General features: G+C 63.0%; 53 protein-coding genes, 1 tRNA gene and 1 riboswitch (2 of these 55 running past the window's edge). Of the genes, 28 read left to right on the top strand and 26 right to left on the bottom strand.

Annotated elements, in window-relative coordinates:
* Together V6M50_RS10450 and hisI are read right to left on the bottom strand one after the other, a co-directional pair.
* A protein-coding gene (locus V6M50_RS10450) for a hypothetical protein (RefSeq protein WP_332818499.1) crosses the window boundary here: on the bottom strand, window positions 1-75 show its beginning. Its footprint begins 468 nt before the window's first position; only the first 75 of its 543 coding nucleotides appear in the window; it begins with the start codon at window positions 73-75; its stop codon lies off the left edge, out of view.
* A complete protein-coding gene (gene hisI, locus V6M50_RS10445) occupies window positions 59-439 on the bottom strand; it encodes a phosphoribosyl-AMP cyclohydrolase (protein WP_332818498.1) in 381 nt (126 codons plus the stop codon). The genes V6M50_RS10450 and hisI overlap by 17 nt, the downstream gene beginning before the upstream one ends.
* Window positions 440-583: 144 nt before the next feature.
* Between hisI and purF the strand changes: the two genes are divergently transcribed.
* The 3 genes from purF to V6M50_RS10430 are packed head-to-tail and all read left to right on the top strand — an operon-like array spanning window position 584 to window position 3,227.
* Window positions 584-2,041 (top strand): amidophosphoribosyltransferase, encoded by a 1,458-nt coding sequence (gene purF / locus V6M50_RS10440; protein ID WP_332818497.1) that lies wholly within the window; start codon window positions 584-586, stop codon window positions 2,039-2,041.
* 4 nt (window positions 2,042-2,045) lie between these two features.
* Complete coding sequence (locus V6M50_RS10435) at window positions 2,046-2,780, top strand: SDR family NAD(P)-dependent oxidoreductase (protein WP_332818496.1); 735 nt, start codon at window positions 2,046-2,048, stop codon at window positions 2,778-2,780.
* A 60-nt stretch (window positions 2,781-2,840) separates the two neighbouring features.
* Window positions 2,841-3,227, top strand: a complete 387-nt coding sequence (locus V6M50_RS10430) for a hypothetical protein (protein WP_332818495.1) — start codon at window positions 2,841-2,843, stop codon at window positions 3,225-3,227.
* 90 nt (window positions 3,228-3,317) lie between these two features.
* Here V6M50_RS10430 and V6M50_RS10425 read toward each other — a convergent pair whose 3' ends face one another.
* From V6M50_RS10425 to V6M50_RS10400, 6 genes are all read right to left on the bottom strand, one after another.
* Complete coding sequence (locus tag V6M50_RS10425; RefSeq protein ID WP_332818494.1) at window positions 3,318-4,493, bottom strand: serine hydrolase domain-containing protein; 1,176 nt, start codon at window positions 4,491-4,493, stop codon at window positions 3,318-3,320.
* A 20-nt stretch (window positions 4,494-4,513) separates the two neighbouring features.
* Window positions 4,514-5,794, bottom strand: coding sequence for a cyclopropane-fatty-acyl-phospholipid synthase family protein (locus tag V6M50_RS10420; RefSeq protein ID WP_332818493.1), 1,281 nt, complete (start codon window positions 5,792-5,794; stop codon window positions 4,514-4,516).
* Between the two features lie 86 nt (window positions 5,795-5,880).
* Window positions 5,881-6,834 carry a metal-dependent hydrolase gene (locus tag V6M50_RS10415; RefSeq protein WP_332818492.1) on the bottom strand — a complete coding sequence of 318 codons (954 nt, stop codon included), beginning with the start codon at window positions 6,832-6,834 and terminating at the stop codon, window positions 5,881-5,883.
* A gap of 37 nt (window positions 6,835-6,871) precedes the next feature.
* Window positions 6,872-7,273, bottom strand: coding sequence for a GxxExxY protein (locus V6M50_RS10410; protein WP_332818491.1), 402 nt, complete (start codon window positions 7,271-7,273; stop codon window positions 6,872-6,874).
* A 41-nt stretch (window positions 7,274-7,314) separates the two neighbouring features.
* Complete coding sequence (locus tag V6M50_RS10405; RefSeq protein WP_332818490.1) at window positions 7,315-8,352, bottom strand: 2-oxoacid:ferredoxin oxidoreductase subunit beta; 1,038 nt, start codon at window positions 8,350-8,352, stop codon at window positions 7,315-7,317.
* A complete protein-coding gene (locus tag V6M50_RS10400; RefSeq protein ID WP_332818489.1) occupies window positions 8,349-10,211 on the bottom strand; it encodes a 2-oxoacid:acceptor oxidoreductase subunit alpha in 1,863 nt (620 codons plus the stop codon). The genes V6M50_RS10405 and V6M50_RS10400 overlap by 4 nt, the downstream gene beginning before the upstream one ends.
* 185 nt (window positions 10,212-10,396) lie before the next feature.
* Here V6M50_RS10400 and V6M50_RS10395 point away from each other — a divergent pair, with 185 nt between their 5' ends.
* Window positions 10,397-11,338 carry an alpha/beta hydrolase gene (locus V6M50_RS10395; protein WP_332818488.1) on the top strand — a complete coding sequence of 314 codons (942 nt, stop codon included), beginning with the start codon at window positions 10,397-10,399 and terminating at the stop codon, window positions 11,336-11,338.
* On the top strand, window positions 11,335-11,811 hold the full coding sequence (locus V6M50_RS10390) for an RNA pyrophosphohydrolase (RefSeq protein ID WP_332818487.1): 477 nt from the start codon (window positions 11,335-11,337) through the stop codon (window positions 11,809-11,811). The genes V6M50_RS10395 and V6M50_RS10390 overlap by 4 nt, the downstream gene beginning before the upstream one ends.
* On the opposite strand, the gene V6M50_RS10385 is transcribed toward V6M50_RS10390, so the two are convergent.
* Window positions 11,772-12,461, bottom strand: coding sequence for a uracil-DNA glycosylase (locus V6M50_RS10385; protein ID WP_332818486.1), 690 nt, complete (start codon window positions 12,459-12,461; stop codon window positions 11,772-11,774). The genes V6M50_RS10390 and V6M50_RS10385 overlap by 40 nt on opposite strands.
* A 23-nt stretch (window positions 12,462-12,484) precedes the next feature.
* Here V6M50_RS10385 and folK point away from each other — a divergent pair, with 23 nt between their 5' ends.
* From folK to galE, 3 genes are all read left to right on the top strand, one after another.
* A complete protein-coding gene (gene folK, locus V6M50_RS10380; protein WP_332818485.1) occupies window positions 12,485-13,006 on the top strand; it encodes a 2-amino-4-hydroxy-6-hydroxymethyldihydropteridine diphosphokinase in 522 nt (173 codons plus the stop codon).
* Between the two features lie 45 nt (window positions 13,007-13,051).
* Window positions 13,052-13,127: transfer RNA gene (locus tag V6M50_RS10375), tRNA-Lys, on the top strand.
* Window positions 13,128-13,274: 147 nt separating this feature from the next.
* The gene (gene galE, locus V6M50_RS10370; RefSeq protein ID WP_332818484.1) at window positions 13,275-14,291 is read left to right on the top strand and encodes a UDP-glucose 4-epimerase GalE; all 1,017 of its coding nucleotides are present in this window, start codon (window positions 13,275-13,277) and stop codon (window positions 14,289-14,291) included.
* On the opposite strand, the gene V6M50_RS10365 is transcribed toward galE, so the two are convergent.
* From V6M50_RS10365 to V6M50_RS10340, 6 genes are all read right to left on the bottom strand, one after another.
* The gene (locus V6M50_RS10365) at window positions 14,288-14,860 is read right to left on the bottom strand and encodes a TMEM165/GDT1 family protein (protein ID WP_332818483.1); all 573 of its coding nucleotides are present in this window, start codon (window positions 14,858-14,860) and stop codon (window positions 14,288-14,290) included. The genes galE and V6M50_RS10365 overlap by 4 nt on opposite strands.
* 16 nt (window positions 14,861-14,876) lie before the next feature.
* A riboswitch (yybP-ykoY riboswitch) is annotated at window positions 14,877-15,064 on the bottom strand.
* Entirely contained in the window at window positions 15,035-15,307 is a 273-nt protein-coding gene (locus V6M50_RS10360; RefSeq protein WP_332818482.1) for a hypothetical protein, read from the bottom strand. It overlaps the preceding riboswitch by 30 nt.
* Complete coding sequence (locus tag V6M50_RS10355; protein WP_332818481.1) at window positions 15,307-19,536, bottom strand: translocation/assembly module TamB domain-containing protein; 4,230 nt, start codon at window positions 19,534-19,536, stop codon at window positions 15,307-15,309. Before V6M50_RS10355 ends, V6M50_RS10360 begins: the two co-directional genes overlap by 1 nt.
* Window positions 19,536-21,806, bottom strand: coding sequence for an autotransporter assembly complex protein TamA (locus V6M50_RS10350; RefSeq protein WP_332818480.1), 2,271 nt, complete (start codon window positions 21,804-21,806; stop codon window positions 19,536-19,538). The genes V6M50_RS10355 and V6M50_RS10350 overlap by 1 nt, the downstream gene beginning before the upstream one ends.
* Before the next feature lie 183 nt (window positions 21,807-21,989).
* Window positions 21,990-23,195, bottom strand: coding sequence for a nucleotide sugar dehydrogenase (locus V6M50_RS10345; RefSeq protein WP_332818479.1), 1,206 nt, complete (start codon window positions 23,193-23,195; stop codon window positions 21,990-21,992).
* Between the two features lie 82 nt (window positions 23,196-23,277).
* Window positions 23,278-24,741: a protein adenylyltransferase SelO gene (locus V6M50_RS10340; protein WP_332818478.1), complete on the bottom strand. Its 1,464-nt coding sequence runs from the start codon at window positions 24,739-24,741 to the stop codon at window positions 23,278-23,280.
* 217 nt (window positions 24,742-24,958) lie between these two features.
* On the opposite strand from V6M50_RS10340, the gene V6M50_RS10335 reads away from it, so the two are divergent.
* The 13 genes from V6M50_RS10335 to V6M50_RS10275 all read left to right on the top strand — a co-directional run bounded on the left by V6M50_RS10335 (window position 24,959) and on the right by V6M50_RS10275 (window position 37,785).
* Window positions 24,959-25,525, top strand: a complete 567-nt coding sequence (locus tag V6M50_RS10335) for a sugar transferase (protein WP_332818477.1) — start codon at window positions 24,959-24,961, stop codon at window positions 25,523-25,525.
* The gene (locus tag V6M50_RS10330) at window positions 25,465-26,412 is read left to right on the top strand and encodes an NAD-dependent epimerase/dehydratase family protein (RefSeq protein ID WP_332818476.1); all 948 of its coding nucleotides are present in this window, start codon (window positions 25,465-25,467) and stop codon (window positions 26,410-26,412) included. Before V6M50_RS10335 ends, V6M50_RS10330 begins: the two co-directional genes overlap by 61 nt.
* Before the next feature lie 97 nt (window positions 26,413-26,509).
* Window positions 26,510-27,523 (top strand): UDP-N-acetylglucosamine 4,6-dehydratase (inverting), encoded by a 1,014-nt coding sequence (pseB, locus tag V6M50_RS10325; RefSeq protein ID WP_332818475.1) that lies wholly within the window; start codon window positions 26,510-26,512, stop codon window positions 27,521-27,523.
* Window positions 27,524-27,530: 7 nt separating this feature from the next.
* On the top strand, window positions 27,531-28,691 hold the full coding sequence (gene pseC / locus V6M50_RS10320) for a UDP-4-amino-4,6-dideoxy-N-acetyl-beta-L-altrosamine transaminase (protein ID WP_332818474.1): 1,161 nt from the start codon (window positions 27,531-27,533) through the stop codon (window positions 28,689-28,691).
* An 18-nt stretch (window positions 28,692-28,709) separates the two neighbouring features.
* Window positions 28,710-29,864, top strand: a complete 1,155-nt coding sequence (locus V6M50_RS10315; RefSeq protein ID WP_332818473.1) for an N-acetyl sugar amidotransferase — start codon at window positions 28,710-28,712, stop codon at window positions 29,862-29,864.
* A 12-nt stretch (window positions 29,865-29,876) separates the two neighbouring features.
* The gene (gene hisH / locus V6M50_RS10310) at window positions 29,877-30,488 is read left to right on the top strand and encodes an imidazole glycerol phosphate synthase subunit HisH (RefSeq protein WP_332818472.1); all 612 of its coding nucleotides are present in this window, start codon (window positions 29,877-29,879) and stop codon (window positions 30,486-30,488) included.
* A gap of 9 nt (window positions 30,489-30,497) precedes the next feature.
* On the top strand, window positions 30,498-31,265 hold the full coding sequence (hisF, locus tag V6M50_RS10305; RefSeq protein ID WP_332818471.1) for an imidazole glycerol phosphate synthase subunit HisF: 768 nt from the start codon (window positions 30,498-30,500) through the stop codon (window positions 31,263-31,265).
* Between the two features lie 3 nt (window positions 31,266-31,268).
* On the top strand, window positions 31,269-31,991 hold the full coding sequence (locus V6M50_RS10300) for a glycosyltransferase family protein (protein WP_332818470.1): 723 nt from the start codon (window positions 31,269-31,271) through the stop codon (window positions 31,989-31,991).
* Between the two features lie 11 nt (window positions 31,992-32,002).
* Window positions 32,003-32,623, top strand: a complete 621-nt coding sequence (locus V6M50_RS10295; RefSeq protein ID WP_332818469.1) for a pseudaminic acid biosynthesis-associated methylase — start codon at window positions 32,003-32,005, stop codon at window positions 32,621-32,623.
* Window positions 32,623-34,113 (top strand): UDP-2,4-diacetamido-2,4,6-trideoxy-beta-L-altropyranose hydrolase, encoded by a 1,491-nt coding sequence (gene pseG, locus V6M50_RS10290; RefSeq protein WP_332818468.1) that lies wholly within the window; start codon window positions 32,623-32,625, stop codon window positions 34,111-34,113. The genes V6M50_RS10295 and pseG overlap by 1 nt, the downstream gene beginning before the upstream one ends.
* Complete coding sequence (gene pseI, locus V6M50_RS10285; protein WP_332818467.1) at window positions 34,106-35,167, top strand: pseudaminic acid synthase; 1,062 nt, start codon at window positions 34,106-34,108, stop codon at window positions 35,165-35,167. The genes pseG and pseI overlap by 8 nt, the downstream gene beginning before the upstream one ends.
* A 143-nt stretch (window positions 35,168-35,310) precedes the next feature.
* The gene (locus V6M50_RS10280; RefSeq protein ID WP_332818466.1) at window positions 35,311-36,552 is read left to right on the top strand and encodes a hypothetical protein; all 1,242 of its coding nucleotides are present in this window, start codon (window positions 35,311-35,313) and stop codon (window positions 36,550-36,552) included.
* A 6-nt stretch (window positions 36,553-36,558) separates the two neighbouring features.
* Window positions 36,559-37,785, top strand: coding sequence for a hypothetical protein (locus tag V6M50_RS10275; RefSeq protein ID WP_332818465.1), 1,227 nt, complete (start codon window positions 36,559-36,561; stop codon window positions 37,783-37,785).
* Here V6M50_RS10275 and V6M50_RS10270 read toward each other — a convergent pair.
* Window positions 37,741-38,277: an acyltransferase gene (locus tag V6M50_RS10270; RefSeq protein ID WP_332818464.1), complete on the bottom strand. Its 537-nt coding sequence runs from the start codon at window positions 38,275-38,277 to the stop codon at window positions 37,741-37,743. The two genes, V6M50_RS10275 and V6M50_RS10270, sit on opposite strands and share 45 nt — an antisense overlap.
* Window positions 38,278-38,536: 259 nt before the next feature.
* Between V6M50_RS10270 and V6M50_RS10265 the strand changes: the two genes are divergently transcribed.
* From V6M50_RS10265 to V6M50_RS10250, 4 genes are all read left to right on the top strand, one after another.
* Window positions 38,537-39,439 carry a phytanoyl-CoA dioxygenase family protein gene (locus V6M50_RS10265; RefSeq protein WP_332818463.1) on the top strand — a complete coding sequence of 301 codons (903 nt, stop codon included), beginning with the start codon at window positions 38,537-38,539 and terminating at the stop codon, window positions 39,437-39,439.
* A complete protein-coding gene (locus tag V6M50_RS10260) occupies window positions 39,436-40,767 on the top strand; it encodes an O-antigen polymerase (RefSeq protein WP_332818462.1) in 1,332 nt (443 codons plus the stop codon). The genes V6M50_RS10265 and V6M50_RS10260 overlap by 4 nt, the downstream gene beginning before the upstream one ends.
* Window positions 40,768-40,776: 9 nt before the next feature.
* The gene (locus V6M50_RS10255) at window positions 40,777-41,370 is read left to right on the top strand and encodes a serine O-acetyltransferase (protein WP_332818653.1); all 594 of its coding nucleotides are present in this window, start codon (window positions 40,777-40,779) and stop codon (window positions 41,368-41,370) included.
* An 85-nt stretch (window positions 41,371-41,455) separates the two neighbouring features.
* A complete protein-coding gene (locus tag V6M50_RS10250; RefSeq protein ID WP_332818461.1) occupies window positions 41,456-42,361 on the top strand; it encodes an FkbM family methyltransferase in 906 nt (301 codons plus the stop codon).
* 58 nt (window positions 42,362-42,419) lie between these two features.
* On the opposite strand, the gene V6M50_RS10245 is transcribed toward V6M50_RS10250, so the two are convergent.
* The 9 genes from V6M50_RS10245 to V6M50_RS10205 all read right to left on the bottom strand — a co-directional run bounded on the left by V6M50_RS10245 (window position 42,420) and on the right by V6M50_RS10205 (window position 53,959).
* Complete coding sequence (locus tag V6M50_RS10245) at window positions 42,420-43,376, bottom strand: UDP-glucuronic acid decarboxylase family protein (RefSeq protein WP_332818460.1); 957 nt, start codon at window positions 43,374-43,376, stop codon at window positions 42,420-42,422.
* A 33-nt stretch (window positions 43,377-43,409) separates the two neighbouring features.
* A complete protein-coding gene (locus V6M50_RS10240) occupies window positions 43,410-44,216 on the bottom strand; it encodes a glycosyltransferase family 2 protein (protein ID WP_332818459.1) in 807 nt (268 codons plus the stop codon).
* Window positions 44,217-44,220: 4 nt separating this feature from the next.
* Window positions 44,221-45,435 (bottom strand): hypothetical protein, encoded by a 1,215-nt coding sequence (locus tag V6M50_RS10235; RefSeq protein WP_332818458.1) that lies wholly within the window; start codon window positions 45,433-45,435, stop codon window positions 44,221-44,223.
* Window positions 45,417-46,136 (bottom strand): hypothetical protein, encoded by a 720-nt coding sequence (locus V6M50_RS10230; RefSeq protein WP_332818457.1) that lies wholly within the window; start codon window positions 46,134-46,136, stop codon window positions 45,417-45,419. The genes V6M50_RS10235 and V6M50_RS10230 overlap by 19 nt, the downstream gene beginning before the upstream one ends.
* A 9-nt stretch (window positions 46,137-46,145) precedes the next feature.
* A complete protein-coding gene (locus V6M50_RS10225) occupies window positions 46,146-47,387 on the bottom strand; it encodes a hypothetical protein (RefSeq protein ID WP_332818456.1) in 1,242 nt (413 codons plus the stop codon).
* A 2-nt stretch (window positions 47,388-47,389) separates the two neighbouring features.
* On the bottom strand, window positions 47,390-49,609 hold the full coding sequence (locus tag V6M50_RS10220) for a GumC family protein (RefSeq protein WP_332818455.1): 2,220 nt from the start codon (window positions 49,607-49,609) through the stop codon (window positions 47,390-47,392).
* A 53-nt stretch (window positions 49,610-49,662) separates the two neighbouring features.
* Window positions 49,663-50,385 (bottom strand): polysaccharide biosynthesis/export family protein, encoded by a 723-nt coding sequence (locus V6M50_RS10215; protein ID WP_332818652.1) that lies wholly within the window; start codon window positions 50,383-50,385, stop codon window positions 49,663-49,665.
* Between the two features lie 40 nt (window positions 50,386-50,425).
* A complete protein-coding gene (locus V6M50_RS10210; RefSeq protein ID WP_332818454.1) occupies window positions 50,426-51,859 on the bottom strand; it encodes an O-antigen ligase family protein in 1,434 nt (477 codons plus the stop codon).
* 132 nt (window positions 51,860-51,991) lie between these two features.
* On the bottom strand, window positions 51,992-53,959 hold the full coding sequence (locus V6M50_RS10205) for a polysaccharide biosynthesis protein (protein ID WP_332818453.1): 1,968 nt from the start codon (window positions 53,957-53,959) through the stop codon (window positions 51,992-51,994).
* A 270-nt stretch (window positions 53,960-54,229) separates the two neighbouring features.
* Here V6M50_RS10205 and V6M50_RS10200 point away from each other — a divergent pair, with 270 nt between their 5' ends.
* On the top strand, window positions 54,230-55,249 hold the full coding sequence (locus tag V6M50_RS10200) for a GDP-mannose 4,6-dehydratase (RefSeq protein ID WP_332818452.1): 1,020 nt from the start codon (window positions 54,230-54,232) through the stop codon (window positions 55,247-55,249).
* Between the two features lie 11 nt (window positions 55,250-55,260).
* Here the strand turns inward: V6M50_RS10200 and V6M50_RS10195 are convergent, their stop codons facing one another.
* The gene (locus V6M50_RS10195; RefSeq protein ID WP_332818451.1) at window positions 55,261-56,025 is read right to left on the bottom strand and encodes a metallophosphoesterase family protein; all 765 of its coding nucleotides are present in this window, start codon (window positions 56,023-56,025) and stop codon (window positions 55,261-55,263) included.
* A 263-nt stretch (window positions 56,026-56,288) separates the two neighbouring features.
* Here V6M50_RS10195 and wecB point away from each other — a divergent pair, with 263 nt between their 5' ends.
* A complete protein-coding gene (wecB, locus tag V6M50_RS10190) occupies window positions 56,289-57,404 on the top strand; it encodes a non-hydrolyzing UDP-N-acetylglucosamine 2-epimerase (protein WP_332818450.1) in 1,116 nt (371 codons plus the stop codon).
* A protein-coding gene (gene wecC, locus V6M50_RS10185; RefSeq protein ID WP_332818449.1) for a UDP-N-acetyl-D-mannosamine dehydrogenase crosses the window boundary here: on the top strand, window positions 57,394-57,671 show its beginning. The gene runs 1,018 nt beyond the window's last position; the window shows 278 of its 1,296 coding nt (coding positions 1-278); it begins with the start codon at window positions 57,394-57,396; its stop codon lies off the right edge, out of view. Before wecB ends, wecC begins: the two co-directional genes overlap by 11 nt.

Below are 57,671 nucleotides of genomic sequence, written 5' to 3'. Positions count from 1 at the left end.
ATCGGGAGCGGGCCGCCCGCACCCCGCCAGCAGCAGCGCCGCTAGAAGCGGTGCGAAGCTAGCCCTGCGCATCATCGGTCAGGAAAGTCAGGCTGCCGTCGCCCTCGACGCGGCGATAGAAACACGATCGGCGACCGGTGTGGCAAGCAGGACCCGCCGGCCTCACGCGCAGAAGGAGCGCGTCCTGATCGCAATCGACCCGCATCTCCACCAGCGTCAGGCCGTTGCCCGACGTCTCGCCCTTGCGCCACAGCGCGGAGCGCGAGCGCGACCAGAAATGCGCCTGCCCGGTCTCGCGGGTCCGGTCGATCGCTTCGGCGTTCATATGCGCGACCATCAGCAGGGCATGGCTATCCGCATCGACGACGATCGCGGTCACCAGCCCGGCGGCGTCGAAACGCGGGAGAAATCGGTCGGTCGTGTCGCGTTGATCATCCATAAACCGCGCTTTAGAGCAGGATTGGAGCCGCTGTCACGCGGTGCTTCGCACGCTTCATGACAATATCGTGATTAAGGGGGGCGACATTTGCGATTGCCGTCCCTATATGCGCCCCAGTCACTGCCCCCCTGCCCCTGGAATGACATGCTGACGACCCACCCTTTCGACGACGACAAACTCCGCGAGGAGTGCGGCGTCTTTGGTATTCATGGCGCCGATAGCGCCGCCGCAGTTGTCGCATTGGGCCTCCATGCCCTGCAGCACCGCGGACAGGAAGCCGCGGGCATCACGGCCTTCGACGGCAAGGAATTCCATACCCACCGCGCGATGGGCCATGTCGCGGGCAATTTCGACCGCGACGACATCATGCGCCAGCTGCAGGGCGGGTCGTCGGTCGGCCATGTCCGCTACTCGACGACGGGCGAGACCGCACTGCGCAACGTCCAGCCGCTGTTCGCCGACCTGTCGACCGGCGGTTTCGCTGTGGCGCACAACGGCAATATCTCGAACGCCACGGCGCTCAAGAAGGTCCTCGTCCGCCGCGGTTCGATCTTTCAGTCGACGAGCGATACCGAGGTGATCATCCACCTCGTCGCGACGTCGAGCTACCGTTCGCTGATCGACCGGTTCATCGACGCGCTGAAGCAGGTCGAGGGCGCCTATTCGCTGATCTGCCTGACCGCCGAAGGGATGATCGGTTGCCGCGATCCGCTCGGCATCCGCCCGCTCGTGATCGGCAAGCTCGGCGATGCGCATATCCTAGCGTCCGAAACCGTCGCGCTCGATGTCGTCGGCGCCGAATTCGTGCGCTCGGTCGAGCCGGGCGAGCTCGTCATCATCCGCGAAGGCCAGCTGACCTCGCACCGACCCTTCGCTGACCAGTCGGCGCGCCCGTGCATCTTCGAATATGTCTATTTCTCGCGCCCCGATTCGATCGTCGATGGGACCAGCGTCTATTCGGTCCGCAAGGCGATCGGCGCCGAACTCGCGCGCGAAAACCCGGTCGATGCAGACCTCGTCATCCCGGTCCCCGATTCGGGCACGCCTGCGGCGATCGGCTATGCGCAGGAATCGGGCATTCCGTTCGAGCTTGGCATCATCCGCTCGCACTATGTCGGGCGTACCTTTATCCAGCCGGGCGACAAGGTTCGCCATCTTGGCGTCAAGCTGAAACACAATGCCAATCGCGCGCTGATCGCGGGCAAGCGCATCGTGCTGATCGACGATTCGATCGTGCGCGGCACGACCAGCCTCAAGATCGTGCAGATGATGCGCGATGCCGGCGCGACCGAAGTGCATATGCGCATCGCGAGCCCACCGACCCAGCACAGCTGCTTCTATGGCGTCGACACCCCCGAACGCGCCAAGCTGCTCGCGGCGCAGATGACGGTCGGCCAGATGGCGAACTTCATCAACGCCGACAGCCTGTCCTTCGTCTCGATCGACGGCCTTTATCGCGCGCTCGGTGAAGCCAAGCGCAGCGACGACGCCCCGCAATATTGCGACGCCTGCTTTACCGGCGACTATCCGACCACGCTGACCGATTTCGACGAGCATGGACTGGAAGACCAATTTTCGCTGCTTGCCGAACGAGTTGTCTAACACAATGACTACGAAGACTGAGGAACTGGCGGGGCAAGTCGCCCTTGTCACCGGGGCAAGCCGCGGCATCGGCGAAGCCATCGCCGAGGCGCTCGCCGCACGCGGCGCGCATGTGGTGATCACCGCGCGCACTGCGGGCGGGCTCGAGGAACTCGAGGACCGCATCCACGAAGCCGGCGGCGCCGCGACGATCGCCCCGCTCGACCTCACCGACGGTGACAGCATCGCCCGGCTGGCGAGCGCGATGGCCGAACGCTGGCAGCAGCTCGACATGCTCGTGCTCAACGCCGCGATGCTCGGTACGCTGACCCCGGTAGCCGCGATCGACGGCAAGGAGTTCAACAAGCTGCTGACGCTCAATCTGATCGCGCAGCAGGCGTTGATCGCCAATTTCGATCCGCTGCTCCGCCGCGCCGCGAACGGCCGCCTGCTCGCACTATCGAGCGGCGTCGCGCGCGAGCCGCGTGCCTATTGGGGCGCCTATGCCGCATCGAAAGCGGCATTCGAAACCCTCGTCACCAGCTATGGCGCCGAAATGCGCAATATTTCGACCGTGCGCACCGCGATCCTCGACCCCGGCGGCACACGAACGCAGATGCGCGCGCGCGCCTATCCCGGCGAGGATCCGCAGAGCATCAAGGACCCCGTCGCGGTCGGCGAATTTGTCGCCAATCTGATGGTGCAAGGCTTCGACAGCACCGCCTTCCATGCACTGCCGAAGGTCATGGAAAAAGCTTAACGCCATCTTTGGTTTCCTGCGCTAAGAGACCCGCATAAGAGGGTTTGCGAGGGCGCGGGAATGACCAAGGATATTTTGCGAACGGCGATTGCCGCGGTGATCGGCATCGTCGTCGCTTTCGGGCTGATCTGGCTGGCGCAATATGCCGGCAGCGAATTTTCTCCCGACGTCTATGACCCGAACAACGGTGAAGTCCTGATCCCGATCGGGTCGACGATCGCGCTGATCTTCGGCTGGTTCATCGGCACCTTTGCCGGCGCCTGGTTCGCGATGCGCGTTTCGGCCGGTACGGGCGCGGGCTGGATCGTCGCCGGCGCGGTGATCGGCGCGGCGCTATATCGCGCCGTCACGCTCGCCGACAGCTGGTGGATCATGGTGCTGGGCGCCGTCATCCCACTCGCCGCGGTGTGGCTGGCCCAGCGCGCGACGGCCATCGCGCTCGATTAACCCAATTTTGTCATTCCGGCGTAGGCCGGGATCTCGACGGTGAGGCCCCGGCCTACGCCGGGGTGACGAGGGTTGGTGAGGTGGCGAACCTTAGTTGGCCGCTTCCTTATCCACCGCCGCCTGCACCCCCTTGTAGAACGCTTCGCGCGCCGCGCCGACACCTTCTGGATCGGTCGCGGTCGGCCAGTTGCCGTTCGACGCGATCACCAGCTTGCGTTTGGGATCGATGAAGATGCCCTGACCGAAAATACCCTGCGCGGCGAAGCTACCGTCGTCGTTGGTCCACCATTGATAACCGTAACCGCGGCCCGGCAGGTCGATCCCCGCCTGCTTCGTGGTTGCAGAGGGCAGCCAGTCGTCGGGCAGCACCTTCTTGCCGTCCGCCACACCGCCATTCAGGATGAACTGACCGAAGCGTGCATAATCCTTGAGGCTCGCCGACATGCAGCAGCCACTGATCTCGTGCCCCGTCGCGCCGAGCATCCACACCGCATCCTGCTCCATCCCGAAGGGCTTCCAGACCTTTTCGGACAGATAGGTCGACAGCGTCTTGCCCGTCGCGCTCGACACGAGCACGCCGATCAAATTGGTCTCGCCGGTCTTGTACACCCACTTCGACCCCGCGGGTGCTTCGCGCGGCAAGGTCTTCATATAGCTGACGGTTATGTCTTCGCCCGCGACGGGTTTTTGCAGGCCGAACTGCGCGACGTCGGACTTGGGATCGGTATAATCCTCGTTCCATTTGACCCCCGACGTCATCGTCAGCAGCTGGCGGACACTGACGTCGTCATAGGCCGAGCCCTTGAGACCCGGAATATAGACGGTGATCTTGTCGTCGAGGCTCTTGATATAGCCATCCTTGACCGCCGCGCCGACAAGGGTCGAGGTGAAGCTCTTCGCAACCGAAAAGCTCGTCCAGCGCCCCGCAGCGCCATAGCCAAGCGCATATTTTTCCAGGCGGATCTTGCCGTCCTGAACAATGACCAGCCCGGCGTTGCGCTGTTTCGCCATATAGGCGTCGATGTCCGAGCCGAGATCGAGCGGCTGGCCCTGCGGCAGCGGATAGACGACGTCGCCCGCCTCGACCGTGTTCACCACCACCTTGGGGACGGTTTCCATCGTGCGGAAGGCGGCGTCGCGTTGATCCTGGGTCCAGAACAGCACATTCAGATCCTTTGGCAGTTTGTCGGTCGTCTGGGTCGATGCGGGCGCGTTGCACCCCGCCGCCGCGGTGCACAGCAGCACCGTCGCCAAAAATCGTCGCATATGCTTCCTTTCCCCTGTTTTCAGGCTGTCTTTTCGAGCGTGACTTGCGCGACGTCGATGCCGCCGCCGCGAAAGCCTCCTTCGCAATATTGCAGATAATAGCGCCAGAGCCTGACGAAGCGGTCGTCGAAACCTGACGGCAGCTCGTTCGCCGAAACCACCGCGTCGAAACGCTCGCGCCACTGGCGCAGTGTTTCGGCATAGTCGCCGCCGAACCGGTGGACGTCGCGCCATGCGAGGCCGCGCTCTTCCGCCAGCGCGCGGAACCGGCTTTCCGAAACCAGGCAGCCGCCCGGGAAGACATAGGCCTGGATAAAGTCGCTGCTCGCCGCATAGCGTTCGAACAGCGCGTCGTTGATCAGGATATACTGGATCGCCGCCTTGCCCCCGGGCCGCAGCAACCGCGCGATCGCATCGAGATACGCCGGCCAATATTCCTGCCCCACCGCTTCGACCATTTCGACGCTGGCGATCGCATCATAAGGGCCCTTGGCATCGCGATAATCGCAGATTTCGATGTGCGAGCGTCCCGACAGGTCGACGGCGGCCAATCGCGCATCGGCGACCTCGGCCTGTGCCGGCGACAGGGTGATCCCGGTATAGAGCACGTCGTGGCGTTCGACCGCACGCTCGGCGAGCGCACCCCAGCCGCAGCCGATTTCGAGCAAGCGGCTACCCGAACGCAGGTCGAGCCGGTCGAGGATCGCATCGACCTTTGCCGCTTGGGCTTCCTCCAGTGATTGCCCCGGATCGGTGAACAGCGCGCTCGAATAGTTCATGGCTTGATCGAGCCACAAGCGATAGAAATCATTGCCCAAATCATAGTGGGCATGGATGTTTCGCTTGGCACCGCGACGATCGTTGCGGTGGAGCGCATGGATCGCCTTGTTGAGCCAGCGCCACGGACCGTGCGCGCGGCCGACATTGCCGAGCGATTCGCCGTTGCGCATGAACAGGTCGAACAGCGGGACAGGGTCGGGCGAGGACCATTCGCCCGCTTCCCGCGCGCGATACCAACCCACCGAGCCCGACAGCGCGAGCCGGGCGAGTGCTGCCCAGCTATGGAGGTGGACAACCGCCGCCGGCCCCTTGCCGCGGCCGCCGAGCAGCCGCACGCTGCCGTCGGGCAAATGGCTTTCGATCGTGCCGAGCGCGAGCCCCGCGTCGATCCGGTCGAGCATGCGATGAAAGAGGCTCGCGGGTGCCAGCGCGATCAGCCGCGCCATTCCCCCACCCGTGCGATAGGCACGGTCGGCGCGGAGCAGTTCCTTACCGCGGCGGGGGCTGACGTGCGTGTTCATCACTGCCTTCCTGCCCCAAACTCAGGCCGCTGACAATCAGTTGCGATATGCCACCATGACGTCACCGGACGGGGCGCAGAGCGAGATCATTCGGGATGACTCGCGGTGTCCGGCGCGGTCAGTCGAACCTGGAACCGGTCCTGCGCGAGCGGGTGCATGAAACGTTGATCGCGCAGCAGGATCGCGTCGCCATCCGCCTGCGCAACCGGCATCCGCGCCCAGAAAAGGAAAGCGCGCGCGGCGGGATCGCCCTTCACCCATGTCGCAAGACGCGGGTCGTCCATGCCGATTGGCGCGCCCCGAATATCGATGTCGCCGCCGACCCCCGGCACGAAATGCGCGGTGCCGTACCGCTCCGCCGAGCGCCAGAAGATGTCGCGCTTCCAGAAGGCGAAGGGCGGCGGGCTGGCAACGACGAGCGGGTTCCTATGCCCACCGGCTTGCAAGGCGCCCGTCGCCATGCGTTCGGCGGCACCGGTGATCACGCCGTTGACGAAAACATAGGCGCAAACCGCGGTGAAGCCGATCCACGCCGGGCGCTGCCAGTTCGCCATCCCGCTTCGTTCGCGCCGGAATGACAGCCAGATCGAAACCGCGAGTGCGACCCATATCCACAGATCAATGATGAACAGCGTGTCGCCGTAAAACCAGCGATGGCTGAAGGGTTCGAGCAGCCGAATGCCGTAATTGTTGAGCCAGTCGAGCGCCGGATGGCTGAGGCAGCCGATAGTGGCGAGCGCGAGCAACCAGCCCTTGTGGACGGGCAATCGCCCCGGCGGCCGCTTGCCGCGCCGTTCCTGCCAGCGATCGAAGGCCAACATCAGCGCCCACAACAGGAGCGGAAGCAGAATGAGCGCGATCGGCCCATGCGTGATCCCGCGCCGCATCGACAGCGATTCGATCCCGTAAATCGCGCAGCCCGCATCGATATCGGGCAGGTTCGCCGCGAGGATCAGCGTCGGGATGGCAAGGCCGGTCTTTTTCTTGAGCCCCATCTGGCCAAGAAGGGCACCGACGAGACTGTGAGTCAGATTGTCCATGAATCTGTCTCACACAAAGGCACGAAGGCACAAAGAGTCATTGCCGGGAGGAGGCAAAATAATTGTTGGCGACGCGCTTCACACCATCGCGAAATGTCTCCTGCCCGAAATTGATTAACAGACCGAGTGGCAGTTCCAGCAGGCGCAAATAGGTAAGTAATTGTTTGCCGTGCACAGGAGCCATTCGCTCCACGGATTTCAGCTCAACAACCAGTTGCCGTTCGACAAGAAGGTCGATGCGAAAAGCGTTGTCGATGACTATATTCTTATATGCAATGGGAACAGCTGCTTGCCGCTCTACATTCAAACCGGCATCGCGGAGCGCTTCGGCCATCAGAATTTCATAGACCGATTCGAGAAGTCCCGGTCCAAGATCGCGATGCAAATGAAAGCCGCAGTCAATCGTCGTTCGCGCGATAGCTTCGATATCGAGCGACAACCCCTTTGTGCCTTCGTGCCTTTGTGTGAGATCCGCTATCCCTAAAGCTCGGGACCGCCTTCGGTCACCGTCCAGGTCTGCCCCTTCTTGAGCAGGCTCTGCAGGTCGGCGGTCTTGCCTTCGGCCGCGGCCTGGTTCTGGCGCCAGACGTCGGCTTCGAAAGTCGGACGCGGGTCGTCGTAGAGGACGCCGAGCGCCATCGGGAATTCGCCGAAGCGCATTTCGACAAGCATGTGCGCGACGCTGCGGTTGGTGACGTCATGGACGATTACCCCGGCGGCCTGCCAGTCGCCATCGACGACATCGACGGTCTTGAGGTGGAGCGCCTCGGCATCGAGCGCGATGCCCTTGGTGCCCTTGGCGAACAGCATCGGTTCTCCATTCTGGAGCCACAGCTGGCGATCCTCGGCGCCCTTTGGCGCCGCAAAATCCTCGAACACATCTTTGTTATAGACGATACAGTTCTGGAAAATCTCGATAAATGCCGCACCCTTGTGTGCGTGCGCCGCCTTCAGCACATTCGGCAGTTCCTTCGACACATCGAACCCGCGAGCAACGAAACGCGCACCCGCACCGAGCGCGAAAGCTGCGGGCTGCGCCGGACGGTCGACCGAGCCATAAGGTGTCGAGGGACTGGTAGTCCCGACTCGGCTGGTCGGCGAATATTGCCCCTTGGTCAGCCCGTAAATCTCGTTGTTGAACAGCATGATCTGGCAATCGAGATTGCGGCGGATCAGGTGCATCGTGTGGTTGCCGCCGATCGACAGCCCGTCGCCGTCGCCGGTGACGATCCAGATGTCGAGGTCCGGATTGGCGAGCTTCAGCCCCGTCGCGAACGCCGGCGCGCGGCCGTGGATCGTGTGGAAGCCATAGGTTTCCATATAATAGGGGAAACGCGACGAGCAGCCGATGCCGCTGACGAACACGGTGTTTTCGGGCGTCGTGCCGATCTCGGGCATCGTGCGCTGCACGGCTTTGAGAATTGCATAGTCGCCGCAGCCGGGACACCAGCGAACTTCCTGATCGGTTTCCCAGTCTTTCAGCGTGGTCGCGCGGGCGATGGGGGTTACCTGATTCACTTCAATGCCTCCTCGATGGCGGCTTCGATCTCGGCGATGGTGAAGGGCTGGCCCGACACCTTGTTCACCGGTTTGGCGTCGATCAGATACTGGTCGCGCAGCACGGTCTTGAGCTGGCCGGTGTTCATTTCGGGCACGACGACCTTGTCATAACTTTTGAGCAACTCGCCAAGATTGGCGGGCAGCGGCCAGATATGGCGGATGTGGATGTGGCTGACGTCCTGCCCCTCGGCGCGCTTGCGGCGCACTGCCTGATGGATCGGGCCGAAGGTCGAGCCCCAACCGACGATCGCGAGCTTGCCGCCTTCGGCGCCGAGTTCGACGACCTGGTCAGGAACCTTGATGCCGTCGATCTTGGCCTTGCGGATGTCGGTCATCGCCTGGTGGTTCGACGCCTCGTAATTGATGTGCCCGGTGTCGAGTTCCTTCTCGATCCCGCCGATGCGGTGGAGCAGGCCGGGCGTGCCGGGCTTGACCCACGGACGCTTGAGCTTTTCGTCGCGGCCATAGGGCTTGAAGCCGCCTTCGGGCACTTCGGTGAGGAATTCGACCGGGAAGGCTTCGTAGGTCGTCAGGTCGGGCACCGCCCACGGTTCGGCGGCATTGGCGATATAACCGTCGGTCAGCAGCATCACGGGCGTCATATATTGCACCGCGACCCGCACCGCCTCGATCGCGCATTCGAACGCGTCGCCGGGCGAGCGCGCGGCGATGACGGGCATCGGCGCGTCGCCGTTGCGGCCATAGACCGCCTGATACAGATCCGATTGCTCGGTCTTGGTGGGCAGGCCGGTCGAGGGGCCGCCGCGCTGCGAGTTGACGATGACGAGCGGCAGCTCGGTCATGATCGCGAGGCCCATCGCCTCGCCCTTCAGCGCGATGCCCGGACCCGACGAACTGGTGACGCCGAGCGAGCCGCCATAGCTCGCGCCGATCGCCGAGCAGATCGCGGCGATTTCGTCCTCGGCCTGGAAGGTCGTGACGTCATATTCCTTGAGCCGCGACAGATGATGCAGGATCGCCGATGCCGGGGTGATTGGATAGCCGCCGAAGAACATCGGCAGCTTCGCCAGCTGCGCACCCGCGACGAGGCCGAGCGCGATGCCCTCGGCACCCGTCAGCGTACGGTAGAGGCCCGGCGCGACGGGCGCGGGATCGACATGATGCTGCTTGAGCGGCCCCGCGAGCTCGGCGGTCTCGCCATAGGCGTGCCCGGCGTTGAGCGCGGCGATATTGGCGGCGGCGAGGTCGGGCGCTTTCGCGAACTTTGCGTTAAGCCAGTCGACCAGCGGCGCGCGGTCGCGGTCGAACATCCAGAGCGCGAGCCCCAGCGTCCACATATTCTTGCAGCGCAGCGCTTCCTTGTTGCCGAGCCCGAAGGGCTTCACGGCATCCATCGTCAGCTGGCTGATGTTAAGCTTGAGCAGCTGCCACTTCGCGAGGCTGCCGTCGTCGAGCGGGTTCGCCGCATATTTCGCCTTGGCGAGATTCCGGTCGTTGAATTCGCCCTCGTCGGCGATGATCAGCCCGCCCTGCTTGAGCGACGGGACATTGGTCTTGAGCGCCGCGGGGTTCATCGCGACGAGCACGTCGGGCGCGTCGCCCGCGGTATCGATCGCCGACGATCCGAAATTGATCTGGAACGCCGACACGCCGAACAACGTGCCCTGCGGCGCGCGGATTTCGGCAGGGAAATCGGGGAAAGTCGCAAAGTCGTTGCCCGCGAGCGCCGACGACAGCGTAAACTGACCGCCGGTCAGCTGCATTCCGTCGCCACTGTCTCCGGCAAACCTGACTACTACCGCATCCGAAAGGGGGGACGACCGTTTGTCGGTTACGTCCACTACCGCTGTCGCCATTTTCTCTTCTGCCTTGAATCTTGCGAACCTGTGACATTGGCCTAGGCCTGTGGGCGCGAAGCCGCAATTCAGAAAAAATTGTGCGCTGCAAACTTCAAACGCCCGATTGGGTTGCCAATTGCCATTGAATTATCCGCCGCGATGCCGAATAGCGGCACAAAGAAAATAGCGAGGGACCAGACAGGATGACCGACGGCACCACCCATTATACGCGCCCCGATGTGGCGGCGTTCCTCGCCTTCCTCAACGCGCAGGAGGGGCCCAAGATGGAAGATATGCCGCCCGAGGGTGGGCGTGAGATGTTCCGGGTGATGGGCCAACTTGCCGACGTTCCGCGCGGCGAGATTGCAAAGGTCGAGGATCGGACGATCCCCGGCGCTGCGGGCGAGATTCGAATCCGGATCTATGACAACCGCCCCGACCGCGAAGTCGGACCGGTGATGGTCTTCTATCACGGCGGCGGCTGGGTGATCGGCGACCTCGACACGCACGATCCCTATTGCGCCGAAGCCGCGCGCCAGCTCGACATGCCGGTGATCGCGGTCGATTATCGCCTCGCGCCCGAACATCCCTTCCCCGCCGCGCCCGACGATTGCGAGGCCGCGACGCGCTGGGTCGCCGACAATATTCCGTGCACCGGGCTGGTCCTGTCAGGCGAGAGCGCCGGCGGCAACCTCACCATCGCCACCGCGCTGACGCTCCGCGACACGCCAGCTTCGAAACCGGTCATCGCGATTCATCCGATCTACCCCGCGGTCACGACGCACGACGATTGGCAGAGCTACCGCGATTTCGGCGAAGGCCATCTGCTGACGCAGGGCAGCATGACCTGGTTCGGCAATCATTATGCGGCGGACCCCGCCGACTATCGCGCCGCTCCGCTCGATTTCCCGGCCGAGGGCCTGCCGCCGACGCTGCTCGTCACCGCCGGGCTGGATCCGCTGCGCGACCAGGGCCGCGCCTATGCCGCCAAGCTGGTCGAGGCGGGTGTGCCGACGACCTATCGCGAGGCGACAGGCAATATCCATGGCTATATCAACCTGTCGCAAGGCATCCCGAGCGCGAAGGACGACATCCGCAGTGCCCTGGGGGTTCTGAAGGCGATCGTCGCCGAAGCCAGCGCATGATCGACCATAGCGCCCTTCCCTATCGCCCCTGCGCCGGGGTGATGCTGGCGAACCGCGACGGCCGCATCTTCGTCGGCCAGCGACTCGATACGACGAGCGAGGCGTGGCAGATGCCGCAGGGCGGGATCGATGACGGCGAGAACCCCGAGGAAGCGGCGATCCGCGAGCTGGGCGAAGAAACCGGCATCCACGGTGGGCTGGTCGAAATCATCGCGCGCAGCCGCGAGGAATATTTCTATGATCTGCCTGACCATCTGATCGGCAAGATGTGGGGCGGCAAATATCGCGGCCAGCGCCAGCATTGGTTCCTGATGCGCTTCATGGGCGAAGACAGCGACGTCAATATCCACACCAGGCACCAGGAGTTTCGCGCCTGGAAATGGGCCGAACTCGACGAGATCGAGAAACTGATCGTGCCCTTCAAGCGCGTACTTTATCGCGGGCTGGTCGAGGAATTCGGCCCGCTCGTCTGATCCTTCAGCCCCAGCGCGGTGCGAAAGACATCGGCGAACATTTCGGGCGTCAGGCGTCCGGTGTTCGTGTTGTAGCGCGAACAATGATAGCTGTCGATCAAGCGGCGCCCATCGGAAAGCCGATGTACCGCGCCATGCGCAAAGGGATGCGCCGCAAGCCGCTCGCCCGCTGCGCGCAGTGCGGCATCATGCGCGATCCGGCCTAGCGCGACGATTACGCGGACCTTCGGCAATGCAGCCAATTGCGCTTCAAAAAATGGCCGGCAAGTGACGATTTCCACAGGCGTCGGTTTGTTCTGCGGCGGCAGGCATTTGACGCTGTTGACGATGATTGCGCCGTCAAGCGTCAGCCCATCGTCGACGCGGCTGTCGTAATGCCCCCTGCTCAGCCCGAATTCGGCAAGCGTCGCGAACAGCAAGTCACCGGCATAGTCGCCGGTGAACGGGCGGCCGGTACGGTTGGCGCCGTGCTTGCCGGGCGCGAGGCCCGCCAACGCGAGCCAGGCGTCGGGATCACCAAAGGCATAGACCGGCGCATTCCACCAATCAGGATGCTCGGCCTGGCATTCGCGGCGGAGCGCGACCAGTCGCGGGCAGCGGGGACAGTCGCGGGGCGGCTCGGTGCCGGGCAATGGGCTTACAATCTCCACGCATCTGCGATAGGCGCGGGCGCATGAGCAACGCAACGCCGCTTCCCCTTTATGCGATCAGCCTCGGCTCGAACCGTCGCCATGTTCGGTTCGGCGACCCCCGGCAGGTGCTGATGGCGGCGCTCGCCGCGCTCGAAAGCGACGACATCGAAGCCGTTGATGCCAGCCCGATCATCGCCAGCGCGCCGCTCGGCCCGTCACGCCGCCGCTATGCCAACGCGGTGGCGCTCGTCGCCTCGCCGCTGAGCCCGCCCGAGATGCTCGAGCGGCTGCAGGCGATCGAGGCCGCGTTCGGACGCCGCACCGGCCAGCGCTGGAGCGCGCGGACACTCGATCTCGACATCTTGCTCTGGTCGGGCGGCGCCTGGTCCGACGCGGCACTGAATATTCCGCATCCTGCGCTGACGACACGCGATTTCGTACTCGGTCCGCTACGCGCGATCGCCCCCGACTGGCGCCACCCGCTGAACAGTCACACGGTCCGGCAAATGGCGGCGCGTCTCGTGCGGGCAAAGCCGGTTGACCGCGCCGCTTCGCCGCACTAGGGCGACGGCTCATTTTGCGCGCCGCGATATTCAGGGCGCCGGGATGGGCCCTTAGCTCAGTCGGTAGAGCAACTGACTTTTAATCAGTAGGTCGCTGGTTCGAACCCAGCAGGGCTCACCATCTCCATCTTACCTGTCGGACGCCGCGATTTCCGTGCGACTTGTCGCACCGGGCGCCAATAGCGCGGGCAATGGTTGGTAGTGCGTCCCAGATAGAATAGAGCGAGCGGCCAAAGGCATCGTCGCTCGAATGGAGGCTAGGCAACGAATGAAGATTCTTCTGACGGGCGGCGCGGGATATATCGGCAGTCACGTAGCCGCCGCGCTTATGTCCTCGGGACACGAAATTGTCTGTTTCGACAATTTGTCGAACAGCGATGCAACCGTGATGGATCGCCTCGAAGCGATCACCGATACTGCGATCCCACTGGTCAAGGGCGACATCCGCGATGGCGACGCGTTGCGCCAGGTCTTGAACGAATATGCCGTCGAAGCCGTGATCCATTTCGCGGGCCTCAAGGCTGTCGGTGAATCGGTCGCCGAACCGATCAAATATTACGACAATAATGTTCGCGGCACATTGACGCTGCTCGAGGCGATGCGCGATTGCGGCGTGAAGACCTTGGTCTTCTCGTCGAGCGCGACCGTCTATGGCGAACCGCAGTATCTGCCGCTCGACGAAAACCACCCGACCTCGGCGACCAATCCCTACGGCCGTACCAAGCTGATGATCGAGCAGATGCTGGCCGATGTCGCCGCCGCCGACCCCGAATGGCGCGTTGCGATCCTGCGCTATTTCAATCCGGTCGGCGCGCATGACAGCGGACTGATCGGCGAAAACCCGAACGGCATTCCCAACAATCTGATGCCCTTTATCAGCCGCGTCGCCGCCGGGCGCCTCGACGAACTATCGGTGTTCGGGAGCGACTATGACACGCCCGACGGGACTGGCGTGCGCGACTATATCCATGTCGTCGACCTGGCCGACGGCCATGTCGCCGCGCTCGACGCGATAACCCGGACGGACCAGGCGCTGTCGACCTGGAACCTCGGTACCGGACAGGGCTATTCGGTGCTCGACATGGTCGAGGCTTTCGTGCGCGTGAACGGGGTGCGAATCCCCTATCGCATCGCGCCGCGCCGCGACGGCGACGTCGCCAGCTGCTTCGCGAGTCCCGAGCGCGCCGAGCGCGAACTCGGCTGGAAGGCAAGCCGCGACCTCGATGCCATGTGTCTGTCGAGCTGGAATTTCGAGCGTCTGCTGGCGATGCGAAACGCGGACTAGCCCAGCCAGCCAGCCGTCTGCACCAGCACCCACAGGCCGATCGCGAAGAACAGCGCTGCGGCAACCATGCGAACCTTCGCGAGATCGACGCGTTTCAGCAGTTCCTGGCCGAGGAAAATCGCGGGCACATTGGCGATCATCATGCCGAGCGTGGTTCCCGCGGTCACCGCGATGACGTCATGATATTGCGCGCCAAGCGCGATCGTCGCGACCTGTGTCTTGTCGCCCATCTCAACGAGAAAGAAGGCGACCAGCGTGGTCAGGAACGCCCCGAATCGCGGTTTGGGCGCGTCATCGTCATCGAACTTGTCGGGGATCAGCGTCCATGCCGCCATCGCGATGAACGACGCGCCGATCGCATAGCGGAAGATCGGGCTGTCGAGAAAAGCGGCGGCCTGCGCGCCAAGCAGCGCCGCAAGCGCATGATTCGCGAGCGTCGCGACCAAAATGCCGAGGATGATCGGCAGCGGGCGATTGAAGCGTGTCGCGAGCAAAATCGCGAGCAGCTGCGTCTTGTCGCCGATTTCGGCGAGCGCGACGACCGCGGTCGAGGTGAACAAGGCTTCCATGCAAAACTCCGGGGCCGGGCGGCAGCGAACTCCAACGGACATCGGTCCCCGCCACCCGGCCCGGGCGAAGGGTTCGATGCCATTGGTCTCGCCCAAGCGGTTTCCCGCTTCCACCGCACCACGACCTCTCGGCCGAGTATGTTGACACGGTGGCCCGTCCCGAAGGACGGCTGGCTACTCCCCAGATGACGGGGGCGGATTAGTCGGGTTGACGGTTTCTGGCAAGGGTTCGGGATGAACGCGCGGAATTCTTCCGCCTGCCTCGACCTTATGCACGGGTGCCTTTCCCGTATCGCCGTTGGCTTCGTGTTCGGCAATATCTGCATCCATCGCCTTGGCCCGCGCCTCGACTTCCTTGGCCGCCTTGTCGTAGCGCTCCTCGAAATCGGGTTCGTCCTTGCACGCGGCGAGCAGCAGAAGCGGCACGAGGATCGCAGCGGCGCGCATCAATAATCCTTGCGATACCGGATGCTGAGGTTCGACTGGCCCGAGCCGCCGGCCTGGCTGAGCAGCGACAGCGCCGGGGTCAGGCTGATTTCGAGCTGGGTCGCGGTATAGCCGCGCGCGTCGGTGATCACCTCCAGATAGATGTCCTTGGTGATATATTGCCCGGCGGCGAGCGCCGCGCCGCGCCCGACGGTGTCGTCGGGGCCGAGGATACGCAACCGGTCGATTCCCGTCGCCGACTGGAGCGCGCCGAGCGGGCTCAATCCGCCGCCCCCGCTGCTCAGCGTGTTGAGCGACGAGGCGAGCTGCACCGCCTGCAACGGCGACAGCGTGGTGATCGAATCGCCGAACAGGATGCGCGACACGATTTCGTCCTGCGGCAGGCCCGGCACGCTCGAAAAGGCGATCTGCGGATTGCTGGCGCGGCCGCTCACGCTGACGTTGACCGTGACGGTTTCGATCGTGTCGCTCGCGAGCAGGCGGATCGCGGGATCATAGGCATCGCCGGTCGGAAAGGTCACCCTGCCCTCTTCGAGCTCGAACGAGCGGCCCGCGAAGCCCAATGTGCCGCGCACCAACTCGATCTCGCCGGTGACGCGCGGCGCCTCGGTAGTGCCACGCAGCACGATGTCCGCTTTCCATTCGGATTCGAGCCCCATGCCGGTGACATAGATTTCGTCGGGCGCCTTCAGCGCGATGTCGAGGCGGATGAGGTCGAACAAGCTACCGCCGACTGCGGCAAGCCCGTCGCCGCTGATCCGCTGGCGCCCCGCGGGCGGTTTGCGCCGGACCCCGGTGAGCACCGGGACCTGCGCGGCGCCCTCGCGCACGATCTTGTAGCGGGTTTCGGGAAGGCTGAGGCTACCCGACAGCAGCGCGGTCTGCCCGGCCACCTTCTCCAGCGTCAGGTTGCCCGTCGCGCGCGCGGCAATATTTTCGCTGCGGGCAAGGCGCGCATTGTCGAGCGTGGCGACAATATTCATCGGATAACCGTCGGCCTGCGCAAGGCTGATATAGCCCTTGGCCTGCACACTGCCATCGCCAGCGGTCGCGGTGAGCTGGTCGATCTCGAGCCGGTTGCCGGTGAAGCGGCCGCCCACGACCATGTTCGTGAGGCGCGTGCCATAGGTCTGGTTTTCATAGACCATGTCCTTGCCGCGCACGACGCCGTCGAGGCACGGGTCGGAGACACGGCAGCTGAAATCGGCGGCGACCGCGATCGGGCCCGTTACATGCTGGTCGGCGGGACCGAAGAAGGAATAGAGCGTGTCGGCGGGGCCGTTGTAACGGATGCCGCCGCCGAGCGGCGCGGCCATCAGCCGTTCGGTCCAGCCGCCTGCCCCGGGGCCGAGCGGGCGCAGCGACGCCTGCATCCGCCCGATCACGCTGCCGCGCTTGCGCATCACCGCGCGCGCCTCGCCACCGTCGCTCAGCAGCTTGCCAGCGAAATTGACATCGACCGGCTGGCTCACCGATGCGGCCGTCGTGCGCGTGAAGCCGGTGATCGTCAGCCGGGCATCGGCGCGCGGGAAGCTTTCGGAACTGGCCTGCTCGAAATCGAGGCTGCCTGTCGCGCGCCCGCCGAGCCCCATGTCGGGATAGACGGCGTTGAGGATCGCCATGTTGACGCGCTCGAGCCGGCTCTGGATCATGATCCCGTCGCCGAAGCGTCCGGCGATCCGCGCGCGGCTGCCGCGGCCGAGGTTGACGGTGGTCGGCAGCAGTTCATAGCCGTCGGTGCCGGGGATGATGCGCGCAGGCGATGTGGTGCGGAAATTGATGCCTGTCGCGCGACCCTGCACCGAGGCGCGCCAGAGCTTGGGCCGGAGATCGGCGTTCGCGGCAATGCGGAACGGCACGCCGCTGATGCCTTCGACCAGCGCCTGCGCCTTGCCGCTGCCGTTACGATAATCGATCTTCACGCGCCCGACGGCGATGTCATAGTCGCGGATGCGCGTCTGGGCGATCTGGATGTCGGCGACGATATGCGGGGTGTCGTAGAGCGTGACATCGGCATCGACGATCGCCGACCCGACCGCGAGCTTGGCCGGTCCGGGAAGCACGACATCGTTGGCGCGAACGTTGATCGCCGCCGCCTGATATTTGCCGTCGGCGCTCAGTCGGACAAGGCCGCCCAGCCCCTGCCCCGATGCGTCGAGCCGACCGACGAAGGGGCCGGCGTCGCTCTTCACCAACTTTCCGTTGAACCCGATGCCCGATAGATCGCCGCGTTCGACATCGATCGTCAGCGGCCCCTTCGCCACCAGCAGCACGACATCGGCCGACAGCGGCCCATAATCGGTGTCGCCCGTCGCCGCGAGGCGATAGCCGTTCGGCGCGCCGTTGATCTTCGCCACCAGATTGGCGAGCCCGATGCCAAGCCCGGGGCGTTCGGCGGTAACCACCGCGCGCGGGTTGCTGATCGTCCCGGCAAGCTGGACCCCGACGGGCCCATAGTCGGTCGAACTGGCACGCGCCGCGAGCTGGATCTGGCCGTTCGGCGCATAACTCCCTTGCCCGCTCGTGATCCGCAGGCGCGGGGCCGACATCCGCAAATTGGCGAAGCGGATCATGCCGTCGGTGCCATAGCGCACGTCACTCGATGCGGTCGCATTGCCGCCGAGGAAGTCGCGCACGCCCGAGTTGAACAGCCGCGTCGAACGCGCGCGGACGCGGCCGACAATCTCAAAACCGCCGCGCGGCGCGGTCTTGAGGTCGGCATCGGTGTCGATGTCGAAAATGCCGACGCTTTCGATCCGGTAATCGTTGATCCGCCCGTCGATCGCGCCGGTGTAGAAGCCCTTGTTGAGATCGGCGATGAGGATCGCCTTCGCATCGATGCGCGGCGAGCGCAGGCGCAGATTATCGCTGAGGATGCGGCCATTGCTATATGCGAGGTCGCCGTCGAGCCGGACCGCGACGAGCGTTCCGCCCGCGACGGTATCGAGCCCGCGAATGCGCGCCGCGCGGCCCGAAACGGGGATGAATATCTGGTCTGTATCGACCCGCGCCTTGCCCGCGAGCATCAGCCCCTCGACGATGATGTCGTTGAACGCCAGGCTGTTCGCGTTCGCCTGATATTCGACCGTCGGCAGCGCGAATGCGCCGTCGAGCTTCGCCGTCGCGCGCAACCCGTTAGCGCGCACGGCGGGGGCAATCGCGCCGGGGCGCAATATATTGACCGCGAGTTGCAGCCCGTCGTAGCGGCTGGCGCCAAGATCGATCCCGCCGCTGATCCCGAGCCGCGCCGCATCCGAAGACAGTCGCCCGTCGATCGCGGCTTTACGTTCCTCGAGTCGCGCGGTCAGATCGATCGCGGTTTCAGTGCCCAGCATCTCCGACATCGGCCCGGCCAGCAGCCGCGAGGCCTGCGCTATGCCCTTTGCCGTGAAGGTGCCGTCGCGAGCCGTCAGCGCGACCCGCGCCAGCGGCGCGGTGCCGAGATTCGCGGTCAGATTGCCGTTCCAAACCTTCCAGTCGCCGCGCCCGTCGAGCTTTGCGGTCAGCGGCTCCTTGAACCCGCCCATCGCCGCGAGCACACCCCCTTGCGGCGCATTCACGTCGAGCGTCATGGCAAGCCGGTTCGCCTCGGGCACCGCGTCAAGCACCAGCGCCAGCGTATCGCCCTTGGCATTGGCGCCGATCGTTTCGGCGTTGGCGGTGACCTGCGCGCGGCGGTCGGCGATCGCGATCTTGCCTGCGATCCGCGCTTCCTGGCGCTCGCCCGCGACCGCGGGTTCGAAGATGAAGCGGTCGATGCGCAGCATACCGACATCGATGTCGAGATCGGGTAACAGCGGTTCGCCGGTATCGGGAACGACTTTGAACTCGGGCAATTTCCGCATCGTCATCGTCGCGGCGGTCGCCGAACGGACGTCGACATGGTTCGCGAGATAGCGGATCGGCCGCCAGTCGACCTTTACCTCGGGCGATGCGAGGAAAACGCCTTTCGGGTCGGACAGGGTGAAATCACGGATGACCATCTGGCCGTAAAGCGACCCGTCGAGGCGGCCGATGCCGATCTTCATCCCGTTTTCGAATTCATATTTCTCGATCTGGGTGACGACGAAGCGCCGCCCGGCGTCGCTGTTCAGCCCGACGAGGAACAAGGCGAAGAGCAGGACAAGCCCAAGCAGGGTCAAGCCGATCCAGCGCAGGATCGTGAGCGGCCACGAACGCGGCTTCGCGGTCACGGTCTCGTCGCTGGCGAAGGGCGCATCCTCGGCCATCAGAAGGCCTGCCCGATCGAGACATAGACGCTAACGCGCGCCTCGCCCGGCTTGCGCCCGATCGGGGTCGCTATGTCGAAGCGCATTGGACCGAAATTGGTGTAATAGCGCGCACCAATGCCGGCACCGAAGCGAAGGTTGGAGAAGGTCGGGGTCGATCCACGATAGACCTGCCCAGCATCGACGAAGCCGACGACGCCGAAATTGCCGAAGCGATAACGCCCCTCGAACGCGGCTTCCGCAACGCTGCGCCCGCCAATCGGGTCGTTATTGGGATCTTTGGGCCCGAGTTCCTGATAGCCGAAGCCGCGCACCGACCCGCCGCCACCGGCATAGAAACGCCGCGAGGGGGCGAGCCGCTCGCGCGCCGCGCCGATGATCGACCCGACACGCACGCGCCCCGCGAGCACGATGCTGTCGGTCACCGGATAATAGCCGCTGACGTCGATCCGTGTCCGCGCATAGGGCGAAAATTTGCCGGCGAGCGATCCCTCGGGCTGGATCAGCGTGGTGATACGGAAACCCTTGGTCGGATCGAGCAGGCTGTCGGTGCGGTCCATCCCGACCTGCCCGGTCAGCCCGAGGATCGTGTAAAAGTCGTTCTTCCGCTCGCCCAGCGTGAAGTCATAATCGTCTTCGCGGGTCGCGATCAGTTCGGCACCATAGGCATAGGTGAATTTCTTCTGCCAGATCGGGGTCGAGTCATAGCTGACGCGCGCCGCGACGCGGCCGGTGATCGCGTTGAACGCATCGTAATTGCTGCGCGTGATTTCGGTGACGAGCTCGAAAGTGCGGTCGCGGCGCCCGGCGTTCGAGCGGCGCAGCGTCGCGCCGATCCCCTGCTCCTGCGTGCCCAGCACGCCGCGAAAGATCAGCGCGCCTTCGGGTGGCAGCAGGTTGCGATGCGTCCAGCTGCCTTCCAGCCGGATGCCTTCGCCGGTGCCATAGCCCGCGCTGGCTGCCAGCGTGCGCGGCGGGCCGGCGTCCTGCGTGACAAGCATCGTCACATATTCGGTATCGTCGCCCGCGCTCTCACCCGTCGGCTGCGGTTCGGCGGCGACGGTCGAGAACAGCCCGGTGGCGACAAGCGCCTGCCTGAGGTCGTCGACCTTGCGGCTGTCGTACAGGTCGCCGCGCTTGAAGCGCGCCAGCACCTCGACATGCTCGGCATCGAACGCGAGATCGCCCGTCGTCTCGATCCCGCCGAAACGCGACCTTTTGCCGATGTCGACCGGCAGCGTGTAAACGCCGTCGCCGGTAGCGCCGTCGAGCAGGATGTCGCGCTGCCCAACCTTGGCAAAGGGATAGCCTTCTTCGGGGAGCTTGAGCGCAATCGCGGCCTCCGCGCCCTGGATACGCTGGGCGACGATCGGCTCGCCAACGCTGAGCGGGAAATTATCGGCGATCAAGGCTGGCGGAACCGTCGGCGCCGCATTGATCACGATGTCGGACAATGTGTAGCGCTTGCCGGGCTTCACATCGATGATCGCGGTAACGGGCTGACCGCGCTCGCGATTTTCCCCGCCGCGATCGATGCGTGTATCGACCACCGCATCATAATAACCCTCGGACGCGAGGATGCGCTGCATCAGCTCGCCATCGGCGCTCAACCGGGCGCGGATCATCGCCGCATTATCGGCCTTGCCATCGCCGTCGTAGAGCGCCGACAGATCGCCGAACAGATCCGCAAGGTCGACGTCGGTGCTGTCGTCGGCCGGCACCAGCCCGTTGACCTGCACGGTATAGGCGATGCTGATATTGTCCTCGTCGTCTTCGGCCTCGGCAAACTGGACCGGCTCGACATCGAAGCTTTCGAGCGGCGGCAGCGGGGCGGCCAGTTCGCTGTCGCTGATCGGCGCGTCGCCGATCGCTTCGACGGCGTCACCGTCGGCCAGCGCGGGAACCGGGACCCCGTCGACCAGTGGCGGCTGCGCCTCGACAATCGCCTCACCCGCCGTCTCGACCGCCTTGGCGGCTTCGGCAGCCTGGCGCTTTTCGAAGTCGGCGATCGATTCGAGCGGGCGATCGAGCTCGGTGTCATCCTCCGCGCTGATCGACGGGATCGCCTTCTCGAACTCCTCATCCTCGATAATCGGCGCGACTTCGGGCAGCTGCCCATCAGGCGGCGGCGGCGTCGGTGCCGCGATGGGTTCGCTCTTTGCCGTTTCAACCGTCGGCACGACCTTGGGCGGCGCGACCTGCTGGGCATGGACGGCGCCTGCCCATGCCAGGCAAAGGAAAGACGTTGCGCCGATCAGAAGCGACCGCATCCGCAAGGACCGGCGCCAGGACGAGTCACAGAAATTTTCAGATTTTTTCATCTGCTGGCCACCGATGCGCACTTGTGGCTTGCGAGATATGGCTGTGCAACCCGTTTCTCCCCGTTCGACAAGCTAACTCTCCGACAATGGGACAGTTCCCCGGCGATGCGGCGAGTTGCGGCGATACAGAAATCAGGAATCGACGCCGAACAGGTCGCGGCTATAAACCTTGTCGGAGACATCGGCTAATTCCTCGGTCACCCGATTGGCGATGATCACGTCGGATTCGGCTTTGAACGCGGCCAGATCGCGCACGACACGCGAGTTGAACAGCCTCTCGTCCTCGATCAGCGGTTCGTAGACGATGACCTCGACCCCCTTGGCCTTGATCCGCTTCATTACGCCAAGGATGCTGCTGGCGCGGAAATTGTCCGATCCGGCCTTCATCGCAAGGCGGTGGATGCCGACCACGCGCGGACCGCGCTTCAGCACTTCGGACGCCACGAAATCCTTGCGCGTCGTGTTCGACGACACGATCGCCTGGATCAGATTCTGCGGCACCTCCTTGTAATTGGCCAGCATCTGCTTGGTGTCCTTGGGCAGGCAATAGCCGCCATAGCCAAAGGACGGATTGTTGTAGAATTGCCCGATGCGCGGATCGAGGCACACGCCCTCGATGATCTGCCGCGAATCCGCGCCATGTGTCGCGGCATAGGTGTCGAGCTCGTTGAAGAAGGCGACGCGCATCGCAAGATAGGTGTTGGCGAACAGCTTGATCGCCTCGGCCTCGGTATTGCCGGTCTGCAAAATCGCCGTTTCGGGCTTGAGCGACGCGCCCAGCAACAGCTGCGCGAACTCCGCCGCGCGCGGATGGGTGTTGCCGATGATGATCCGCGACGGGTGGAGATTGTCGAACAGCGCGCGCCCTTCGCGGAGGAACTCGGGCGAGAAGACGATCGCATCGGTGCCATGTTCGACGCGCATCCGGTCGGTGAAGCCGACGGGAACGGTCGATTTGACGACGATCAACGCGCGGGGAGCCATCCGCAAGGCGTCGGCGATGACCGTTTCGACCGAACCGGTGTTGAAATAATTGGTATCGGGATCATAGTCGGTCGGCGTCGCGACGACGACGAAATCGGCGCCCTCATAGGCCGTTTTCCTGTTGGTCGTCGCTTCCAGGTTCAGCTCGCGGTTCGCCAGATAATCCTCGATCTCGGGATCGGCGATCGGAGAGACGCGCGCGTTGATCTGTTCGACCTTGCGGCTGTCGATGTCGAGCGCGACTACTTCATTGTGCTGTGCCAGCAAAATGGCGTTTGAAATTCCGACATAGCCAGTTCCGACAACTGCGATTTTTACCGGGGAGTTCGGCACGATGGTTTGTTCCTCTGTCATGCGGGCGCCGCCCCCCTAACAGGCAGGGGGCGATCGCTCAACAGCAACCATCACGGGCCTGCCAAGCCGCCGATTGCGGCGTTCAGGTTCCGCAAAAGGTTGTATAAGGGCCCGAATCCTTCGGTGCAGGCTGCGCATAAGCGGCCCATTCGGCGCGGGTCGCATAGGGATTCCGGACAACATCCAGAAGTTCGAGCCACGGCGCCATATCGCCCCCCTCCGCCGCCTCCAGCACCATTTCGACCCGGTGGTTGCGCGGAATGTAGAGCGGGTTCACCGCGTCCATGGTATCGGCCCGTTCGAGCGGGGCGATCGCTTCGCGCTCGAGCTGTCCCCACCAGTGCGAGATCCACGGCGCCATAGTCTCGGCGTTCGGCAACAGGCCCTGCATCATCGCGCCGTCGCCGCGCAGCAGTTGGGCGAGGGCGCGGAAAAAGGAAGTGAAGTCGACCGCATGCTGCTCGAGTTCGGCGAACAGGGAATCGATCAGCTCGGCATCGGCGTCGTCCGCCTGCGTGAGGCCCAGCTTGGCGCGCACGCGATCGAACCATGCCCGGCGGAACCGTTCCGGAATCTCGGCGACCAGGTCCTTGGCGCGATCGACGTCGGCGGGATCGACGGCATGGATCGCGGGCAACAGCGCTTCGGCGAAGCGCGCCATGTTCCAGTGCATGATCGTCGGCTGGCGGCCATAGGCGTAGCGGCCGTTCGTGTCGATCGAGCTGAACACCATCTCGGCGGCGAAGCGGTCCATGAACGCGCAAGGGCCATAATCGATCGTTTCGCCGCTGATCGCGACATTGTCGGTGTTCACGACACCATGAACAAACCCGACGCCAAGCCAATGCGCGACCAGTTCGCACTGGAGACCGGTAACCCGGTCGAGCAGCGCCAGATGCGGATTGGGCGCATCGACCAGATCGGGGAAATGACGCCGGATGCTGTAGTCGGACAATTGCGTGACATGATCGGCTCCGAAATGGGCCGCAAAAAACTGGAAGGTTCCGACGCGGATGTGGCTGCTCGCGACCCGCGTGAGCACCGCGCCGGGATGCGTCCGCTCACGTTGCACGCGATCGCCGGTGGCCACAGCGGCGAGCGCACGCGTCGTCGGAACACCCATCGCCGCCATCGCTTCGGATATCAGAAATTCGCGCAGCACCGGCCCGATCGCCGCACGGCCGTCGCCATTGCGCGAAAAGGCCGTTGGCCCCGAGCCCTTGAGCTGAACATCGAAGCGCGCGCCGTCGGGCGCGACGATCTCTCCCAACAGCAACGCGCGACCATCGCCCAGTTGGGGAGAGAAATGACCGAATTGGTGTCCGGCATAAGCGAGCGCCAGCGGGTCGGCGCCGTCGGGCAGCGCCTGCCCCGAAAACAGCCGCGCCAGTTGCTCCGTATCGACACCGTCAGCATCAAGCCCCAGCCGTTCGGCGAGGGCGTGGTTGAAAACCAGAAGCTTCGGTGCCGACGGCTTCGCGGCTTCGGCGGGGGCGTAAAAGCCCTCCATGCCATCGTGAAAGCTGTTGTCGAACACAAACTTCATACAGCATCTCCCTACTCTGGATATGTAGATCCTCTGTCGCGATTGCAAACTTCGAACCTCGCCGGCTGCGGCATTTCCGTCGCCGGTGATGAACTTCATGGTTGCCGGATAGCCGCTTCGGACAGAATGCCTCCACTGCCTGTTGTGCTGGCGCGGGCGAGCCTCTATGGGATCGCCGACGCACTCCCCCAGCCCCCATGCGCAGACACGAACTCACATGAAGCGAATTTTCGACGTCCTGCTCGGCCTTGCGCTCGCTCCGATCGCCCTCGTCGCTTGCGTTCTGGTTGCGCTGCCGATCGTGCTTGAATCGCGGGCATCGCCGCTCTTTTTCCAGACCCGCCTCGGCGTTCGCGAGCGCCCCTTCCGGTTGCTGAAGCTGCGGACGATGCACGTGGCGACGCCCAGCGTCGCGTCGCACGAGGTCGGCGCGAACAATATCCTTGTTACAGGACGCCTGCTTCGGCAGCTGAAGATCGACGAACTGCCACAGATATGGAACGTGTTGAACGGTACGATGTCCTTCGTGGGGCCGAGACCGGGCCTGCCCAATCAGCTCGACCTGACCGAAGCGCGGCGCCGACATGACGTCTTCGCACTTGTTCCTGGCATAACCGGCGTTGCGCAGATCCGTGGAATCGACATGTCGACGCCCGAACGATTGGCGGAAGTCGACAAGACTTATGATCAGCCGTGGTCGCTTGCGCGCGATCTCCGCATATTGTGGGCGACGGCCACTGGCGCGGGAGCGGGCGATGCCGCCGCGAGCGCCGCGGGCCGATGAATAGTGGGTCAATCCTCGTCGTTGGCGCGAACGGTGAACTCGGCCGCGCGCTGCTTCACGAACTCGGTCCGGGCATCGCGATCGCTGCAACGCGCAACGGAGAGTCGCCCTTGCCAGGTTTCGAGCATGCGCGGCTGGGAGTCGATGGCGCGCCGCCGCCCAACGCGCTGGAGCGTTGTCGCGCAGTGATCAACGCGGCGGGAAGCGTGAACGGCGACAACGCGGCGCTCGACGCCGCAAACATTCGCCTGCCGTTGGCGATCGCCCGCGCGGCGAAAGCCGCCGGCGTCGCGAAAATGGTGCAAGTCAGCAGCTTCGCCATTCTCGGCACCGCGGACCATATTGATGACCGGACCCCGGAAAGGCCAATCAGCGCCTATGGCCGTTCCAAGGCCGAAGGCGACCGGGAAATCCAGGCCCTCGCCGGCGACGCGTTTGCGGTCGAAAGCCTCCGTTTGCCGTTCATGTTTTCCGCGACCAAGCCGGGCCTTCTATCGCCTTTGCTGGCGCTGGCCACAAGGGCAAGAGTTCTGCCGATGGCATCGGGCACCCCCCTTCGCCGCTCGATGCTGACCTATGCCGGCGCTGCGCAGCAGTTGGCCGATTGCGCGGTCACCGGCCATAGCGGCAAATCGTTCGCTGCCGACCCGCTCCTGTTCGACTATCCGTTGTTCACGTCGATCCTTGCCGATGAAGCCGGCGTGAAGGTGCGGCTTCTGGCTATCCCGCAAGCCATCGCCTCGGGCATCGACCGGCTTTTGCCTTCGGTCGGACGGCGCCTCTTCCGGTCGAGCGTCCTCGATCCGCACGCAAATCGCGCGCACGGCCAGCAATTGGGGCTCGAAAACGAGCTGCGCCAACTAGTGAGAGCGCGATACTACAAATAGATCAAACCGCCCCGCTCGCACCGACCTACTGACACCCGCCTCGACAACGCAGACTTGCTCGGATATGGGCGGCCACCTGCAGACATTAAGGACCTCTATGACCCCGTTTCAGCTTGACGATGCCTCGATTTTCCTCACGGGAGGCACCGGCTCATTTGGCAAGGCTTTTGTCCGCCATGTCGTTGAAAATTCAACGCCCCGCCGACTGGTCATTTTCTCGCGCGACGAGCTGAAACAGTTCGAAATGGCGCAAGAGTTTTCGGAAGCGCGCTATCCGTTCCTGCGCTATTTCATCGGTGACGTCCGCGACGCCGAGCGCGTTCGCCGCGCTATCGAGGGGACCGACACGGTTATCCACGCGGCTGCGCTCAAACAGGTGCCCGCAGCGGAATACAATCCGTTCGAATGCATCAAGACGAACATCATGGGCGCGCAGAACATCATCGAGGCGTGCCTCGACGCCGGCGTCAAGCGCGTCGTCGCGCTTTCGACCGACAAGGCGGCGGCGCCGGTCAACCTCTATGGCGCGACCAAGCTCTGTTCGGACAAGCTGTTCATCGCGGCGAACAATATCCGGGGCAACCGCGACATCCAGTTCAGCGTCGTTCGTTACGGTAATGTGATGGGCAGCCGCGGATCGGTCATTCCCTTCTTCATGGGGCGCCGCGACCAGGGCAACCTGCCGATCACCGACCCGGCGATGACCCGCTTCAACATCTCGCTCGACGGCGGCGTCGACCTCGTCATGTGGGCGCTGAACAATGCCGAGGGCGGCGAGATCCTCGTCCCCAAGATTCCCTCCTACAGGGTCACCGACGTTGCGACCGCCGTGGCGCCCGACGCGCGCCAGGAAATCATCGGCATCCGCCCGGGCGAAAAGATTCACGAGGAAATGATCACCGCCAGCGACAGCCCCAATACGGTCGACATGGGCGAATATTACGCCATCCTGCCGCCGGGAGATCCCGACGCCGTCGATCATTATTGCAACCATCGCGGTGGCAAGCGCGTCGCGCCTGGATTCTGCTACGACAGCGGGACCAATGACAATTTCCTGACCGTCGAGGAAATCCGCACCCTGATACGGCAGCATATCGACCCCGGTTTTTGAACCGGTCATGGCAAGCATAATCCCCTACAGCTGCCAGGATATCACCGAGGCGGATATCGCAGCCGTAGCCGAGGTCCTGCGCGCACCATTCCTGACACAAGGCCCGGCCGTGCCGAAATTCGAGGCCGAATTCGCGGCGCTTCACGGTGTCGAGCATGGCATCGCGATCGCCAATGCAACCGCGGGGCTGCACATCGCCTGCATGGCGCTGGGCGCGGGTCCCGGCGTCCATGTATGGACCTCGCCGAACAGCTTCGTCGCCTCGGCGAATTGCGCGCGCTATTGCGGGGCGACCGTCGGCTTTGTCGACATCGATCCCGGCACCCGCAACATGTCGGTCGACCGCCTCACCGAAAAGCTGGCGCAAGCCGAAGCAGAAGGCATGCTGCCCGGCATCGTCATCCCGGTCGATTTTGCCGGCTTCCCATGCGACATGAAGGAAATCCGCGCACTCGCCGATCGTTATGGTTTTCGGATCATTTCGGACAGTTCGCACGCGGTCGGCGCGACCTATCATGGCGAGCCCGTCGGTCGATATGCCGACATCACGGTGTTCAGCTTTCACCCGGTGAAGATCATCACCACGGGCGAAGGCGGGCTTTGCCTGACGAACGACGCCGGTCTCGCCGACAGCATGCGCAAGGCACGGAGCCACGGCATCACGCGCGATCCGGCCGAAATGGAGCAGGCGCCCGACGGTCCCTGGTATTATGAGCAGGTCAGTCTCGGCTATAATTACCGGCTCACCGATATCCAGGCCGCGCTCGGCTCGGCGCAGCTAACGCGGCTGGCCGAACGCGAGGCGCGGCGCGACTTCCTCGCCCGCCGCTACGACGACGCGCTCGCCGCTCTTCCGCTGCGCCTGCCGCCGCGGTCGAACGACCGGACGTCGGCGCATCACCTGTATGTCATCGAGGTCGACGAAGACCGCACCGAGCGCACACGGACCGAGATTTACGAACAGCTGCGCAGCGACGCGATTTCGCCCAATGTCCATTATATCCCGATCCACCTGCAGCCCGATTTCAAGCGGCTCGGTTTCGCGGCGGGCGACTTTCCGGCGAGCGAGGCCTATTATCGCCGCGCCATCACCATTCCCCTGTTCCCCACCATGACCGAAGAGCAGCAGGACCGCGTCATCGCGTCCCTCACCCGCGCTCTGACTTGAGTATTTAGGAGATTATTCGTGGAGCTTCGTTACTGTGTTCGCTGCGTCATACCGCACACCAAACCGGATTTGCGGATCGATAACGAAGGCGTTTGCAACGCGTGCCGCTCGTACGAACAGCGCACCGAAGTCGACTGGGACAGCCGCCACAAGGAGCTGGTCGAGGTCACCGACCGCTATCGCAGCAAGGACGGCAGCAATTGGGACTGCATCGTCCCGGTCAGCGGCGGCAAGGACAGCACCTATCAGGTGATCCGCATGCTCCAGCTAGGCATGAATCCGCTTTGCGTCACCGCGACAACATGTCATCTGTCGGAAATTGGCCGCAAGAACATCCAGAACATCAAGGACCTCGGCGTCGACTATGTCGAGTTCAGTCCCAATCCCGTCGTCCGGCGCAAGCTCAACCGCATCGGCCTGACCGATGTCGGCGACATCAGCTGGCCCGAACATGTCGGCATTTTCACCATCCCCGTCCGTGCCGCGGTCCAGTATGGCGTGCCGCTGATCGTCTGGGGCGAAAATTCGCAGAATGAATATGGCGGCCCCGCAGCGGCGGCGGAAGACAATGTCCTGACGCGCCGCTGGCTCGAAGAGTTCGGCGGGCTTCTCGGCATGCGCGTCAGCGATCTCGTCGGGGTCGATGGCATCGAGCAGCGCCACCTTGTCCCTTACAGCTATCCGACCGACGAGGAACTGGCGCGCGTCGGCGTAACCGGCATCTTCCTTGGCCATTACCTCCCGTGGGACGGCTATGCCAATGCGCTGATCTCGCAGGCTTTCGGTTTCACCAGCGTGTCGACGACGGTCGAAGGATCGATCGTTAACTACGAGAATCTCGACAATCTGCAGACCGGGATCCACGACTATTTCAAATTCCTGAAGTTCGGGTTCGGCCGTTCGACCGACATCGCCTGCTTGCACGTCCGCCGCGGCCGCATCACGCGGCAGGATGCGCTGCAGATGGTCAAGCTGCACGACGGCAAATTCCCGTGGACCTATCTCGGCGTGCCGATCGAGCAGATCCTCGAACCGCTGGGCATGGGCGTAGACGAATTCGTCGAGATTTGCGATCGCTTCACCAACAAGGCGATCTTCAAGACCGACGGGCGCGGTAATCTGGTCAAGGATCGCCACGGCAACCTGACCAAGCTCAACGACGACAACGTCTGAGGAACCAAGGGCATGACCGTCCTTATCGTCGATTATGGGATGGGCAATATCGCCTCGGCCCGCCGCGCAATCGAAGAGTGCGGCGGACGAGCCCTGGTCAGCGACGATCCGGCCGACATCAAGGTCGCGGACCGGATCGTCGTCCCGGGCGTCGGCGCCTTTCCGCAGGCGATGGGACGGCTGCGCGAGGGCGGATGGGTCGACGCGCTGCGTTCGGCGGTCCATGACGACGGGCTGCCGCTGCTTGGCGTGTGCCTCGGCATGCAGTTGCTTGCGGACGAAAGCGACGAAGTCGCGAAAACACAGGGCCTCGGGCTGATTCCGGGGCGGATCGAACGGATCCTTCCCGTCGATGCATCCGAACGCGTGCCGCATGTCGGGTGGAACGAGGTTCGCCACCGCGACGGCGCGCTGTTCGACGGCATCCCCTCGGGCGCCGATTTCTACTTCGTCCACAGCTTCCGTTTTGTCCCGGCCAGCCACGACAACATCCTCGCAACGACGCCCTATGCCCGCGAGACCGTTTCGGCGGTCGGTTCGGGCCGGGTCGCGGGCGTCCAGTTCCACCCTGAAAAAAGCTCGCGCGCCGGATTTCGCCTGCTCAAGAACTTCCTCGCACTGTAAAGCCCCTGCATGCTCAAGACCCGTGTCATTCCGACCCTGCTGATGCGAGAGGTCAATCTGGTGAAGGGGCCAGCGTTCGACAGTTGGCGCGCGGTCGGCGCGCCGATGCAATCAGTCAAGGTCTTCAACCGCCGCGACGTCGATGAACTGATCCTGCTCGACATCGCCGCGACGCCCGCCGGACGCGGCCCCGATATCGACATGGTCGCAACGCTGGCGCAGGAATGTTTTGTGCCGCTTACGGTGGGCGGCGGTATCACGCGGCTCGAACATATCCGCCAGCTGCTGCTGGTCGGCGCGGACAAGGTTTCGATCAATAGCGCCGCCTATTGCGATCCGGCGCTGGTCACATCGGCGTCCGATGCCTATGGCGCGCAGTGCATCGTCGCCGCCATCGACTATCGCACCCATGCCGACGGCCGCCGCGAATGCTTCACGCGTTGCGGCACCGAGGCGACGGGCCGCGATCCCGTCGAATGGGCGCAGGAACTCGAGCGCCTCGGCGCGGGCGAGGTTCAGGTCACGTCGATCGAGCGCGACAGCCTGATGGAAGGATATGATCTCCAGACGATCGCCGATGTGTCGGCCGCGGTGTCGATCCCGGTGATCGCCAGCGGCGGCGCGGGCAATTACGTCCATATGGAGGAAGCGGTCAAAGCCGGCGCGTCCGCCGTATCCGCCGCGAGCATCTATCTCTTCACCCAGGCCACGCCGCTCGAGGCGAAGGCGCATCTTGCTGCCGCGGGCATCCCCGTCCGCAGCCATTATCAGGGCTGATCGATGCGCATCGCCGCGATCATCCAGGCCCGCATGGGATCGAGCCGCCTTCCCGGCAAGATCCTCGAGCCGCTCGCTGGCAAGACAGTTCTGCAACGGGTCATCGAACGCGTCGCCGCATCGGGCGCTTTCGACGAGGTCGTTGTCGCCACCACCGTCCGGCCGATCGACGATGTCGCCGCCGAGCACGCGGCGCAATATGGCGCCTCCGTCGTGCGCGGCGACGAGGATAACGTCCTTTCGCGCTACGGTCTTGCCGCCGCCGCGAGCAACGCCGACGCCATCATGCGCATCACCGCCGACTGCCCGTTGATCGATCCCGATATCCTCGGCGCGATGGTCGACCGATTCCGCGTGGGCGACGCCGATCTCGTCAGCAACTGCGTAAGGCGCAGCTTTCCGCGCGGCCTCGACGCCGAACTCTTCTCGCGCGCGGCGCTCGACATCATGCTGGCCGAACCGATGACCGCGCCGCAGCGTGAACATGTCACGCCTTTCCTCTATGCGCATCCCGAACGCTTCCGTATCGTCAGCCATGAATGGCCCCAAGACCTGTCGGACTATCGCCTGACGCTCGACACGCCCGAGGATCTCGACCTGCTGACCCGCATTTTCAACGCCGCGCCCGACCCCGATACCATTCGATTGGCGGACGTCGTGGTGCTGCTTCAAACCCACCCCGATTGGTGTTCGATCAACGCCCATATCGAACAGAAAAAGATCTAAGGAGAAACAGGATGACGAGCTTTTCGACCGAACAAGAAGCCTTTTGGGCCGGCGAATTCGGCGACGAATATTCGGACCGCAACATCGGCGCGGGATGGATCGCGGCCAATACTTCGTTGTTCGCCAAGGTGCTCGACCGCACGCGCGGCGTGAAGTCGGTCGTCGAATTCGGCGCCAACATCGGCCTGAACCTGCGCGCCATCGATACGCTGATCGCCAATGCCGACCTGACCGGCGTCGAAATCAACAATCATGCGGCCGAAGAACTGCGCCAATGGGGCGGTTGCTCGGTGCTCGAACAGTCGATCCTCGATTTCGAGCCCACGCGCCAGTGGGATTTGTCGCTGATTAAGGGCGTGCTGATTCACATCAACCCCGACGAGTTGCCGCGCGTCTATGGCCGGCTGTACAACAGCAGCAGCAAATATGTCTGCGTCGTCGAATATTATAATCCCTCGCCGGTCGCCTTGCCCTATCGCGGGCATGAAGACCGCCTGTTCAAGCGCGATTTCGCGGGCGAAATGATGGAGCGTTTCCCCGACCTCGAACTGGTCGACTATGGCTTCTGCTATCATCGCGACCCCAATTTCCCGCAAGACGACGTCACCTGGTTCCTGATGAAAAAGGGCTGATGAACGAAGGGCAATCGCACCGGCGGACCATATTGTTCCGCGCCGATGGAGGGGCCGCAATCGGCTCCGGCCATCTGCGCCGTTGCCTTTCGCTTGCCGAGCGGCTGCGCGATTGGGGCAATGACTGCCTGTTCGTCTGCCGGGCGTCGGATCGAAACTTCAACGGGCTTGTGTCCGAAGCGGGCTTCGACCTGATTGAGCTGCCGGGGGCCGAAGCGGCACCGCAGGAGCTCGACGCCGAGCAGACGCTGGCGGCGGTCGCTGAACATTCGCCGTTCGATGTCGTGATTGTCGACCATTACGGCCTCGACCAAATCTGGGAGCAGATTGTTCGCGGCGCAGCTGCGCGTCTCGCAGTCATCGACGACCTCGCAGACCGGCCCCATGATTGCGATATCCTGATCGACGTCGCGCCCGGCGACCCCGCCCGCTACGACAGTTTTGTTCCCGCCGGATGCCAGCAACTGCTCGGTCCGGCCCACGCGATGTTGCGGCCCGAATTCGCCCGGCGCAGGCAGTGGCGCACCGAATGCGCCGGGAGGGTCGACCGGATATTGATCAGCTTCGGCGGCGTCGATCCCGACGACTTGACGGGAACCGCCATCGCGGCGATCCGCGCGGTGCTCCCCGAGGCCGCTATCGACGCGGTGCTGACGGGTCTGTCGCCGCACCGCCAGGCGCTCGAGGATCGCGCGGCGCGCGATCCGTACCTCGCGGTCCATGTCGACGCCGCCAATATGGCCGAGCTCATGCAGGTGGCCGACCTTGCGGTTGGCGCCGGTGGTTCGACAAGCTGGGAACGCGCCTGCATGGGCCTTCCCTCGATCATTGCGGTCGTCGCCGAAAACCAGCGCGCCACCGCCGACGCCCTCGAACGGCTCGGATGCGCCGTCGCGGTCACGGGAGGGGCGAATTTCAAAGCCGAACTCGGCCGCCTCGTTCAGTTTCTGTCGGCAAGCCCCGCGCTGCTGCGCCTGATGGCGACCGCCGCGCGGGCAACCGTCGACGGCCGCGGCGTCGACCGGGTTGCAAGCACCATCTGCCCCCCGAACATCGCGCTCCGCCCCGCGATCGAGCAGGATGCGCGTCAGATTTGGGAATGGCGCAACGCACCCGAAATTCGCGCTACCGCGGTCGACACGGCGGTAATCCCTTGGGAAAGCCACAGCACCTGGTTTGCACGGCGTATCGCCGACCCAAAAAGCGTGATGCTGATCGCCGAAGAACGCGGCGATGGCGTCGGCGTGATCCGGTTCGACCTCGATGGCGAGACCGCCACCGTATCGATCTTCCTTGCCCCCGGCCACGCAGGGCGCGGCATGGGACGCACCATCCTTCAGGCCGGCGAGCGCTGGGTCGAAAAATTCCACCCCGATATCCGGCGCTTTCTGGCCGATGTGCGCCCCGAAAATGGCGCGTCAATTGCCCTCTTCAAGGGCGCTGACTATACGCCTATTCTCTCCTGCTTCGAACGGACGGTAAATGACTGAAAAACAACCGCTAACGATCGGATCGCATCGACTCGGCGCGGGCTGTCCCCCGCTGATCATCGCCGAATTGTCGGGCAATCATAATGGCTCGCTCGATCGCGCGCTCGAGCTCGTCGACGTCGCCGCCGACGCGGGCGCGCACGCCGTCAAGCTGCAGACCTATACCGCCGATACGATGACGATCGACCTGTCGGACCGCGAATTCTTTATCTCCGACCCCGGCAGCCTGTGGGAAGGTGAATCGCTCTACGCGCTCTACCAGAAGGCGATGACGCCCTGGGAATGGCACAAGCCGATTTTCGACCGCTGCCGCGAGCGCGGGGTTCTGGGTTTCAGCAGCCCGTTCGATGCCACCGCGGTCGAGTTCCTCGAGGAACTCGGCGTCCCCTGTTACAAGGTCGCCTCGTTCGAGAACATCGACCTGCCGTTGATCCGCAAGGTGTCGGCAACCGGCAAGCCGGTGATTATTTCGACCGGCATGGCGACGATCGGCGAGATCGACGAAGCGGTGACTGCCGCGCGCGAGGCAGGGTGCAAGGACCTCGTGCTGCTGAAATGCACGAGCAGCTATCCGGCGCCGCCCGAAAACAGCAACCTTGCCAACATCCCGCACATGGCGGAGATGTTCGATTGCCACATCGGTTTTTCGGACCACACGCTGGGGATCGGCGTCGCGGTCGCCGCCGCCGCGTTCGGCGCGGTCGTGATCGAAAAACATTTCACGCTACGCCGCGACGAAGGTGGGGTTGACGCCGCTTTCTCGTCCGAGCCCGACGAACTCGCCGCGATGGTGCAGGAAACCGCGCGTGCCGCGGTCGCGTTCGGCGATGTCCGCTACGGCCCGAGCGAAGCCGATACGAAATCACTCCAGTTCCGCCGCTCGCTCTACATCGTCGAGGATATGAAGGCGGGCGAGGTGCTGACCCCGGCCAACCTTCGTGCCATCCGTCCAGGGCTGGGCTTGCCGCCGAAATTCATCGGCCAGCTGATGGGCCGCAAAATCGCGCGCGACATCGCCCGCGGCACCGCCGCGAGTTGGGATATCTTCACTTGATACCGGAAAGTGATGCAAACCGGAAGCCACGGTTTCTGGTATTTTGCCGCAATTATATCGTCGCCGATTTCCGTCAAAGCTTTGACCCGGTCGCCGATCGTTTCGATTTCGCCTATCTGACCGATAGCGCGAGCCCGATTGCCTTGGACACCCGATCGCAGTTCTACAAGGCGTTGGATGCGGGCCTGCGTTCCGGCGAGCTTGATGCCGACGATGTCGCGGAGATCGTCGATCGCTGCCGCCTGCTCCGGAACGTCGATCGGGCGCAGGCGGAAAAACTCGTGCATGCGATGGCGATCGCGCTGGCGCACCATATCGACGCCTTTCGGCCCGACGCGCTGATATCGCAGATGGTCGATGAATATGTCAGCCACACCTTCGCTGTCCTCGCGAAAAAGCGTAGCCTTGGCTATCTCGGCTATTGCGCCGGATATTTCCCCGGAACCAGCCTGCTGCTCGCCGACCCCCACGGCCGCCCCTATAACTGGCGCGCGGCCGACGACCTCGAAGTTTCAGAACGGCTCGAACGCGTATCGGGGGTGACCTTTCGCCAAACCTACAATCTCGGCGCGGGTTATAGCTGGGGGCGGCATCTCAAATCGGTGCTGCGCTATCGCGTCAAGCTGTTGTGGTTCGCGATCCGCGGCAGGGTGGAAAAAGACCCCTGGAACCTCCACTACCGGGTGACACCTTATATCGCCGAGCGACGCCACCTTCGCGACTTCCCGGGGGCCGGACTGTTCAGCGCGAACTGGCAAGCCGATCTCGACGCGCTGCGGCAGCGGCGGCCCGACGCCAAGATTATCTATATGCCGCTCAGCTATTTCCCCGAATCGACGATCGATTATTGGGTGCTCGACCGGCGAATGATCGACTATGCCGCGATGATCCAGACCATCGCCGCGACGCTCAGCCGCGACGATATCGTCGTGGTGAAGGAACATCTGCACATGATGGGGGCCCGCGACACGAATTTGCTGAAAGCGCTGAACGGCATGGAAGGTGTCGTCAGCGTGCCGCCGCTCGAATTGAGCAACGCCGTGGTCGCCCGGTCGGACACGGTCCTGCTGGGATCGGGAAGCCCCGGGATCGAAGCGACGATCCGCGGCAAACCCGTCGTCACCTTCTGCGACACAAGCTATTGGTATGCGCCGTCGGGCGCGACCTTTCTCGACCTGGCGAAGGTCGAAGAGTGGCCGGCGCGGATCGCCGCCGCAATCCACAGCTATTCGCCCCTCGGCATCGAAGGGCAGCGGCGTTTCATCGCCGGCTGCCTCGAAGCGTCGACCCGGGTGATTGAGGGCAAAACGACGATCTGGCCGGTGCTCGATGCAGGCGACCTTGTTCCGTTGTTGACACGGCTCGCTGCAGCCGATGGCCGGTAACGCGCCGTGAAGGCCAACCGCCTGTTCTTCCTGTTGATGGCCGGCTCGTCGGCGCTCGGTCTTGCCAGGGCGTTCGTGCTGGCGGGATTGCTGACCACCGAAGACTTCGGCCGCTATGCGATCCTGATGGCCATTGCGTTGTTCCTTTCCCCCTTGGCGGGGCTGGGATTGATCGAGGAGACCAGGAAGCTCTTTCCCCGTTTTTTTGTCGATGGCCGATCGGCGGAAATCGTCGGGCGCGCTGACCATGTCACACGCCTCGTCGGCCTGCGGATAGCCGCGCTCGGTGCGATCGCGACCATTGCCTTGGCCGTCGCCGGATGGTTTTGGTGGGCCTCTGTGTCCGCCGCGATGACACTGATCGCGTTCGGAAACGCCTGGTCGTCGATCATGGCTTCGGCGCTGCGCGCCGGAACGACGACGCTTCCGCTGGGGGTGACCTCCCTCCTTCGCGCATCGATCACGCTGCCGTTGACGGTCTTTGCCGCTGTCCATTTTGGCCTGATCGGCGCCTTGTGGGGTGAAGCGATCGGGGCGATTTGCGGGGGGGCTATCATGCGCGCGGCGCTGCGCCGTCCCTCCGCCGATGCATCGCCCGCCGGCGCGGAGTCCCATTCCAGCCGGGCGTCACACGCGGGGATGCTGGTTTTTCTTGGCAGCGCGCTGGTCAGCGCGCCCTTTTACCTCAACCGCCCGGTGGCGGCCCTTGCGCTCTCCGCGGCCGAAGTAGGCACGCTCAGCTTCCTCCTAGTGCTCGTCGGCGCACTCCAGACAACGATCGCGATTTGCGATCAGGTCGTCGGTCCGCGCCTCGTCCACTGGCAACATGGCGGCATGAATCTCGCACGTCAGAAGCGGCGCTTTTTCCTGATCGTGACGGCGCTGGCCGCGATAAGCCTGGCGGCCTTCGTCGCCATGTGGATTGGCATGCATGTCCCGCTAATTGCCCCGATGATCGACAAATATGCGCTTACGGAATCGGTGATCGTTCCCGCGGCCGTGCTGGCGGCGCTGAATATCACATCGACGGCGGACTGGATGCTGCAAGCGCATGATCGCGAGCGCATCATCACGATTGCCGCCGCCGGAAACCTGACGGCATTCGGTGTGCTGACAATCCTCATCATTGCGGGCACGGTCGAGATGGAGGCCTATATCTGGGGCCTCGCTGGAGCCAAACTGTGCCAGTTAATCGTTCAGCTTGCTGCCATCAACACGCTCACCGACCGGTGATAGCGACTTCGGGGCGCGGCTTCCGATCGTCCGCGCCGCGGTGGCCGCGACAACGCTGTGGGCCGGCACGTCCTTGACCACGACCGCGCCCGCGGCGATCACGGCCCGCTCGCCGATATGCACACCGCCAAGAATGATCGCGTGTGCGCCGATCCATACGCCGTCGTCGATCTTGATCGGCTTGCCGACATGTTCATAGGGCAGTTGGTCGGCGCGGATATCGAGCGACGCCGTTTCGATAAAGGCCGCGTGCGAAATGCGGACGCGATCACCGATCGTTATGCCGGAATAAGCGCCAATCGATACGTCGGACCCAATCCAGACGTCATGTCCCATCGTAATTCGCTCGGGATATTTGATGGTGCTGGAGTAATCCAATATCGTCCTGCGCCCCGGAAACCAGATATGCGCCCTGCTTTTGCCGACCACTCTTCCCAAATAGAAAAATATGCTGTCAACAAAGACGACGAATTTTGAAATCATTGTTTTCATGATAGGAATTCTAACCCCAACGGCGTGGACACTCTAGCTAAAAAGGTCTGCAACTACCGCCCTTCGATCACAGGACGCGATAAGGCAGCTTGCTACCAAAACCGGCGATATTGGCAAAGCGGCCGTTGATCCATTTTGCGGCTTCCTGTACCGGCGGCAGCTTAAAGACGGCGCGAAACGGTTTTTGTTAGCGCGCGGCTGAAATCGGGAGTGCCTTGGCTGGATTGCAAGATGCCGACGATTTTTTGGAGATGATTCGATGCGCGTGATGCCCCTGATCAAAGCCGCCGTGAATTCGGCTGTCGATCGTCGATACCGCTATTATTACGGTCATCGCAACGTCGCGACTTTCGGCGAGCGCGAAAAGCTTGCGCGGGCGCATCTGGCACGCCTGCCGTCGAGGGAAGCGGAACAATCCGATGTAGCCAAGGCGCTCGCAGCCGACGGTATCGCCATGCTGCCCCGTCTTTGGGACGATGAGCAATTAACTGAAATACGGGGCTATTTTGAAAGCCACACTTGCGCCGATCCCTATCGGCCAAACCTCGGCCAGTTTATCGCGCCGGCCAATGCGCCCCCCGAAACGCATGTCGGCTATTTCAGCAATGAACAGGTCGCGCATGCACCGCATTGCCTTCGCCTTGCCAACGACCCGCTGATTCTCGATGCCGTCGCCGCAGTCCTCGGCGCCAAGCCGACGATCAGCTACATGGCCGCATGGTGGTCGATGCCCGGTCGCGGAAAGCCCGAGCATGGCGAGATGTTCCACCGCGACGTCGACGACCTGCGTTTCGCCAAGCTTTTCGTCTATCTGACCGACGTGACGTCAACCAGCGGGCCGCATATGTTCGTCAAGGGGTCGCATAGGTCGGAAAAACTCAGCGAGCGCATTCGCTATTCCGACGACAGCGTCGAAGAGAATTTCCCAAAGCAGGATATCCTGAAATTGACGGGATCCGCGGGTACGATGTTCCTCGAAAACACCTTCGGGCTCCACCGGGGCGTTCCGCCGAGCGACGAACCTCGCCTCATTTTCCAGGTCCTCTACAGCTTCGAAGAGTATATCGGTGGCCCCCGGCGGCCGGTTCGCACGGTTCAAAGCGAGTTTGAAGGGACGACCCTCGACCCGTACATCAACCGGGCCTATTGTCGCGTCGCATGATTCCTGGCAGTTCCACAACAATTCGTCCGGTGACGTCCACGGCAAAACTCGCCGGCTGGACGGCGCCGCAGATATGCCTGGCGGCCTTCGCGCTTGCATGGGTCTCGATGGCGATATTTCACGAGATGAATATCGGCGGGGAATGGGACCCGGTCAGCATTGTGACCTGGGGCTGGTTGTTCCTGTGGGTCGCCGCGCTGTCCGCGGCCTATCTGCTGTCCGGTGCAGGACGGGGGGCGCCGCGCCAGGTGGGGCGGCAAATGCGCATCCCGGTCCGCATCGATCGCTGGATCATCGCATTTTGCGGCATTGTCGCGGTCGGAATTGGTCTGTTCGTTTTCGATTTCGCCATTCTGCGTGGCTATGGCTTCACGACAGCCGCCGCCGCGATCCGCACGGAAGAGGTCAATGCGGCGCTCAGCGGCACCGCACGGTCCTCGGCATTCAGCGGCGTCGGCCGATTGCTAATCCCGGCCTTTTTGCCGACGACCATGATCGCAGTACTCTATTGGCGGCATCTTAAAACCCCGACCCGCCTCATTTTTCTCGCGACCGCCGCGACGACCGTCCTCCAGCAGTTACTGTTCGAGGGCGGCCGCTTCTTCATCGCGTCGACGGCGGTGACAGTCGTTACCGCCTATCTGATCTTCCCTCCCGTCGATCCGCATCGCCGGGTCGCACGCAAAAGGAAGATCCCCTTCATCCGCCTTGCCCTGCTCGCGATGGTCATGCTTTCCTTCTTCTCCTACGTCTTCATCACGCGCGCGCTCGAACGCGGCGACTATTTCGCGACCGCCTATCTGCAGCTGGCCAGCAGCTTTGACGTCACCCCCAATTATTCCCAGTTGGATCTGTTCGAAGGCCCATTCGGTGGCCTCTGGTTTTCGATCTGCATGCTGTGGCTCTATATTACCCAGGGTGTGAACGAACTCGACCTCCTCCTCCAGCAGCCCTATCTCGAGCATGCTCATGGCCTCTACCAGATGCCGCATATCGGTCAGGCCGTGATGATGGCAACCGGCATCGACATCCGATACGACGTGCTCGCCAACCTGCCGACTTACGGCAGTTACGCGACCTTCTACGGCCATAGCTATGTCGATTTCGGCAATGGCGGATCGATCGTGCTCGCCCTGATCATTGGCTATTTTTCGGGGAAGAGCATCGATTCGTTCTGGCGCGGCGAGATACGCCCGCTGTCGCTGATCGGTCCCGTGATGTTCACGCTGTGCATCTTCTCCCCGATCATCTCGCTCGTGCCGACGATCTGGCCGGCCATCGCCTGGTCACTCGTCGCCGGCGTTGCGCTTCGCACCCGGAGTGCCTGAACCGTGCCGATGCGATTGCGCGATTATCTCGACGCCGATTGGCGGCGGCTGTTTGAATTCGCAAAACAGCCGGCGCCGCGCCGATCTACACTCAGCGCCTTTTCGCCGCGATTTGCGCCGGTTGTCCTGATCCGCGTCGCGCAACGATGCCATGCGAAGGGCTTCCGCCGATTGGCGAAAATATTCAGCTTTCTGAATTTCCTGATCTTTGGTCTCGAAGTTCCGGCACGGCTGCAGATCGGACCCGGTCTTGTCGTCCCCCATACCGTCGGCACGATTCTGGGCGCGGGTCATATCGGCGAGAATGTGACCATCTATCAGCAAGTGACGCTGGGGGCGAAGCTCGCCGATTTCGAATATGATGTGGCCCAGCGCCCGCATGTCGAGGATGGCGCGCTGATCACCGCCGGCGCCAAGGTCATCGGTCCCGTGCGCATCGGACGCGGCGCGGTCGTCGGCGCGAATGCGGTCGTGCTGGAGGATGTTCCCGACTATCATCTCGCGGTAGGGGTTCCAGCCCGCATCAGCCCCCTGCCCGCGCGCGACGACGCCAGGGATTTGCCGGAAAACCCCAGCGATATCGTCAACCACCCGTCGGCGTAACTTTGCGCTTTCAAGGTCAGGGATTTAACCATAGAGCCGGGCCGCCCATGCGGGCTGGCAGGAACCTAGTCAAAGGGAGCTTTCGGTGTCGAAGCTGAAGACAAAATATTACGAAACCCGGCCAGGCGTTGACACTCTGCGCTATCTCCTCAGCTATTCTTTCCTGACGCTTCTGGCCAAACAGGCAGCCAAGCGCGAGCATCGCCTGTTTACCGAAATCACGAGCAACATCGATCGCCACATCCTTTCCGAGGGGCTCTTTGAAAAGGGGGTCATCGAAATGCTGGTCGATGTCATCAAGCGCGTCGACCAGCGCGAGCTGATGATCGATATCGGCGCCAATATCGGTAACCACACCGTCTCTCTCGCCGGGCTTTTCGCGCAAGGGGAGTCGGTGGAACCGCATCCGGTGCTGTTCCGGATCCTGACCGCCAACGTCCTCCGCAACAATATGGCGCATGTCGCCTGCCACAATTTCGGCCTGGCCAACGAACAATCGACCGGGACGCTTGCAGAACCCGCTGACAATCATTCGATCGCGCGCGTGAAGGAGCGCTCGCAGCTACCGCCCGAAACCTTTGGCCTGTCCAGCGAGCAATTCGGAAACGAGTATGCGGTGGAGCTCCGTCCCGCGCAGGATTTCGTCGGCCAGTTCGGCGAAAAGCTCAATCAGGCGTTCATCAAGATCGACGTCGAGGGCATGGAGGAGGAAATCATCACCGCCATCGCCCCGTTGCTCAAGCAGTACAAGCCGCTGGTCGGCTTCGAGTGGTTTACCAATTCGCAGCTCGGACTGACCGAACTCGTTACGTCGCTCGACGGCTATGAACTCTGGGGCATCCGCGTCAACGACGTGGGGAAAAACCTGCTGTGGCGTTCGATCAAGCTGCTTTTCACCGGGCGCAACTACAAGCTCGAACGGATCGACGTCAATCGCCTGGACGAAGTGTATCCGCTCGCCCTGCTGATACCCGTCGGCAAGCTGAGCTAAGCCTCTTGCGGTTTGACCGGGGAGTACCGCCGCAGCGCGGCGGCACTCCGCACGTGTCTTATCTCGTCACGATTCCGCGAAAATATCCGATCGTCTTTTCGAGACCCTGCTCGAGCGAGACCGTCGGTTCCCAGCCGAGGATGCTCTGCGCCTTGCCGATGTCGGGCTTGCGCTGCATCGGGTCGTTGACCGGCAGGTCACGGAATACCAATTCGGCTTCCGCGCCGACCATTTCGACGACCTTTTCCGCCAGCTCGCGGATAGTGAACTCGCCGGGATTACCGATGTTGATCGGACCCGTGACCTCGTCAGGCGAATTCATCAACCGGATCATGCCTTCGATCAGGTCGTCGACGTAGCAGAAGGATCGCGTCTGCTGACCGTCGCCATAAATGGTGATCGGCTGGCCGGTCAACGCCTGCATGATGAAGTTGGAGACGACACGTCCGTCCTCGGGGTGCATGCGCGGGCCATAGGTGTTGAAGATGCGCATGACCTTGATCTTCACGCCATTCTGGCGATGATAGTCGAAGAACAGCGTTTCGGCGCAGCGCTTGCCCTCGTCATAACAGGATCGCGGCCCGATCGGGTTCACATTGCCCCAATATTCCTCGGTCTGGGGATGCTGTTCCGGGTCGCCATAGACTTCGGAAGTCGATGCCTGCAGGATCTTCGCGCCGGTCCGTTTCGCAAGACCCAGCATGTTGATCGCGCCATGAACGCTGGTCTTGGTCGTCTGCACCGGATCATGCTGGTAGTGAACGGGCGACGCCGGGCAGGCGAGATTGTAGATTTCGTCGACTTCCACAAATAGCGGAAGCGTCACGTCGTGCCGCATCAGCTCGAAATTCGGCCGATTCAGCAAGTGCGCGACATTGGCGCGGCGCCCGGTGAAATAATTGTCGATGCCCAGCACCTCGTGCCCCTGGTCGACCAGTCGCTCGCACAGGTGGCTTCCGAGGAATCCGGCAGCGCCCGTTACCAGAATGCGCTTCGAATCATAACCAGACGTCATCACTTCACTCCCAGAAAAAATGGCGCACGCGTTTCACAGTTCGCGGCGGACGGCACGCATCCAAGCGGAGGTGCCGACATATAGAAACCAATGGACCGGGCGGATCACGCGGAAAAACCCGCCCTTCCCGCGCCGCGCATAATCTTCGCCGATGATATTCAGCGCCTTGCGGATCATCATCGACTTGCTCGCCGATATCGACGTCGGCAGCTTGCGATAGTGGACCAGCGGCAAGCCGACGCGGATCACCTTGCCGCCCATCCCGGTGATCCGCAGCCACATGTCGAAATCCTCGACTGCGACGTGGGTTTTGGCGGGATTAAACTCACCCGCAGCAACAAGCGCCGATCGCCGCGCGACGACACTCGACAGCGCGATCCAGTTCTTGAACAACAGCTTCGCGTGGCTGATACGGCTGGTCGGGACCGGCGTTTGGGGCTTGGCGAAATGCGGCAGCGGGTCACCATCGGCAAAGTCGCGAATCACCGCGGATACGACCGCAGCGCCCGTAGCCTCGGCGACCGCCAGCTGGGTCTCCAGCTTGTACGGCACCCATATGTCGTCGGCGTCGCAGAATGCGACAAACTCGCCCGTCGACGCGGCGACACCCAGATTGCGCGGGCCCGCCGGACCGCCGAAATTGCTTGGCGAGCGATGATAATGAAAACGCGGATCGCGCGCGCACCAGTCTTGGACGATCGCCGCCGACCCATCGGTGGAGCAATCGTCGACCACATGGACGTCGAAATCGGCAAAGCTTTGCACGGTAATGCCTTCCAGCGTTTCGCCAATATATTTTTCGGCGTTGTACACCGGAACCACAACGGAAATGCGGGGCATGAAATCAATCCTGGCTCGCCAAGGTGATCGCACGGCGATAGGCCGCTGCCATCATGGCAAAACTATGATGTTCGGGGCCGATATCCCGCAAAGCCGCAGCATCGACCAGGTGAATGTTACAGAATTCGCGTTCCGGTCCAAAGTGTTCGCATTCCGGTTGGGTGAGCGACCCGTGGAGATGAATGCCCGGAATGTAAAGCTCCGGTTGCCGCGTGCGCGCGACATTTGCAAAGGGCACCGTGGCGTTTGGGGCGGCAGTCGCACCGCCTGCCCCGCGATCGGGGTTGAGTGCGAGCCCACCGTCCGCGTCGAGCAGATAGGCGTCGGCGGCGAGCGTCTGGAAATAGACGCTGTAGCGCGGCGCATGCGCGAACAGCCCGAATTTGTTGTAGAACGCCTCCGCGATCAATCCCGGCGAAATGTTGCCCGCCAGTCCCGACACAATGCGGCTGGTCGGCAGGCCGAACACCGCGCGTTTCGCGATTCCCGCATCGACCTTCGCAAAATCGAAGCGCGCCGGACGAAGTGTGAAAAAATGATCGTGCGCGCCGCCGAAACGAAACGGAAAAAAGACGCCCTCGGGCCCGCGCCTGACAGTCGCCATCATGCTTTCGGTGGCCTCGTCGGCATCGACCTGCCCCGCATAACCGATGATATGATCCGACACGCTGCGCGCGTCGCCATCGATGAGTCCCGAGCGCGCGAGCAATGCGGGGGTAGCGAGGGCGCCCGCGCAAACCCAGAGGCGCCGCGCGGAAAACTGCCGATCGGCGGTGATAACCCCTTGGGTCTCGCCGACCCCTTGCCCCGGCTCGATGCGAACCGCGTCGACGTCGGCGATCTCGACCTCGCCCTGACTTGCAAGCGCCGCGAAATGATCCGCTGGGCGGATCGGGCGCCGCGGGACGAAATACTGCGCATGTCCGATATGGCCCCCAAGATCTGCCGACGGGTAGAAATGATCCGCCAGCCGCACCCAGCTGTCATCATCCAGCCCGGCGGGCCGGTGATGCAAGCTCAATGGTATGACGCCGTGCCAATATTCGCCCATGCCCCCTCGCCCGCCGCGAGCCGCGGGCACATTGGCGCCGGGATAGGTACGCAATCCGCTTTCCGCCCCGGCGATAACGAGGACGCGACGCCGCTGCGCTTCGCGCAGACCAAGCGCCACGGCCAACGCCGACAGGCCCGACCCGATGATTATATCGTCGTAATGCATCGTTCGTTGCTCAACCGGAAATAGCCGTACCAGCGCCAGCCGATCGCTCGAAGCATCAGATCGAGCGGCCGCAACAGACAAGGGCGTCGTCCACATAGCCGAAGGAGAGCGCCATAAGTGCGATATGCCGCATGTTCGAGCGCACCGGTGAAGGGGCGCTCAACCAACCGGAAAAGCGGGACGGCACCACTCTCGCTAGCGGGCAAACCATCGGAGGCGAGCATAGCAGCGATCAGGTCGTCGAGCCGCGTCGCGGCGCTGGTTCCCGCCGGCAGCTCGGTCGGTTCATCATGGATCAGGCCGATCCGTACTGATCTGGCGCCAAGTATCCGCGCTGCGTCACGCTCGCCTTCCGCCTTTACGCGCGGATAGCGATAACAATGAATTTGATCGGCAATATTGGCGGTTGCAGACGACAGGTAGATATGGCGCCCGGCCCCCAGCGCCTTCACTCGGTCGAACAGCCGGCGATTTTCGTCCTCGTCGGGCGCGTAGGAAAATATCCACACGCAATCGTCGGCCGTTAGTTCCACGCCCCCGATATCGCGGTGCCCGATAGCAAGACTGTCCGGTCGCTGCGCAAGAACGCAATCCGCAATCCGCGACCAAAGCACCGAGTTACGGCCGATCACCACGAGGCGCGAGGCGCCCGTCGATGGCGAGAAAAGCGGGTCGTCCACGATCAGCAGTTTGCCTGCCAATCCGTCCGGTCAATCGACCGTGACGGAGCTGAAGACCATCCGGGCTGGATCGCGTCCGGTTCCGCCATCGATCTCGAACGAGACCATGATCGAATCGCATCCTTTGGGAAGCGGCATCTGCCCATTGAGCGGAACCTGGGGCGCGAGGAGGTTCGTGCTTCGAACCTCGCTGCCTTTTCCGCCATCGCGCAAACAGCTCAATACCCAGAACGCGGCGCTATCCTGGTTGCTGCTACGATCCGTCGCGACCCAGCTGAAGCGCTGTGCCGACGGTGCGGGCACCAACAGCTTCCTCGCCGCGATACCGCGCGTGTCGGGCAAACCATAAAGCTCAAGCCCAAGCCCGCCATCCGACGTCAACAGCGCGCCGCCACGGTCGCTCGACTGGCCAAGGTCCCAGACGACAGGGGCATAGCCGCCACGGAACGCCTCCTCGGTGATCGCGATGCTCTTGAGATCGCTGCCGTTCGCATTGGGCAGCAGCGGATAGAAGCGGCGGAGCAGCGCCGTTTTCTGATCGTTGACCAACCCTTCGACGATCTGGCCATAAGGCGAGCGCAGCGCAGGAAGATCGGGCGCCCGTCCAGAGTCGACGAACAGCTGCGCCAATGGCTCGACTTTCGGCAATTTCGCGACGGCCGCTTCCACATACCGCACCAGCCACGGATTATCCTTCCGGACAAAGCGTGTGAGTGCCTGTCGTGCCTCGGGGAGAATGGTGCTAATTGCCAGTCGTTCGATCATCGGCTGCGTCGCTTCGGGCATCGTGCGCAAGACGGCATCGAAATGGTTGAGTGCGCCAGGCACGTCGCCGCGTTTCGCGGCGTCGTTGATCAGCCAATATTGCGTGAGCCCGTCCCGCCGCGAAATCGCGTTGCCGGCGCGGAATATCTTTCGCGCTCCAGCGGCATCGCCCCGCGCTTCGCGATGCAGGGCATAATCCCGAAGCGCGCGCGCGCTGAGCGGCGACCGGGACAGCGTCGCTGTCGCCATCGCGCCGAAACGCGGTTCGCCCGCCGCTGCAGGCCGCTTGGCGGCCGCCATTTCAAGCTTCAGCAGATCGGCTTTGCTGCTATAGAAAGCCGGGCCGAGCGCTTTGAACACCGGCAGCTTTGCCCCGATTTGTGCCGCCGCGTTGGCGAAGGCGAAAAAAGCGAGGGCGACCGCCAATATCGCGATGATCACCGCTTTGATCGACAACAGCCGGCGCCATTCGGTGCCGATCGATGGCATCCTGAGGGACCGGACCATGATCAGCCCTTGTCGGCGTCGGTATCGGCCGCGTCATGACCATAGCCGTAACCATAGCCGTAGCCGTAGCCGTAGCCGAATTGGTCACTGCGATATTTGGTGAGTACGACGCCGAAAATGCGGGTGCGCGCATCGCGCAGACGGACTAGGGCATTCGCCACCCCGCGCACGGGCGTGCGCTTGGCCTCGACGACATAGACGATGCCTTCGACCTTGCTCGCGATCAGCGGTGCGTCGGCAAGACCCAGCATCGGCGGGCTGTCGAGCACGACATGGCGGAACCGGTCACCCAGTTCGTTGACCAGCTGCCCAAGCCGCTCGCCGCTCAGCAGCTCGGCGGCGCTCGGCGGGACCGGGCCTGCCGACAGGAACGACAGGTTCGGCCGGTCGGTCGGCTGGAGCATCGCGTCCAGATCGCTGGCGCCGGCGAGATAATCGCTGACGCCCTTGACGTTCTGCAGGCCCAGATATTTGTTCATCACGGGTTTGCGAAGGTCGACGTCGACGATGACGACCGAAGCCCCGGTCCGCGCGAGAACCGATGCGATGGCATAGCTGGTTGTCGACTTGCCTTCCGACGGCGAGGTACTCGTAATCATCAGCGATTTGGGTACGCCATGATCGGTCGAGAAGGCCAGGTTTGTACGCACCGTCTGATAGGCTTCGGACAAAGCCGATTTCGGATCGCCTACCTGATCACGCGCAAGTCCATCCTCAATCGCCGGGATGACGCCAAGCGTCGGAACGTTCAGCTTTTGCGGAATCTGGTCGGGTTCGCGGATGCCTTCGTCGAGGTTTTCGATGATGAGCACGACGACCAGCGCGAGAATCAAGCCGGCGGCTAGAGCCATCAGCAAATTTATCGAAAGACGCGGCGACGACGGCTTCGTGGGGACGATGGCGGTGTCGACAACCGAAATATTGTTCGCGCCTACGCCGGCAACGCCGATTTCCTTATAGCGCTGCAACAGGCCGTCATAGAGCTGGCGGTTCGTATCGGCTTCGCGCAGATAGATATTGTACTGGATGCTGTTGCGCTGCTCGGTGTCAAGCTTTGACAGTTGGCTTTCAACGCGCGAACGCAGGCCGTCCTCGCGCTCGCGCGCGGCGGCGAAGGCCGTCACGAACACGTCGAGCACGCGCCGCTCCTCACGGGCAATGCTCTTGTCGAGATTGTCCACCTGCTCGCGGAGGGCTTTTGCCGCAGGATATTCGGGTTCGAACTGAACCAGCATTTGGGCATATTGCGCGGCGGCTTCCGCCCGACGTTCGCGCATGCCGTTGATTGCGGGGTTCTGTAGCGCTTCCACGCTGGCGCCCCGCGCCCTTGCGGCATCCAGGCGTCCCTCAGCGGTCACCCGGTCGGCGGTTGCCTTGGCGAATTCAGCGTTGAGTGCCTGAAGATTGGTCGTCGCAAGCGTCTGGGTATTGCCGCCGCCGGCTTTGTTACCGTCACCGGCCTCGAGCCGGACGATGCCCCGATCGGCCGCATAGTTGACGACGTCGCGCTCGGATTGCTCGAGACGCGCACGGAGATCTTCCAACCGGGTCTGCAGGAACTGACGAGCATCGGCGGTCGATGCGAAGCGGCGATCCATGCTCTGCTGGATATATTGCTCGACCCACGCATTGACTACCTGCGCCGAGATGTTCGGCGAAGCGCTGGTGAAGGACACGTCGACCAGCGCCGACCCGCGGATCGGCGAGATACTGATATTATCGAGCAGCGCTTCGATCGCGATCTGCTGGCGGTTGGCCAGTTCGGCGCTGCTGATGGCCGCGGAGTCGCTCGCCCCGAGCCCAAGCAGCCCCTGCTCCGGTTCGGCGCCGACAGCCTCGAAAAAAGCGTCGTTTCGTGCCAGATTGAGCTTGCGAACGACGCGTTCGGCGAGCGAGCGCGCTTCGAGCAGCGAATATTGTGTGAAATAGAATTCGAGGTCACGACCGGCCTCTTCGGACTGCACGCCCTCGACATTCGTGACATTATTCTGCTGACGCGCGATCTCGATCCGCGACGTCGCGTTGAACTGGGGCGTCGCGAGCAATGTCGCCACAAAGCCGGCGATCAGGCAAACCGCGACGATCGCCGCGATCAGCATGCGGTGCCGGTTGACCATGTTCCAATATTGCAGGAGCGGCGGAACCGCGTTTTCACGGCCCGCTATCACAGGATCATCAATACCGGCGCCGTCCTCGGCACGCATCGGCGTAATTTCATTCATGGATTTGACGGCTCACAGCTTGTCGGTCGGACGAAAGAGACAGTCACGACGGATTAGTTATTGGAATTCTGGATGAGAGCAACGATCGGCGTGGTGATCAGCGCCGAACCCTGAATGATATCGCGCAGCAGACGACGAGCCGGCGAATCCCCGACAACGATCACGTCGCGCGCGTAAACCTGCGGATCAGCGTAATCGCCGCGACGGATCGCCGCGAGGTCATACAGCGCCACCATCTTCTGGCCGTTCACCGTCCGGAACAGGACGACGTCGTTCAGCTTGGCAAATTCGTTCGCGCCGCGTGCCGATGCGACCGAACGCATCAAGGTCATGTCGCCGACCATGGGATAGTTGCCGGGCTGCGTGACCTGACCGTCGATCGTGACATATTGGCTGACCGATTCCATCAGGTTCACCGAAACCTTGGGATCGCGAACATAGGCTGTGCGCATCTGCTGGACGATCAACGCGGTCGCATCGGCGGGCGTGCGGCCCTCGACATTTACCGTTCCGGCGATCGGCAAAGCGATGTTGCCTGCCGCATCGACCTGTATTTCCCGGGCCCGCAGTTCATTGAAGCCAAACACATCGACGACCAGGCGGTCGAACGGCCCGATGCGATAGCCCTTGCTGCCGACGGCACCATCGGCTTCGGTCGGCGCGGGCAATTCAGTCGCATCGACCACCTGCACCATCGGGCTGCCCTTCAGCACCGGGGGTCCGCCGGCACAGCCGCTGAGCAGCGCAACAGTCACAAACAGGGGGAACAACTTCATTGCCACGATTCAAACCTTATCTTCGACTGCACTATCACTGTTACGTGGCCGGTGGCGGCGAAGACGCCGCCCGCCACCCCGACACCACAAACGCCACAAATACCATCATCGCAACAGCAAGCGACGGCGTTCGGAGCGGGTAGTCGGCAATGCTTGCAATGGCAAGGATCATCATGGCGACAAGGCCCGCGCGGCCGATAATGATTGCCCGGTCCCGTTGATCGAAAACCGAGCGCTTCGCCCGCAGTTTGGCCCTCACCAAGCGCCACGATGCCAGCGCCGCCATGAGCGCGAAAAGGAGCATCAAAATCATGGCCGGCAAGCCCCCCACCATGGCGACCTCGAGGACATCATTGTGGGCGTGGTTCAGATAGTTGGGCGATAGCAGTGCCTGCGGTTCGACGATATTATAGGCCTCGACAAAACTTCCGATCCCGCTTCCGACCGGGAAATAAGACCATGTCGCATCCCATATGGTTGGAAGGGCGCGAAGCCGCAGGTCCTCGTTCGTGTCCATTTCGACTAGTCGCTGAAAAGCAGGAGCCCTCGCCGCGAGAACCGTCAACAGGCCTAGCAGCCCCACTCCGCCGACCATCGCCATCACCATCGCCATCCGGCGTCGGTCCTTGACCGGTACCACCGCTTTTTTTTCCGACGAAGGCGCGCGATAAACCCACAAACAGGAGAAAAGTCCGACCACACCGAGGAGAAGGCCCGCGCGCGAACCGGTGACCAGCAGCAGCGGGACAAGAAACGCGCCGACCGCCACCGCGAGCACGCGTTGGGCGCGTACGCGATTTGGCCGCCCCTCGGACATCGCGGCGAAAGCAGCAAGCATCGGGAACAGCGTCGCCAGGAAAATAGCCTGATGATTGCGGTTCGAGAACAAGCCGACCGCGGTACCATTGTTGGTGATGCGATAGAAATAGAAGGGGCCGTTACTCGGGCCGATCGACTGGAACAATCCGACCAGGGCGCTGACCAACCCGATCGCCAGCAATATTTTCAGCAAAGTCGGCAAGTACCGGTCGGGAAGCGCCAGCGCCAGCAGCAAAGCGGCCATCGGCCCCATCAGTGCGAAAAAGGCGTTCCACGTCGTGAGCGGCGCCACGGAAACCGGCAGCCAGGGCAGCGGCTGGCCGGTGGCCGTGAACACATCGACGATGGTCTCGCGGCCCGGCAGGCCTTGCCAAAGCGAAGGCGCCAGCGGAACCAGATGTACGACGGTGAGGAGAACGACGCCGAGCCCCAGGGCCACCGGTTGCCACTGCCGCTTCCATGCCTGGCGCAACGCCAGAAAGAGCGCTACGACGAGGATGATCGCCGACATCGGCCGAAGAAGCGCCAACGACTGGACGTCGCCACGCGACGCCCCGCCGAAAAGAAACGTCGCGGCAAGCAAGCCGACAAGGACGGAAAAGACGGCGCGGCCGTTTTGATCCTTACTGTCGGCGGCCGGTTCAACGCTGATCATAAATACGGATGTTCCAAGGCAGGGTGCTGATTTCAGGTTTGCGCGGGAAACGAAGCGAATCGTCCGGGCGGGCGCGTCAGTTAAGGCGAGTTTGAAGCACCGTCCAGCCCCGACAGAGGGACCGGCTCAACGTCAGGCGACAAATGATGTGGCTGATTTCGTATCCTCGTTCGGCGGCGCATATTCGGGAACGAGCGCGCGCATGACATCGAGCGCGGCGGCGGAATCCCCGGCATTGAGCAGCTTCGCCAGCGCTTCCAGCTGCGAAATCAGGTCGGGCCAGGCGATCATCGTCTCGCTGGCGCGAATGATCCGTTCGTGCACCGTCGGTTGCGGCGCTTGGCCGATCAGCAATTCCTCATACAGCTTTTCGCCGGGGCGCATTCCGATTTCGCGAATTTCGATATCGCCATCGGGGTTGGCATCATCGCGAACCGACAGGCCCGACAACCGGATCATCGACGCGGCAAGGTCGATGATTCGGACGGGTTGCCCCATGTCGAGCACGAATACCTCGCCCCCCTTCGCCATCGCGCCGGCCTGGATCACCAGTTGCGCGGCCTCCGGGATGGTCATGAAGTAACGCGTCACGTCCCGGTGAGTCAGCGTGACGGGCCCACCGGATTCGATCTGCGCCATGAAACGCGGGACCACCGAACCACTCGACCCCAGCACATTGCCAAAACGGACCATGGTGAAAACCGTCGATGATTTCTGCGCTGCCCGGGCCTGAAGGACCAGTTCGCAAATGCGCTTGGACGCGCCCATCACATTGGTGGGACGGACCGCCTTGTCGGTACTGATCAGGATGAACGTGCCAACCCCGGCCGCCTCCGCGGCCAGGCTGCTGTAGAGGGTGCCGAACACATTGTTGCGGAGGCCGGCGACCGGGTTCGCCTCGACCAGCGGCACATGCTTGTACGCCGCCGCATGAAACACCGTGTCGGGTTTCCAGCGGGCGTAGACCCTTGCCGCGGTCTGCCTGTCGGCGACATTGGCCAGTTCGGTAATGATTTCGACCGTGTCGACACCCAGTTCGGCTGCCGCGGCCTTCAGTTCGTCGTCGATCGCGTAAAGAGCGAATTCCGACTGTTCGACGAGGATGAGCTGCCGCGGGCGCGAAGCCAGTATCTGGCGGCACAATTCGCTGCCGATCGATCCGCCGGCGCCCGAAACTAGCACCTTTTTCCCGGCTACGTTGCGACTCATCAATAGTTCGTTGGGCGAAACGGGGTCGCGGCCGAGCAAATCGTCGATCTGCACGTCGCGCAGGTCGTTGATCGAGACTTCACCGTCGATGATCCTGCTGACGCTCGGCAGGACGCGGACCTGCACCTCATAATGCTGCAGCGTATCGATGATTTCGCGGCGGCGCGCGCGCGAAATGCGCGGCAGCCCGATCAGCACCTCGTCAATCCGGAGCGTCCGGATAGCCCAATCGAGCCGGTGGGGCGAATAGATCGGCACACCGTCGAGCCGTTGGCCGTTCAAGCGAATATCGTCATCGATATAGCCCAGCACCTGGACATGTGGTTCATGCCGCAGCGACAGCGACAATTGCTGCCCCGCGCGCCCCGCGCCGTACACGAGGACGCGCCGTAGCTCGCGCACGCCGTTCGCGCGGTGCAATATGTCGATCAGCGCGAAGCGGATCGACAGCCGGCTCATCGACAGGAGCGCGAGGAAAATGATGGGGTGAAGCAGACCCATTGTGCGAGGAACCCCAGGGATTCCGACCACCATGAAGATCGCCACCATCGGCACCGCGAAAGCGGCGATGGCGACGGCAAGCCCCATCATCGTGCGGCCACCCGAAAAGCGGATGATCGACAGGTAAATGCCGCACCACCATGCGACGGGGAACCAGAGGCACAATGCGACGCCCGACAATATCGCAACGGGGGGCGTAAACAGCTCCCATTCGCCAACGCGCAGCGAGAGGGCGATCCACACGGCCACCACGCACAAAACGGCATCCATGCAGGCGGCAAACTGCTGCCGCCGCCCGCGGGGCATATCGGCCAGATAGCCGATCCACTGCACGCCAGAGGCCATGGCGCGTTCACGCAGCAAAAGCTGCTCGCCGTTCCATGTCGTCATTCTCAACCTCTCGTTTGGTGGTGCCATCCCTGTCCGCAGTGTTGCCTGCACAGAAGTTCTTAGCAGCGGAAAAGATGATTGAACATCAGTTCCGCTGCCCCCGTTTTGCCTGACACCGAACCCTCTAGCGCAACCCGACGGCTTCCCCAAGGTTCTGCGGCACCCCGGCGCTACCCGCGGTGCCTTCTCCTGTTTACGCGCGTTAAGAATATGAATAGGCGCAAACGGTCCGGGAGTACGGGACAAGACGAAAGGGAATAGGCAAGAGCGATGAGCGCGAACCAGTGCACGCCTATCCTCGTCACCGGCGTGGCCGGATTCATCGGTATGGCGCTGGCGGAACGGCTGCTTGCCCGCGGTGATGCCGTCATCGGCATCGACAACGTCAACGACTATTATTCGGTAGAGCTCAAAGAGCGGCGAGTGCAACGGTTGCGGGCGGTCGGCGGCGACCGGTTCGAATTCGTCAAGCTCGATTTTTCGGACATGGAGGCGCTGGAGGCCGCCCTTGCCACCAGGCCGTTCGACCGGATCGCCCATCTCGGCGCCCAAGCTGGCGTACGCCACTCGATCGACAATCCGCACGCCTATGTCCGATCAAATCTCGTCGGCCACCTCAATATCCTGGAACTCGGCCGGCATCGTGGTTCGAGCCATATCATCTACGCATCCAGCTCTTCGGTATATGGCGGGAACGAGAGTATCCCGTTCAAGGTGTCGGACCGGGTCGACCATCCGATGTCACTTTATGCGGCGACAAAGAAGTCCGACGAGCTAATGAGCGAAACTTACGCCCATCTTTATCGCCTGCCGTTGACCGGGCTCCGATTTTTCACCGTTTATGGGCCTTGGGGGCGTCCGGACATGGCGATGTGGCTGTTTACCGACGCGATTCTTTCGGGTCGCCCGATCAAGATATTCAATGGCGGAAAAATGCGGCGCGATTTCACCTACATAGGTGACATTGTTGCAGGAATTATCGCAAGCCTCGACAATCCGCCCGCCGACGACGGGGCGATGAAGGCAGGGGGCAGTGTCGCACCGCATCGGATTTATAATATCGGCAATCACCGAGCCGAGGAACTCGGGTTGCTAATCGAACTGATCGAGCAGGCCTGCGGCCGCGCCGCCGAAAAGATCATGTTGCCCATGCAGCCCGGCGACGTCCCCGAAACCTTTGCCGACATCACCGCGATCCAGGAAGAACTCGGTTATACACCGACGACGCAAATCTCCGAGGGCGTTCCGCGGTTTGTCGACTGGTTTCGCGACTATCACGTCAACCGCTAGCGCGGAGGCGATCAGGCGCCGGTTGCCAGATACCAGCGCGCTGTGCCTTCAAGGCCGATAGCGGTCAGTTTGCCGCTTTTGTACGCCCCGGTGTCGATCCCGATCCGGTTGGGCCATTCGTCGACATTCTCGCAGATCGTATGGCCATGCACGATCATTGCGCCGTGATCGCGGTCGTCCTCGAGGAAGTCGTCGCGAATCCAGCGGAGGTCGGAAAGCCCCTGCTTGTTGAGCGGGACACCCGGACGGACACCGGCGTGGACAAAGGCATAGTCGCCGATTTCGATGACATCCTCGCCGTTGCCCAGAAATTCGACATGCGCCGCAGGAACCAGCGCCGGCAGCCGCTTCGCCACCTCCTCGAAACTCGCTTCGGCCAAGTTCGCCTCGTCGTTCCAATAACTGCGCACCGTCGCCTCGCCGCCAATCCGCATGAAGTAGCGCAGCCGGCGCACGTCACCGGTCAGCGCAGCAAGGAAACATTCTTCATGATTGCCGATCAGCAGGCGGGTATCGGGAAACTCGTTGCGCAGGCCAATCGCCCGTTCGACCACTTCGGCCGACTGCGGGCCGCGATCGACAAGGTCGCCGAGCAGGATGATGGTAACGGGCCGCGGTGTCCGCGATGCGTTATCGGCGCGGATCTGCTCGATCAGTTCGGCGAACAAATCGTCGCGCCCGTGAATATCGCCGATGGCGTAGACACGCCGCCCTTCGGGAATGACAAAGCAGCTCCGTTCGGGTTCGGCGACTTTGCTCTTACGCTTCCAAAACATGACCCAATGAACCGATCCAAACAACCCGGCGCCAACGCCATGAAAGCGTGCTCCAGACCCTCTCCGGTCCCCTAGCCGTGCAAATGGGCGGTGACAATATATACCCAAATATACGCAAATCGTGGGACGGTCGTTCCTGACGCATACGCCTGATTTTAAAAGGCAGCGGATGAGCTTAAGGGTGTCGCAAGCTTTGTCGCCTAATCGGCCATTAGCCAGCTAGCCAGTAGCTTCACGACGTCAAGATGCGGGAGTCGCAAAAAATGAAAGTCATGACGGTCTTCGGCACTCGCCCGGAAGCCATCAAGATGTTCCCCGTCGTCCACGCGCTCCAGCAGCGAAGCGAGATCGACGCGCGCGTCTGCGTCACCGCGCAGCATCGCCAGATGCTCGACCAGGTGCTCGAAATCGCGCGCATCACGCCCGACATCGACCTTGACGTCATGCAGGCGAATCAGACGCTCGACGCGCTTTTCGCGCGATTGGTGACCGGCCTCGGCGAAACCTTCGACGCCGAAAAGCCAGATCGTATCCTCGTTCACGGCGACACCTTGACGACGATGGCCGCAACGCTTTCGGCTTATTTCCGCAAAATACCCGTCGGCCACGTCGAAGCGGGACTGCGCAGCGGCAATATCTACCACCCCTGGCCCGAGGAAGTGAACCGCAAGGTCGCCGGCGCGGTCGCCGACCTGCATTTCGCGCCGACAGAGACGGCGGCGGCCGCGCTCCGCGCCGAGAATGTGCCCGCCGACCGCATCCATATCACCGGTAACACCGTGATCGACGCCCTCCTCGCCACCAAAGCGCGGATCGATGAAGAACCCGCGCTCGCCGCCGGGCTCGATCCGCTGGTGGCGCGTTTTTCCGGCAAAAGGATCATCGCCGTCACCTCGCACCGGCGCGAGAATTTCGGCGACGGGATGAAGGCCATCGCCGACGCGATCGCCGCAATCGCCGCGCGTCCGGAAGTTGCGGTTGTCTTTCCGGTTCATCCCAATCCGCATGTGCGCAGCGCGATGGAGCCGATTCTTGGCACGCTGGACAATGTCGCGCTGATCGATCCGCTCGACTATCCGCATTTCGTCCGCCTGCTTGCGACGTCCGAACTGGTGCTGACCGACAGCGGCGGGGTGCAGGAAGAGGCGCCATCGCTCGGCAAGCCGGTGCTGGTGATGCGCGAGACGACCGAACGCCCCGAGGGGATAGAAGCCGGCACCGCGCGGCTTGTCGGAACCGATAAAGAGGTTATTGTTTCCGAAATTTTCAAGCTTTTGGACGACAAGGACGCCTATTCGGCCATGGCCCGCGCCCATAATCCCTTCGGTGACGGCACGGCGGCAAAACAGATTGCGGAGATTGTTGCGCGTGCCCATTGATACCGAACAGAAGGTCACGGTCCTCGGGCTCGGCTATATCGGCCTTCCGACCGCGGCGCTGATCGCGCGCTCGGGCTGCAAGGTCACCGGCGTCGACGTCAGCCAGAACGTCGTCGACACCGTCAACAGCGGCAGAGTGCATATCGAGGAAGTCGACCTCGATGGCCTCGTCCAGGGCGTCGTTTCGCGCGGCGCGCTCGTCGCTTCGACCAGCGTTGCGCCCGCCGACACCTTCGTCATCGCGGTACCGACGCCGCACGACGAAGA

Source organism: Sphingopyxis sp. (genome assembly GCF_036675685.1).
Classification (GTDB): Bacteria; Pseudomonadota; Alphaproteobacteria; order Sphingomonadales; family Sphingomonadaceae; genus Sphingopyxis.
The sequence above is the reverse complement of the archived record's forward strand: the minus strand, read 5'-3'. Positions and strand labels throughout refer to the sequence as shown.

Coding starts and splice junctions, on each gene's coding strand:
- V6M50_RS10430 (WP_332818495.1), top strand. CDS start 2,841: ATGACCAAGGATATTTTGCGAACGGCGATTGCCGCGGTGATCGGCATC.
- V6M50_RS10360 (WP_332818482.1), bottom strand. CDS start 15,307: ATGCGCGCCGCTGCGATCCTCGTGCCGCTTCTGCTGCTCGCCGCGTGC.
- V6M50_RS10245 (WP_332818460.1), bottom strand. CDS start 43,376: ATGACGTCTGGTTATGATTCGAAGCGCATTCTGGTAACGGGCGCTGCC.
- V6M50_RS10355 (WP_332818481.1), bottom strand. CDS start 19,536: ATGGCCGAGGATGCGCCCTTCGCCAGCGACGAGACCGTGACCGCGAAG.
- V6M50_RS10335 (WP_332818477.1), top strand. CDS start 24,959: ATGAAGCGAATTTTCGACGTCCTGCTCGGCCTTGCGCTCGCTCCGATC.
- pseB (WP_332818475.1), top strand. CDS start 26,510: ATGACCCCGTTTCAGCTTGACGATGCCTCGATTTTCCTCACGGGAGGC.
- V6M50_RS10265 (WP_332818463.1), top strand. CDS start 38,537: ATGCGCGTGATGCCCCTGATCAAAGCCGCCGTGAATTCGGCTGTCGAT.
- V6M50_RS10215 (WP_332818652.1), bottom strand. CDS start 50,385: ATGAAGTTGTTCCCCCTGTTTGTGACTGTTGCGCTGCTCAGCGGCTGT.
- V6M50_RS10220 (WP_332818455.1), bottom strand. CDS start 49,609: ATGAATGAAATTACGCCGATGCGTGCCGAGGACGGCGCCGGTATTGAT.
- V6M50_RS10300 (WP_332818470.1), top strand. CDS start 31,269: ATGCGCATCGCCGCGATCATCCAGGCCCGCATGGGATCGAGCCGCCTT.
- pseI (WP_332818467.1), top strand. CDS start 34,106: ATGACTGAAAAACAACCGCTAACGATCGGATCGCATCGACTCGGCGCG.
- V6M50_RS10210 (WP_332818454.1), bottom strand. CDS start 51,859: ATGATCAGCGTTGAACCGGCCGCCGACAGTAAGGATCAAAACGGCCGC.
- V6M50_RS10255 (WP_332818653.1), top strand. CDS start 40,777: ATGCGATTGCGCGATTATCTCGACGCCGATTGGCGGCGGCTGTTTGAA.
- V6M50_RS10435 (WP_332818496.1), top strand. CDS start 2,046: ATGACTACGAAGACTGAGGAACTGGCGGGGCAAGTCGCCCTTGTCACC.
- hisH (WP_332818472.1), top strand. CDS start 29,877: ATGACCGTCCTTATCGTCGATTATGGGATGGGCAATATCGCCTCGGCC.
- V6M50_RS10225 (WP_332818456.1), bottom strand. CDS start 47,387: ATGGTCCGGTCCCTCAGGATGCCATCGATCGGCACCGAATGGCGCCGG.
- V6M50_RS10295 (WP_332818469.1), top strand. CDS start 32,003: ATGACGAGCTTTTCGACCGAACAAGAAGCCTTTTGGGCCGGCGAATTC.
- hisF (WP_332818471.1), top strand. CDS start 30,498: ATGCTCAAGACCCGTGTCATTCCGACCCTGCTGATGCGAGAGGTCAAT.
- V6M50_RS10425 (WP_332818494.1), bottom strand. CDS start 4,493: ATGCGACGATTTTTGGCGACGGTGCTGCTGTGCACCGCGGCGGCGGGG.
- V6M50_RS10350 (WP_332818480.1), bottom strand. CDS start 21,806: ATGCGGTCGCTTCTGATCGGCGCAACGTCTTTCCTTTGCCTGGCATGG.
- V6M50_RS10235 (WP_332818458.1), bottom strand. CDS start 45,435: ATGCATTACGACGATATAATCATCGGGTCGGGCCTGTCGGCGTTGGCC.
- folK (WP_332818485.1), top strand. CDS start 12,485: ATGAGCAACGCAACGCCGCTTCCCCTTTATGCGATCAGCCTCGGCTCG.
- purF (WP_332818497.1), top strand. CDS start 584: ATGCTGACGACCCACCCTTTCGACGACGACAAACTCCGCGAGGAGTGC.
- V6M50_RS10205 (WP_332818453.1), bottom strand. CDS start 53,959: ATGACGACATGGAACGGCGAGCAGCTTTTGCTGCGTGAACGCGCCATG.
- V6M50_RS10195 (WP_332818451.1), bottom strand. CDS start 56,025: ATGTTTTGGAAGCGTAAGAGCAAAGTCGCCGAACCCGAACGGAGCTGC.
- V6M50_RS10270 (WP_332818464.1), bottom strand. CDS start 38,277: ATGAAAACAATGATTTCAAAATTCGTCGTCTTTGTTGACAGCATATTT.
- V6M50_RS10415 (WP_332818492.1), bottom strand. CDS start 6,834: ATGGACAATCTGACTCACAGTCTCGTCGGTGCCCTTCTTGGCCAGATG.
- hisI (WP_332818498.1), bottom strand. CDS start 439: ATGGATGATCAACGCGACACGACCGACCGATTTCTCCCGCGTTTCGAC.
- pseG (WP_332818468.1), top strand. CDS start 32,623: ATGAACGAAGGGCAATCGCACCGGCGGACCATATTGTTCCGCGCCGAT.
- V6M50_RS10395 (WP_332818488.1), top strand. CDS start 10,397: ATGACCGACGGCACCACCCATTATACGCGCCCCGATGTGGCGGCGTTC.
- V6M50_RS10260 (WP_332818462.1), top strand. CDS start 39,436: ATGATTCCTGGCAGTTCCACAACAATTCGTCCGGTGACGTCCACGGCA.
- V6M50_RS10400 (WP_332818489.1), bottom strand. CDS start 10,211: ATGGCGACAGCGGTAGTGGACGTAACCGACAAACGGTCGTCCCCCCTT.
- pseC (WP_332818474.1), top strand. CDS start 27,531: ATGGCAAGCATAATCCCCTACAGCTGCCAGGATATCACCGAGGCGGAT.
- V6M50_RS10240 (WP_332818459.1), bottom strand. CDS start 44,216: ATGCCCCGCATTTCCGTTGTGGTTCCGGTGTACAACGCCGAAAAATAT.
- V6M50_RS10365 (WP_332818483.1), bottom strand. CDS start 14,860: ATGGAAGCCTTGTTCACCTCGACCGCGGTCGTCGCGCTCGCCGAAATC.
- wecB (WP_332818450.1), top strand. CDS start 56,289: ATGAAAGTCATGACGGTCTTCGGCACTCGCCCGGAAGCCATCAAGATG.
- V6M50_RS10390 (WP_332818487.1), top strand. CDS start 11,335: ATGATCGACCATAGCGCCCTTCCCTATCGCCCCTGCGCCGGGGTGATG.
- V6M50_RS10340 (WP_332818478.1), bottom strand. CDS start 24,741: ATGAAGTTTGTGTTCGACAACAGCTTTCACGATGGCATGGAGGGCTTT.
- V6M50_RS10420 (WP_332818493.1), bottom strand. CDS start 5,794: ATGAACACGCACGTCAGCCCCCGCCGCGGTAAGGAACTGCTCCGCGCC.
- V6M50_RS10200 (WP_332818452.1), top strand. CDS start 54,230: ATGAGCGCGAACCAGTGCACGCCTATCCTCGTCACCGGCGTGGCCGGA.
- V6M50_RS10345 (WP_332818479.1), bottom strand. CDS start 23,195: ATGACAGAGGAACAAACCATCGTGCCGAACTCCCCGGTAAAAATCGCA.
- galE (WP_332818484.1), top strand. CDS start 13,275: ATGAAGATTCTTCTGACGGGCGGCGCGGGATATATCGGCAGTCACGTA.